Annotated in this window: 57 protein-coding genes and 1 riboswitch (1 of these 58 running past the window's edge); of the genes, 31 read left to right on the plus strand and 26 right to left on the minus strand. The window is 58.9% G+C overall.

Annotation, left to right across the window (positions count from 1 at the left end):
• The first annotated feature begins 4 nt into the window (after positions 1-4).
• The 6 genes from trpA (at position 5) to ACR0MI_RS06485 (ending at position 5,462) form a co-directional block, all read left to right on the plus strand.
• Entirely contained in the window at positions 5-796 is a 792-nt protein-coding gene (trpA, locus tag ACR0MI_RS06460; protein ID WP_170613403.1) for a tryptophan synthase subunit alpha, read from the plus strand.
• 138 nt (positions 797-934) lie between these two features.
• Entirely contained in the window at positions 935-2,101 is a 1,167-nt protein-coding gene (locus tag ACR0MI_RS06465; RefSeq protein WP_170613405.1) for an alpha-hydroxy acid oxidase, read from the plus strand.
• 248 nt (positions 2,102-2,349) lie between these two features.
• The gene (locus ACR0MI_RS06470) at positions 2,350-3,000 is read left to right on the plus strand and encodes a 50S ribosomal protein L25/general stress protein Ctc (protein WP_170613407.1); all 651 of its coding nucleotides are present in this window, start codon (positions 2,350-2,352) and stop codon (positions 2,998-3,000) included.
• Positions 3,001-3,151: 151 nt separating this feature from the next.
• Positions 3,152-3,835 carry an aminoacyl-tRNA hydrolase gene (gene pth, locus ACR0MI_RS06475; protein WP_170613409.1) on the plus strand — a complete coding sequence of 228 codons (684 nt, stop codon included), beginning with the start codon at positions 3,152-3,154 and terminating at the stop codon, positions 3,833-3,835.
• A gap of 79 nt (positions 3,836-3,914) precedes the next feature.
• A complete protein-coding gene (locus tag ACR0MI_RS06480; protein ID WP_170613411.1) occupies positions 3,915-5,078 on the plus strand; it encodes a serine hydrolase domain-containing protein in 1,164 nt (387 codons plus the stop codon).
• 9 nt (positions 5,079-5,087) lie between these two features.
• The gene (locus tag ACR0MI_RS06485) at positions 5,088-5,462 is read left to right on the plus strand and encodes a DUF2237 family protein (RefSeq protein WP_170613412.1); all 375 of its coding nucleotides are present in this window, start codon (positions 5,088-5,090) and stop codon (positions 5,460-5,462) included.
• Between the two features lie 87 nt (positions 5,463-5,549).
• Here ACR0MI_RS06485 and ACR0MI_RS06490 read toward each other — a convergent pair whose 3' ends face one another.
• Positions 5,550-7,205 (minus strand): Ig-like domain-containing protein, encoded by a 1,656-nt coding sequence (locus ACR0MI_RS06490; RefSeq protein WP_170613414.1) that lies wholly within the window; start codon positions 7,203-7,205, stop codon positions 5,550-5,552.
• Positions 7,206-7,309: 104 nt separating this feature from the next.
• Between ACR0MI_RS06490 and ACR0MI_RS06495 the strand changes: the two genes are divergently transcribed.
• Entirely contained in the window at positions 7,310-7,654 is a 345-nt protein-coding gene (locus ACR0MI_RS06495) for a hypothetical protein (RefSeq protein ID WP_170613416.1), read from the plus strand.
• Between the two features lie 57 nt (positions 7,655-7,711).
• On the opposite strand, the gene trpB is transcribed toward ACR0MI_RS06495, so the two are convergent.
• The 7 genes from trpB to ACR0MI_RS06530 form a co-directional block, all read right to left on the minus strand.
• On the minus strand, positions 7,712-8,959 hold the full coding sequence (trpB, locus tag ACR0MI_RS06500; RefSeq protein ID WP_170613418.1) for a tryptophan synthase subunit beta: 1,248 nt from the start codon (positions 8,957-8,959) through the stop codon (positions 7,712-7,714).
• Between the two features lie 67 nt (positions 8,960-9,026).
• Positions 9,027-9,362: a hypothetical protein gene (locus ACR0MI_RS06505; protein WP_480853940.1), complete on the minus strand. Its 336-nt coding sequence runs from the start codon at positions 9,360-9,362 to the stop codon at positions 9,027-9,029.
• Positions 9,363-9,409: 47 nt separating this feature from the next.
• Complete coding sequence (locus tag ACR0MI_RS06510; protein ID WP_170613421.1) at positions 9,410-10,054, minus strand: phosphoribosylanthranilate isomerase; 645 nt, start codon at positions 10,052-10,054, stop codon at positions 9,410-9,412.
• Between the two features lie 5 nt (positions 10,055-10,059).
• Positions 10,060-10,410, minus strand: coding sequence for a LapA family protein (locus ACR0MI_RS06515; protein WP_170613423.1), 351 nt, complete (start codon positions 10,408-10,410; stop codon positions 10,060-10,062).
• 7 nt (positions 10,411-10,417) lie between these two features.
• Positions 10,418-10,702: an integration host factor subunit beta gene (gene ihfB, locus ACR0MI_RS06520; RefSeq protein WP_037310872.1), complete on the minus strand. Its 285-nt coding sequence runs from the start codon at positions 10,700-10,702 to the stop codon at positions 10,418-10,420.
• 272 nt (positions 10,703-10,974) lie between these two features.
• Positions 10,975-12,651, minus strand: a complete 1,677-nt coding sequence (gene rpsA, locus ACR0MI_RS06525; RefSeq protein ID WP_170613425.1) for a 30S ribosomal protein S1 — start codon at positions 12,649-12,651, stop codon at positions 10,975-10,977.
• A 244-nt stretch (positions 12,652-12,895) separates the two neighbouring features.
• Positions 12,896-13,222: a DUF6525 family protein gene (locus ACR0MI_RS06530; protein ID WP_480440703.1), complete on the minus strand. Its 327-nt coding sequence runs from the start codon at positions 13,220-13,222 to the stop codon at positions 12,896-12,898.
• Between the two features lie 160 nt (positions 13,223-13,382).
• On the opposite strand from ACR0MI_RS06530, the gene ACR0MI_RS06535 reads away from it, so the two are divergent.
• Positions 13,383-14,861 carry a sulfatase-like hydrolase/transferase gene (locus tag ACR0MI_RS06535; protein ID WP_170816782.1) on the plus strand — a complete coding sequence of 493 codons (1,479 nt, stop codon included), beginning with the start codon at positions 13,383-13,385 and terminating at the stop codon, positions 14,859-14,861.
• Positions 14,862-14,995: 134 nt separating this feature from the next.
• Here ACR0MI_RS06535 and ACR0MI_RS06540 read toward each other — a convergent pair whose 3' ends face one another.
• Both ACR0MI_RS06540 and ACR0MI_RS06545 read right to left on the minus strand, forming a co-directional pair.
• Positions 14,996-16,681, minus strand: coding sequence for a tryptophan halogenase family protein (locus ACR0MI_RS06540; RefSeq protein WP_170678278.1), 1,686 nt, complete (start codon positions 16,679-16,681; stop codon positions 14,996-14,998).
• A gap of 314 nt (positions 16,682-16,995) precedes the next feature.
• A complete protein-coding gene (locus ACR0MI_RS06545; RefSeq protein ID WP_480440701.1) occupies positions 16,996-17,520 on the minus strand; it encodes a hypothetical protein in 525 nt (174 codons plus the stop codon).
• Positions 17,521-17,736: 216 nt separating this feature from the next.
• Between ACR0MI_RS06545 and ACR0MI_RS06550 the strand changes: the two genes are divergently transcribed.
• Positions 17,737-18,216 carry a YHS domain-containing (seleno)protein gene (locus ACR0MI_RS06550; RefSeq protein ID WP_170816780.1) on the plus strand — a complete coding sequence of 160 codons (480 nt, stop codon included), beginning with the start codon at positions 17,737-17,739 and terminating at the stop codon, positions 18,214-18,216.
• 17 nt (positions 18,217-18,233) lie between these two features.
• Here ACR0MI_RS06550 and cmk read toward each other — a convergent pair whose 3' ends face one another.
• Both cmk and aroA read right to left on the minus strand, forming a co-directional pair.
• The gene (gene cmk / locus ACR0MI_RS06555; RefSeq protein WP_170613437.1) at positions 18,234-18,851 is read right to left on the minus strand and encodes a (d)CMP kinase; all 618 of its coding nucleotides are present in this window, start codon (positions 18,849-18,851) and stop codon (positions 18,234-18,236) included.
• On the minus strand, positions 18,848-20,194 hold the full coding sequence (aroA, locus tag ACR0MI_RS06560; protein ID WP_170619425.1) for a 3-phosphoshikimate 1-carboxyvinyltransferase: 1,347 nt from the start codon (positions 20,192-20,194) through the stop codon (positions 18,848-18,850). The genes cmk and aroA overlap by 4 nt, the downstream gene beginning before the upstream one ends.
• A 178-nt stretch (positions 20,195-20,372) precedes the next feature.
• Here aroA and ACR0MI_RS06565 point away from each other — a divergent pair, with 178 nt between their 5' ends.
• Positions 20,373-21,182 carry a hypothetical protein gene (locus ACR0MI_RS06565; protein ID WP_170613441.1) on the plus strand — a complete coding sequence of 270 codons (810 nt, stop codon included), beginning with the start codon at positions 20,373-20,375 and terminating at the stop codon, positions 21,180-21,182.
• Positions 21,183-21,185: 3 nt separating this feature from the next.
• On the opposite strand, the gene trmB is transcribed toward ACR0MI_RS06565, so the two are convergent.
• The 8 genes from trmB to miaB form a co-directional block, all read right to left on the minus strand.
• Positions 21,186-21,893 (minus strand): tRNA (guanine(46)-N(7))-methyltransferase TrmB, encoded by a 708-nt coding sequence (trmB, locus tag ACR0MI_RS06570; protein WP_170613443.1) that lies wholly within the window; start codon positions 21,891-21,893, stop codon positions 21,186-21,188.
• A gap of 130 nt (positions 21,894-22,023) precedes the next feature.
• Positions 22,024-23,205: a methionine adenosyltransferase gene (gene metK, locus ACR0MI_RS06575; protein WP_170613445.1), complete on the minus strand. Its 1,182-nt coding sequence runs from the start codon at positions 23,203-23,205 to the stop codon at positions 22,024-22,026.
• A 5-nt stretch (positions 23,206-23,210) separates the two neighbouring features.
• Positions 23,211-23,259, minus strand: a riboswitch (SAM-SAH riboswitch).
• A 42-nt stretch (positions 23,260-23,301) separates the two neighbouring features.
• Positions 23,302-24,807 (minus strand): apolipoprotein N-acyltransferase, encoded by a 1,506-nt coding sequence (lnt, locus tag ACR0MI_RS06580; protein WP_170613447.1) that lies wholly within the window; start codon positions 24,805-24,807, stop codon positions 23,302-23,304.
• On the minus strand, positions 24,804-25,691 hold the full coding sequence (locus ACR0MI_RS06585; protein WP_170613450.1) for a hemolysin family protein: 888 nt from the start codon (positions 25,689-25,691) through the stop codon (positions 24,804-24,806). Before ACR0MI_RS06585 ends, lnt begins: the two co-directional genes overlap by 4 nt.
• Positions 25,692-25,726: 35 nt before the next feature.
• Positions 25,727-26,221, minus strand: a complete 495-nt coding sequence (gene ybeY, locus ACR0MI_RS06590; protein ID WP_170613451.1) for an rRNA maturation RNase YbeY — start codon at positions 26,219-26,221, stop codon at positions 25,727-25,729.
• 36 nt (positions 26,222-26,257) lie between these two features.
• Positions 26,258-27,280, minus strand: coding sequence for a PhoH family protein (locus ACR0MI_RS06595; protein ID WP_170619426.1), 1,023 nt, complete (start codon positions 27,278-27,280; stop codon positions 26,258-26,260).
• Positions 27,281-27,428: 148 nt separating this feature from the next.
• Positions 27,429-28,193, minus strand: coding sequence for an outer membrane protein (locus ACR0MI_RS06600; protein WP_480440696.1), 765 nt, complete (start codon positions 28,191-28,193; stop codon positions 27,429-27,431).
• 181 nt (positions 28,194-28,374) lie between these two features.
• Positions 28,375-29,694 carry a tRNA (N6-isopentenyl adenosine(37)-C2)-methylthiotransferase MiaB gene (miaB, locus tag ACR0MI_RS06605; RefSeq protein WP_480854022.1) on the minus strand — a complete coding sequence of 440 codons (1,320 nt, stop codon included), beginning with the start codon at positions 29,692-29,694 and terminating at the stop codon, positions 28,375-28,377.
• Between the two features lie 120 nt (positions 29,695-29,814).
• Here miaB and ACR0MI_RS06610 point away from each other — a divergent pair, with 120 nt between their 5' ends.
• Positions 29,815-30,678, plus strand: a complete 864-nt coding sequence (locus ACR0MI_RS06610; RefSeq protein WP_170613455.1) for a glycosyltransferase family protein — start codon at positions 29,815-29,817, stop codon at positions 30,676-30,678.
• A gap of 68 nt (positions 30,679-30,746) precedes the next feature.
• Here ACR0MI_RS06610 and ACR0MI_RS06615 read toward each other — a convergent pair whose 3' ends face one another.
• Complete coding sequence (locus tag ACR0MI_RS06615; RefSeq protein WP_170613457.1) at positions 30,747-31,544, minus strand: phytanoyl-CoA dioxygenase family protein; 798 nt, start codon at positions 31,542-31,544, stop codon at positions 30,747-30,749.
• Between the two features lie 85 nt (positions 31,545-31,629).
• Here ACR0MI_RS06615 and ACR0MI_RS06620 point away from each other — a divergent pair, with 85 nt between their 5' ends.
• A complete protein-coding gene (locus tag ACR0MI_RS06620) occupies positions 31,630-32,520 on the plus strand; it encodes a LysR family transcriptional regulator (RefSeq protein WP_170613459.1) in 891 nt (296 codons plus the stop codon).
• A gap of 6 nt (positions 32,521-32,526) precedes the next feature.
• Here the strand turns inward: ACR0MI_RS06620 and irrA are convergent, their stop codons facing one another.
• Positions 32,527-32,946, minus strand: a complete 420-nt coding sequence (gene irrA, locus ACR0MI_RS06625) for an iron response transcriptional regulator IrrA (protein WP_170619440.1) — start codon at positions 32,944-32,946, stop codon at positions 32,527-32,529.
• Positions 32,947-33,137: 191 nt separating this feature from the next.
• Between irrA and fabA the strand changes: the two genes are divergently transcribed.
• From fabA to ACR0MI_RS06645, 4 genes are read left to right on the plus strand one after another with little or no spacing between them, the layout of a single operon-like run.
• Positions 33,138-33,647: a bifunctional 3-hydroxydecanoyl-ACP dehydratase/trans-2-decenoyl-ACP isomerase gene (fabA, locus tag ACR0MI_RS06630; protein ID WP_170613463.1), complete on the plus strand. Its 510-nt coding sequence runs from the start codon at positions 33,138-33,140 to the stop codon at positions 33,645-33,647.
• Between the two features lie 48 nt (positions 33,648-33,695).
• Positions 33,696-34,925: a beta-ketoacyl-ACP synthase I gene (gene fabB / locus ACR0MI_RS06635; RefSeq protein WP_170613465.1), complete on the plus strand. Its 1,230-nt coding sequence runs from the start codon at positions 33,696-33,698 to the stop codon at positions 34,923-34,925.
• Between the two features lie 5 nt (positions 34,926-34,930).
• Positions 34,931-35,722, plus strand: a complete 792-nt coding sequence (locus tag ACR0MI_RS06640) for an enoyl-ACP reductase FabI (RefSeq protein WP_170816777.1) — start codon at positions 34,931-34,933, stop codon at positions 35,720-35,722.
• A gap of 59 nt (positions 35,723-35,781) precedes the next feature.
• Entirely contained in the window at positions 35,782-35,973 is a 192-nt protein-coding gene (locus tag ACR0MI_RS06645) for a hypothetical protein (RefSeq protein WP_170613469.1), read from the plus strand.
• A gap of 21 nt (positions 35,974-35,994) precedes the next feature.
• On the opposite strand, the gene ACR0MI_RS06650 is transcribed toward ACR0MI_RS06645, so the two are convergent.
• Entirely contained in the window at positions 35,995-36,423 is a 429-nt protein-coding gene (locus ACR0MI_RS06650; protein ID WP_170613471.1) for an FKBP-type peptidyl-prolyl cis-trans isomerase, read from the minus strand.
• A gap of 125 nt (positions 36,424-36,548) precedes the next feature.
• Here ACR0MI_RS06650 and ACR0MI_RS06655 point away from each other — a divergent pair, with 125 nt between their 5' ends.
• From ACR0MI_RS06655 to ACR0MI_RS06695, 9 genes are all read left to right on the plus strand, one after another.
• Positions 36,549-37,235 carry a haloacid dehalogenase type II gene (locus ACR0MI_RS06655; RefSeq protein ID WP_170613473.1) on the plus strand — a complete coding sequence of 229 codons (687 nt, stop codon included), beginning with the start codon at positions 36,549-36,551 and terminating at the stop codon, positions 37,233-37,235.
• Positions 37,235-38,062, plus strand: a complete 828-nt coding sequence (locus tag ACR0MI_RS06660) for an alpha/beta fold hydrolase (RefSeq protein WP_170613475.1) — start codon at positions 37,235-37,237, stop codon at positions 38,060-38,062. The genes ACR0MI_RS06655 and ACR0MI_RS06660 overlap by 1 nt, the downstream gene beginning before the upstream one ends.
• On the plus strand, positions 38,059-39,033 hold the full coding sequence (locus tag ACR0MI_RS06665) for a threonine/serine dehydratase family protein (protein ID WP_170619441.1): 975 nt from the start codon (positions 38,059-38,061) through the stop codon (positions 39,031-39,033). Before ACR0MI_RS06660 ends, ACR0MI_RS06665 begins: the two co-directional genes overlap by 4 nt.
• A gap of 59 nt (positions 39,034-39,092) precedes the next feature.
• The gene (gene pcaD, locus ACR0MI_RS06670) at positions 39,093-39,881 is read left to right on the plus strand and encodes a 3-oxoadipate enol-lactonase (RefSeq protein ID WP_170613479.1); all 789 of its coding nucleotides are present in this window, start codon (positions 39,093-39,095) and stop codon (positions 39,879-39,881) included.
• A 13-nt stretch (positions 39,882-39,894) separates the two neighbouring features.
• The gene (locus ACR0MI_RS06675; RefSeq protein WP_170613481.1) at positions 39,895-40,608 is read left to right on the plus strand and encodes an alpha/beta fold hydrolase; all 714 of its coding nucleotides are present in this window, start codon (positions 39,895-39,897) and stop codon (positions 40,606-40,608) included.
• Positions 40,609-40,704: 96 nt separating this feature from the next.
• Positions 40,705-41,904 (plus strand): TCR/Tet family MFS transporter, encoded by a 1,200-nt coding sequence (locus ACR0MI_RS06680; protein ID WP_170613790.1) that lies wholly within the window; start codon positions 40,705-40,707, stop codon positions 41,902-41,904.
• 81 nt (positions 41,905-41,985) lie between these two features.
• The gene (locus ACR0MI_RS06685) at positions 41,986-43,080 is read left to right on the plus strand and encodes a Zn-dependent alcohol dehydrogenase (protein WP_170613483.1); all 1,095 of its coding nucleotides are present in this window, start codon (positions 41,986-41,988) and stop codon (positions 43,078-43,080) included.
• A gap of 24 nt (positions 43,081-43,104) precedes the next feature.
• Complete coding sequence (locus tag ACR0MI_RS06690) at positions 43,105-44,337, plus strand: mandelate racemase/muconate lactonizing enzyme family protein (RefSeq protein ID WP_170613485.1); 1,233 nt, start codon at positions 43,105-43,107, stop codon at positions 44,335-44,337.
• A 112-nt stretch (positions 44,338-44,449) separates the two neighbouring features.
• Entirely contained in the window at positions 44,450-44,743 is a 294-nt protein-coding gene (locus tag ACR0MI_RS06695; RefSeq protein ID WP_170613792.1) for a metalloregulator ArsR/SmtB family transcription factor, read from the plus strand.
• On the opposite strand, the gene ACR0MI_RS06700 is transcribed toward ACR0MI_RS06695, so the two are convergent.
• Complete coding sequence (locus ACR0MI_RS06700; RefSeq protein ID WP_170816819.1) at positions 44,740-47,736, minus strand: cyclic nucleotide-binding domain-containing protein; 2,997 nt, start codon at positions 47,734-47,736, stop codon at positions 44,740-44,742. The genes ACR0MI_RS06695 and ACR0MI_RS06700 overlap by 4 nt on opposite strands.
• Before the next feature lie 214 nt (positions 47,737-47,950).
• Here ACR0MI_RS06700 and ACR0MI_RS06705 point away from each other — a divergent pair, with 214 nt between their 5' ends.
• On the plus strand, positions 47,951-48,340 hold the full coding sequence (locus ACR0MI_RS06705; protein WP_170816776.1) for a DUF3307 domain-containing protein: 390 nt from the start codon (positions 47,951-47,953) through the stop codon (positions 48,338-48,340).
• Between the two features lie 10 nt (positions 48,341-48,350).
• Here ACR0MI_RS06705 and ACR0MI_RS06710 read toward each other — a convergent pair whose 3' ends face one another.
• Positions 48,351-48,980, minus strand: a complete 630-nt coding sequence (locus ACR0MI_RS06710; protein WP_170613489.1) for a glutathione S-transferase — start codon at positions 48,978-48,980, stop codon at positions 48,351-48,353.
• Positions 48,981-49,004: 24 nt separating this feature from the next.
• Positions 49,005-49,502: a class I SAM-dependent methyltransferase gene (locus ACR0MI_RS06715; RefSeq protein ID WP_170613491.1), complete on the minus strand. Its 498-nt coding sequence runs from the start codon at positions 49,500-49,502 to the stop codon at positions 49,005-49,007.
• Positions 49,503-49,735: 233 nt separating this feature from the next.
• On the opposite strand from ACR0MI_RS06715, the gene ACR0MI_RS06720 reads away from it, so the two are divergent.
• The 5 genes in view from ACR0MI_RS06720 to ACR0MI_RS06740 are tightly spaced (at most 13 nt apart) and all read left to right on the plus strand, a layout consistent with a single transcriptional unit that may run on beyond the window.
• Positions 49,736-51,508: an ABC transporter ATP-binding protein gene (locus ACR0MI_RS06720; RefSeq protein ID WP_170613493.1), complete on the plus strand. Its 1,773-nt coding sequence runs from the start codon at positions 49,736-49,738 to the stop codon at positions 51,506-51,508.
• Positions 51,501-53,414 (plus strand): ABC transporter substrate-binding protein, encoded by a 1,914-nt coding sequence (locus ACR0MI_RS06725; protein WP_170613495.1) that lies wholly within the window; start codon positions 51,501-51,503, stop codon positions 53,412-53,414. The genes ACR0MI_RS06720 and ACR0MI_RS06725 overlap by 8 nt, the downstream gene beginning before the upstream one ends.
• Before the next feature lie 13 nt (positions 53,415-53,427).
• A complete protein-coding gene (locus ACR0MI_RS06730) occupies positions 53,428-54,456 on the plus strand; it encodes an ABC transporter permease (RefSeq protein ID WP_170613497.1) in 1,029 nt (342 codons plus the stop codon).
• A complete protein-coding gene (locus tag ACR0MI_RS06735) occupies positions 54,453-55,607 on the plus strand; it encodes an ABC transporter permease (RefSeq protein WP_170613499.1) in 1,155 nt (384 codons plus the stop codon). Before ACR0MI_RS06730 ends, ACR0MI_RS06735 begins: the two co-directional genes overlap by 4 nt.
• Positions 55,604-56,267 carry the 5' portion of a CoA transferase gene (locus ACR0MI_RS06740; RefSeq protein ID WP_170613501.1) on the plus strand. 692 nt of this gene lie beyond the right edge of the window, so only the first 664 of its 1,356 coding nucleotides appear in the window; its start codon is at positions 55,604-55,606; the stop codon falls past the right edge of the window. Before ACR0MI_RS06735 ends, ACR0MI_RS06740 begins: the two co-directional genes overlap by 4 nt.

Below are 56,267 nucleotides of genomic sequence, written 5' to 3' on the forward strand. Positions count from 1 at the left end.
GAAGATGACCCGTATCGACGCCAAGTTCGCCGCCCTCAAGGCCGAAGGCAGGAAGGCCTTTGTTTCCTACGTCATGGCCGGGGATCCCGATTTCGACACCTCGCTTGAGATCGTGAAAGGTCTGCCGGGCGCCGGTGTCGATGTGATCGAACTGGGCCTGCCCTTCACGGACCCGATGGCTGATGGCCCTACGATTCAGGCTGCAGGCCAGCGCGCGCTGGACGGGGGAATGACCCTGCAGCGCACTCTGGATCTGGCGCGGGCTTTCCGTGAAACAGATGATACGACCCCGATTGTCCTGATGGGATACTACAACCCGATCTACAGCCGAGGTGTCGACGACTTTCTGGCCGAGGCTAAATCCGCCGGAATCGATGGCCTGATCGTTGTAGACCTGCCCCCGGAAGAGGATGCCGAACTGTGCCTGCCCGCGCAGGCCGCCGGCCTGAACTTTATCCGGCTTGCAACGCCCACAACCGACGACAAGCGCCTGCCCCGCGTCCTTCAGAATACATCGGGCTTTGTGTATTACGTCTCGATCACCGGCATCACCGGCGCTGCCGAGGCGCAGGCCACCAATGTCGGTCCTGAGGTGGCTCGGATCAAATCGGAGACAGATCTGCCGGTTATTGTGGGCTTTGGCATCAATACACCCGAAAAGTCGAAGGCAATCGCAAGCATAGCTGATGGCGCCGTGGTCGGTTCAGCCATTGTCAGCCAGATTGCCGAGGGAAAGCCGGTCGACCAGATCCTAAGCTTCGTCCGGTCACTGGCGGACGGTGCACATTCGGCCTGATCCGCCGACAAAACTCGTCTCATGCGTCAACCGCAGCCCGCCTTTGCGAGCTGCGGTTTTTTTGCTGCCAGAGATACGTTGCAGAGCGCAAGAGAAATTGGTAAAGAAAATTAACCAAAGCTACCGGGGCCCGGAATCATGCCAGTCATTACAACGATTGAAGACCTCAGACGCATCTATGAACGCCGCGTGCCACGGATGTTCTACGACTACGCTGAAAGCGGCAGCTGGACCGAGCAGACCTTTCGCGAAAACACCTCGGATTTCGAGGACATCCGCCTGCGCCAACGGGTTGCAGTAGACATGTCCGGGCGTTCGACCGCGTCGCAGATGATCGGGCAAGACGTAGCGATGCCGGTCGCGCTGGCGCCCGTGGGGCTGACCGGCATGCAACACGCAGATGGCGAAATAAAAGCGGCCAAGGCAGCGGAAGATTTCGGCGTACCCTTCACCCTATCGACAATGTCAATCAATTCTATCGAGGATGTGGCCGAGAACACGGGCAAGCCGTTCTGGTTCCAGCTTTATACGATGAAGGATCAGGACTACATTAATCGCCTGATCCAGCGGGCCAAGGACGCCAAATGCTCGGCATTGGTGATCACACTCGACCTGCAAATCCTCGGCCAGCGGCACAAGGACCTCAAGAACGGTTTGTCCGCCCCGCCGAAATTGACGGCCAAAACAATCGCCAACCTGATGACGAAGTGGGCCTGGGGAATCGAGATGCTGGGCGCCAGCCGACGCGAGTTCGGCAATATCGTCGGACATGCGCATGGCGTTTCTGACGCATCCTCGCTGGGGGCCTGGACTGCCGAACAATTCGACCCAAGCCTAGATTGGGGCAAGGTCGAAAAGCTGATGGAGCAATGGGGCGGGAAGGTTATCCTGAAAGGTATTCTGGATGCCGAAGATGCGAAGATGGCCGCAAAGCTCGGGGCGGATGCCATTGTGGTCTCGAACCACGGCGGTCGCCAGTTGGATGGTGCGCTCAGTTCCATCCGAATGCTGCCGCAGATCATGGACGCCGTTGGCGGAGACATCGAAGTGCATATGGACAGTGGCATCCGTTCGGGTCAGGACGTTCTGAAGGCACTGGCGCTGGGGGCCAAGGGTACATATATCGGCCGCGCCTTTGTCTATGGCCTTGGGGCGATGGGTCAGAAAGGCGTAACCACGGCGCTGGACGTCATCCACAAGGAACTGGACACCACCATGGCGCTGTGCGGCGAACGCAATGTTAGCAATCTGGGGCGCCACAACCTGCTGATCCCAGAAGACTTCGGTGGTCGCTGGCAGAACTGAGAGGGCCGCTGTTGTCAGGGGCTCTGCCCCCGCCGCCCTACGGGCGTCTCCCCCGGGATATTTTTAGCCAGATGAAGACCGGATCCGTTTTTCATCTGGCCCCAAATATCCCGGAGCGCGAGGCAGAGCCTCGCAAAATGACAATCCGTCAAAAACCCCTTTCCAAACCCAATGAATCAAGCTAAGGACGCGGCTTCACGCGGGCATACAGCCTTGGAGGATGCCCGCCCTAACATTGGAGAATTATCATGGCTGGAGAGATTCCTGATCTCGTAGCTCTGGAACGGACGGGGACAGGCAAGGGCGCCGCTCGTCAGGCACGCCGCGACGGCATGGTTCCGGGCATTGTTTTTGGTGGCGACAAAGAGCCGCTGCCGATCCAGATCCCGTTCAACGTCCTGTTCAAGCGTCTGAAAGCCGGCCGGTTCAAGTCGACCCTGTGGAACCTGAAGGTTGAAGGCCACGAAGACGTCCGCGTCATCTGCCGCGACGTTCAGCGTGACGTCGTCAAAGACCTGCCGACCCACCTGGACCTGATGCGCCTGCGCCGGACCACCAAGATCGCTCTGTTCATTCCGGTTGAGTTCATCAACGAAGAAGAAGCGCCCGGCATCAAGAAGGGCGGCGTTCTGACCGTTGTTCGTCCGGAAGTCGAACTGATGTGCACCGCCGGTGAAATTCCTGAAAAGATCACCGTCGATCTGACCGGTCTGAACATCAACGACGTTGTGACGATTTCGTCGGTTGACCTGCCGGCCGGCACCAAGCCGACCATCGACCGTGACTTCGTGATCGCGAACATTTCGGCTCCGACCGGTCTGACGTCCAGCGACGATGAAGACGGCGAAGAGGGCGAAGTTGCAGCCGACGAAGTCGAAGTAATCGGCGCTGAAGAATAATTTCGGAACCTTTTGGTTCTGGATATGAAACGGGGTTCTTTCAGAGCCCCGTTTTTCTTTTGGCCGGGCGGGACTGGAAAGGCGGTGGCGAACCGTGCGATGAACCTGATACGTATTCAGGTATTGGCCCGCGACATGTAAGGACGAAATGATGAAGCTGTTTGTCGGCCTGGGGAATCCCGGTTCAAAATACTCTGGAAACCGTCACAACATCGGCTTCATGGCACTGGACCGCATCGCCGAGGATCACGGGTTTGGTCCCTGGCGTTCAAAGTTTCAGGCCGAGGTCTGCGAAGGTCGTCTCGGCACGGACAAAATTCTGCTGCTGAAACCGCAAACCTTCATGAACCGATCCGGCCAGTCCGTTGGTGAAGCGATGCGGTTTTACAAGCTCGAGTCGGTTGACGTGACCGTCTTTCATGATGAACTGGACCTGGCCCCCGGAAAGGTGCGGGTCAAGGCCGGCGGTGGTCACGCGGGGCATAACGGGCTGCGATCCATCCACGAACACATCAGTCCTGCCTATGACCGGGTACGGCTAGGGATTGGCCATCCGGGGCGCAAGGAAATGGTCTCGGCCTATGTGCTAAGCGATTTTGCCAAGGCTGACGCCAACTGGCTGGAAGACGTCCTGCGGGGCGTTTCGGACGGGGCCCAATATCTTGCCGAAGGGGAAAGCGGGAAATTCATGAATGCCGTCGCTTTGCGGACGGTGCCTGCGCGGTCGTCAAAAACACCGGAAAGGCCCACACCAAAAGCTGCGACCGACCCTGAGCCTATTCCGGATCCGGATGACCGGTCACCGATGCAAAAGCTGTTGGACAAGTTTCGGTAAATCACCTGCTGCCGCAACGTTCGGATTGCGAAAGGTCCCGGACCTCTTTTCTATTGTGTTGATCAGGTGGAGGGGACGAATGAGAATTGTATTCAGATGGCTGTTGCGCATTGTTCTGGCGCTGGTTTTGGCGGCCGTCGTCGTTGGCCTGTGGAAACGGGAAGAGCTCGAGCGGCTTCTGGCGGTCAATTCCCTGTTCTCGGAAGAGCGGATCGTTCACAATTTCTCGCACATGAGCGACGCCTTTCTGACGGTCGATCTGCCGCGCGGGAGCGGCCCGACATGGGAACTGCCCTATGGACCGGGCTTTGATCTGCCTGAGGGAACCGATCAATGGATCGGGGAGCGCGCTGTGACATCCCTGCTGGTGATGCAGAAAGGCCAGATCCGGTTCGAAGAATACTATCTGGACACCGGCCCGGACGATCAGCGGATATCGTGGTCCGTCGCCAAAAGCTATCTGTCCGCCCTGTTCGGCATTCTGTTGGCCGAGGGGGCAATCGACTCGCTGGACGATCCCGTGGTGAAATATGCGCCCAAACTGGCCGGCAGCGCTTATGACGGCGCCACGATCCGCAATGTCCTGAACATGGCCAGCGGCGTGACATTTGACGAGGACTATCTGGATTACAACTCGGACATCAATCGGATGGGCCGTGTCGTGGCGCTGGGGGGGGAGTTGGACGACTTCGCCGCGTCCCTGAAGGACAGCTTTGCCGCGCCGGGTGACACCTGGCAATATGTATCAATCGACACGCATGTGATAGGTATGGTCATTCGCGGCGCGACCGGGCGCAGTGTTACCGAGCTGTTGACCGAAAGGATCATTCAGCCTTTGGGGCTGGAACGCGATGGGTACTACATCACGGATGGGGCCGGTGTCGCGTTTGTTCTTGGCGGGTTGAACTTTACAACCCGCGACTTTGCCCGGTTCGGACAGATGATACTGCAAGACGGTTCCCGAAGCGGCGAGCAGATTGTTCCCGCCGACTGGATTGCCGAGTCGACATGGCCAAGTGCCCCGACCGAAACCGGCAAGATCGGCTATGGATATCAATGGTGGATCCCCAAAAACGCGCATGAGGGCGAATTTCTGGCGCGCGGTGTCTATGGGCAATACATCTATTTCGATCGGCCGCGGGATGTCCTGATTGTCACCACCGGAGCCGATCGCAAATTCCGCGAACCCGGTGTCAGCGATCAGAATATAGAAATGTTCCGCAAGATCGCCCAAACCCTGTAGGATGCCTCTATGCAAAAACAGGACAGCATCAATGTGCTGGGAGGTGTCCTTGCCCCCTGTTCGCGTGATCCGCTGACCGGGTTCTTCCGGGACGGGGCCTGCAATACCTGCCCCGAAGACCAGGGCAGCCATACGGTTTGTGCTGTTATGACAGCCGAATTCCTCGCCTATTCCAAATATGTCGGAAATGACCTGAGCACCCCACGCCCCGAATTCGATTTCGCCGGCCTCAAGCCCGGCGATAGCTGGTGTCTGTGTGCGGGTCGGTTCCTTCAGGCCCATGACGAGGGCTGCGCCCCGAGGGTTCATCTTGAGGCCACGCATCAACGCGCATTGGACATTGTGCCGCTGGACATCCTGCAGCAGCACAAAGTCGGGTCCTGACCCTTCGTCGGTCTTTAGAATCCGTTTCGGCTTATTTTTTAGAAAAAGAAGTCCCGGACGGATCCGGGACTTTAAGGAATGTGTCGGTCAGAAGTTGATCTGCCACGTCAGATCGACGCTGTAGCTTTCAAATCCGCTTTCGCCGATGCCGTCGTAAAACACACCTGCCGCAAGCAGGCTGTTGTTCTGCAACCTGTAATCAAGACCCAGATCGACCCTGCCGCGTGTGGTGTCCCCGATCGGGGCGACGCCCGGCACGGTGCCGGTGCCTGATGTGCTGCTCCAGACGCCGGACAGACCGCCCGTCAGAATCATGCTGCCACGTGCGACGGAGATCGGGTGGCTGAAATCCATTCCCAACTGAACGGTCGTCAGGCTGAAATCCTGGGCCGAAATCGGATTGCCCAGACTGTCCGTATAGGCCTCGGCATCATCGCTGACATAGCTCAGATCCAGAAGCGGCATCAGGGTCAGCGCCCCGCGCTGGATTTCGCCTGTGACCCGCGACTGCACCAGCCAGCGGTCACTGTCGAATTTGTCCGAGTATGTGCCCAGAGGCGAAACCTCATTGTCAGCTTTCCCGTAAAGCGCACGTCCTTCGAAATAGATCGGATGCTCGGGCAGTTTCGCCACGACATACGGGCCAACAAACCACCCGGTGCCGTCAATCTCGGACGCGCCGTTTTCGGTTTCGGCATAGTCCAACTGCAGCATCGCACCGACCAACAGGTTCTGATTAACCTGATGGTGCGCCCCGAGAACCGCCAAAGCATAGCTGCTGTCAAAGTCGTCCTGCGAACTCCAGTTGCCTGTAACGTTCAGCCAGATGGGCAAGGTCGGATCGCTGGCAAAGTTCAGAAACCCGGCGCCCTGAGATACGGACGCATCGAACGCTCCCGCGCCGGACTGTTGCAGAAACCGCGTCAGGTTGGGCTGGTTTGAGACTAGGCTGTTCGCGCGGGCATTCTGAAAGGCCTGAATCAAACGCTGCGTGTTTGTTGCGGGCTGCACGGTTGTAACAGTGTTCGACGCCAGATTGAGATTGCCTGCGGCGTCGGTGAAAACTCCGGCCGGAACGGAAAGCTCGATTGTACCGTTGTTCTGCGGGGTCAGCGTAGCAACGTAATCCACACCCGAACCGGTCATGGTCGCGGTTGCGTTCACCACCAAGAGATCACTGGCAACAAAGTCGGTGCTGGGTTCGCTGAGGGTGATTGTCGCGGTAAAGGTGCCGTTCCCGGTCGCAGTCAGCGCCCCGACCGAAGCCGTGGGCTGGGTCGTATCCACCAGCGTCCGGGTGCTGATGATCTGCGTGTTCGTCACACCCGACAGGGCCAGTTCGTATCTGTAAAGCGGCCCACCGGGCGCTTCCTGAGCCGTGAAAATGATCCCCATGTAACCGTCGGCGGCATATGTGCTGTCTGCGCCGTCCTGACTGAGAATGGTTGGGTTCAGCCAACCGAGGTTGGTCAATCCGGCCGGAGTGATGATCGGAGACGGCGTGATCCCGCCACCAAAGTAAATCGCACCGCCCGGTGCCTGGCCGCTGCCGCTGAGGGCGACAAATGCAGTCGTTGCGCCGGGGATGTTGGTAAACTGGACGGAACCGCCATTAGGTGACGCAATGGGTGTATTGAAGAAGGTAGCCCCACCAAAGGCCGCGCCTTCCTTGCTGCTGCCGAACAGAACGACTGAAACCAAACAGACAAGGCCAAGCAGCCTACTAAAAAAGGAGTTAACCATCCCAACCTCCAACAAACCCGATAGGGGCATAACACAAGGATATGCGCCTTATGACATGCCATTCCGAACGCGCAACTGAGTTCTGACACCGTCCGGGGCACATTATGATTAGCAACCAGAAGTTGCGAAGTGCCAGTGAGTTTATTCAAATTCAAAACGCTGTACAGATTCACCACATCTCAATTATTTCGCGTGTATCGAATTTGCCAGATGCGCCGAATCTGGCGCTTGCGGCAGGGATTATCCCGGCGCCTATTTGGCAAATAATGCTGAGGGTTGGCGGAAAAATCCTGGTAAAACACAGCAGCTTTCTAACCAGACCTTACAGGAGGGCTGTTTCGGCACTGCAAGCTAACCCGGCAAAAGCCAGACAATCCGCGCCAAAGCGCTTCATTTTCCGCAATTGCGAGACAGTGAAAGCAGTATGGCGACCGGGGCAGGTCCAATGATTCTCGGACCCACCGCCGTGCAACATCTGTCTGGCTTACGCTGACGAAATCAGAGGCTTAGATTGCCTCGCGGCCTTCGGTATCGGACATGTCAAAGTTCAGGTATTTCGCAACCGTCTGAACATCCTTGTCGCCGCGTCCGCACATGTTCATGCAGATCAGGTGATCGTTAGGCAGTTCCGGGGCAATCTTCATCACATGGGCCAGTGCGTGGCTGGGTTCGAGTGCCGGGATGATGCCTTCGGTTGCGCAGCACAGCTGGAACGCTTCCAGCGCCTCTTTGTCCGTGATCGAGACATATTGCGCACGCCCTACCTCGTGCAGCCATGAATGTTCTGGCCCGATGCCTGGGTAGTCCAGACCAGCGGAAATGGAATAGCCTTCAAGAATCTGGCCGTCGTCATCCTGCAGCAGATAGGTTCGGTTGCCATGCAAAACGCCCGGACGACCACCGGTCAGAGAAGCGCAATGCTCCATCTTTTCGTTCACGCCTTTACCGCCCGCCTCGACGCCGATGATATTCACGGACTTGTCGTCGAGAAATGGGTAGAACAGGCCCATCGCGTTCGACCCACCACCGATGGCGGCGATGATCGTATCGGGCAGACGGCCTTCGGCCTTCATCATCTGTTCCTTGGCTTCCTTGCCGATGATCGACTGAAAATCGCGCACCATCGCCGGATACGGGTGCGGACCAGCAACCGTTCCAATGCAGTAGAACGTATCGCGCACGTTGGTCACCCAGTCGCGCAGCGCGTCGTTCATTGCATCTTTCAGTGTCCCGCGACCGGAAGTCACAGGGATCACCTCGGCCCCCAGCAGGCGCATGCGGAACACGTTCGGAGCCTGACGCTGCACGTCATGGGCCCCCATGTAGACCACGCACTTCAATCCGAACTTGGCGCAGACGGTGGCGGTGGCTACGCCGTGCTGCCCTGCCCCGGTTTCAGCGATGATCCGGGTCTTGCCCATGCGCCGCGCCAGAATGATCTGGCCCAGCACGTTGTTGATCTTATGCGCGCCGGTGTGGTTCAGCTCGTCACGCTTCAGGTAAATCTTTGCACCACCCAGATGTTCGGTCAGGCGTTCCGCGAAGTACAGCGGCGACGGGCGGCCAACATAGTTGGCCCACAGATCGTCCATCTCGGCCCAGAAGGTCGCATCGTCCTTGGCCTTCTCATATTCCTCTTCCAGCGACAGGATCAGGGGCATCAGCGTTTCGCTGACGAACCGTCCGCCGAAGATGCCGAAACGGCCCTGTTCGTCGGGCCCGGACATGAAGGAATTGAAAAGATCGTTGGCCATGGGTGTCTCCCTCGTCGTACCCGTTGTTCATAGGAGGTGGCGGCGGGATTTGCCATGGCAAAACGTATCATTCAGCCGCATGAACATGCTGAGACCAAACCCGCAGCGCCTGGTCTCTGCTTGGCACGGCAATACAGTTGAAATGATGGAACTCATGCACCTCCGCCAACCGGGAGGCCGCCTGCACAACGCGCCGATGCGGGCCGGACTGGGCGAATGTCAGCATGGCCTCGGCGTCGTGCCAGACGCTCAGCGAAAAATACATGCCCTGATGTGGGAACAGTTCCACCCGCAGGCACAGCGGATCGTCACGGGCCTGCAAATAAGCCTGGCGCGCGCGCCAGAAGAACTCGGGCGCGTGATACCAGTTTTTCAGGGCAACTCCACCGATTGCGGCCAGCATCCATTCATACTCCTTGACAGGAGATACGCGATGGCGGCCCGATCAGATCACCGGGTGGCTTCGATAAAGGCGTTGATCAGGCCCGAATCCTTGATCCCCGGAGCACTTTCAACACCTGAGGCGACATCTACCTGCCGTGCTCCCGTCATCCGAATGGCCTCGGCCACGTTTTCCGGGTTCAAACCGCCGGCCAGCATCCATGGCTTACGCCAGTATTTGCGCCCAGCCAGCAACCGCCAGTCAAACGCCAGCCCGTTACCGCCCGGCAAGACCGCGTTCTTGGGGGCTTTGGCATCAATCAGAAGCTGGTCCGCGACGTCGCTGTAGATATCGATTGCGGCCAGATCTTCGGCATCTGCCACACCGATGACCTTCATCACCGGCAAGCCGTAACGTTCCTTGACCTCGCGCACACGCTCAGCACTTTCGCTGCCGTGCAATTGCAACATATCGAAGGGCGCCGCCTGAGTGATACTGTCCAGCAGATCGTCCGAGGGGTTCACGACCAGGGCCACCTTGGCCACGCCAACCGGCACGTCAGCCATCAACGCAGCCGCCTGTTCGGGCGTGACATACCGGGGCGACTTGGGAAAGAAGTTGAATCCCAAGTATCGTGCACCAGCATCTACGGCCGCGCGCACCTGAGCCGGGGCGGTCAGGCCGCAGATTTTCACACTAATTTCAGTAGACATGCCGCTTAGCTGGCCTCGTCCAGCAGAGCCAGAACCTCATCCTGACCTTGATTCTGCTTTTTCTTGAGCTTCTTGACCTCACGCTCAAGTTTGCGCACTTCGCCTTTGCTGGCCGTCGCGTCGCGGCGGTGCTTGTGTTCGCGCAGCCACTCCCAAAGAAAGCCTATGACCAGCCCGGCAACCACGCCCCCAAGAACAACTAGGAACAGCGGCAACGAGGTGCTGAGGTTGAAGCCAGCCAGCTCGGACAAGGCATCCGGCATAAGCTTGAGTTCAACCATTTCGCGATTGGCCAGCGAAATCGAGATCAGGGTGATCCCGAGGACCGCAAGAAAAGCATATCGAATGTAGCGCATCATAAGGTCAGGCTTTACCGTTCAAACGGTCCCTTAGCAACTTGCCTGTCTTGAAAAACGGTACACATTTTTCCTCGACCTGCACGGTCTCACCGGTTCTGGGATTGCGGCCGACGCGCGCGTCCCGCTGTTTGACAGAAAAAGCGCCAAATCCGCGCAGTTCGACCCGGTCGCCACGGGCCATAGCATCGGTCACTTCCTCGAAAACGGTATTCACGATCCGTTCAACGTCACGCTGATAAAGATGCGGGTTCTCGTCGGCGATTTTCTGAATCAATTCTGAACGGATCATAGGCATTACCCTCCCAGGCGACCGGATTACCATGTCTATTGTTTTGGACAGTATAAGAAAAAACGCTGAACGGGGGAACGCAAACTCCGCGTGCCGAGGCATCATTTTGCCATATTCTCACGCAATTTTTTGCCTGCGAGCCTGATTCCGGGCTCCAAGGAACGCCTGTTGCCCGAGTTGGGCCTGGAAATCAGAACATGTTGATTCGCAACAAAAACGGCCCCGCACTGACGTGCGGGGCCGAAATTCGACTGCTTCGAACAGCCTGAGGTTTAGTCGCCGGATTTCAGCGCCGCACCCAGGATATCGCCCAGCGATGCGCCCGAGTCGGAGGAACCGTACTGTTCCACGGCCTCTTTCTCTTCGGCAATCTCGCGTGCTTTGATCGACAGGCCCAGACGGCGAGTCTTGCTGTCGACGTTGGTGACGCGGACGTCGACCTTGTCACCGGTCGAGAAACGCTCGGGGCGCTGCTCGGCACGGTCACGCGACAGATCCGAACGGCGGATGAAGGACTTCATGCCCTCATATTCCACCTCGATGCCGCCATCTTCGATCGCGGTGACTTCAACGGTGATGACCGAGCCACGCTTCACACCGCCCACGGCTTCGGCGAACTTGTCACCGCCCAGGGCTTTGATCGACAGCGAGATACGCTCTTTTTCCACGTCAACTTCCGAAACGACGGCCGAAACCATGTCGCCTTTGCGGTAGTTCTGGATCGCATCCTCGCCACGCTCGTCCCAGGACAGGTCGCTGAGGTGAACCATGCCGTCGATGTCGCCTTCGAGGCCAATGAAAAGACCGAATTCGGTGATGTTCTTGACTTCGCCTTCGACCTCGGTGCCCTCGGGGTGTGTTTCTGCAAACACTTCCCATGGGTTGCGCTGAGTCTGCTTCAGGCCCAGAGACACGCGACGCTTGGCGCCGTCGATTTCCAGAACCATGACGTCGACTTCCTGGCTGGTCGAAACGATCTTGCCGGGGTGGACGTTTTTCTTGGTCCAGGACATCTCGGACACGTGCACCAGACCTTCGACACCAGCTTCCAGCTCGACGAACGCGCCGTAGTCGGTGATGTTGGTGACGCGACCCTGATGGACCGAGCCCAGCGGGTACTTGGCAGCAACCAGATCCCACGGATCTTCCTGCAGCTGCTTCATGCCCAGGCTGATGCGGTGGGTCTCTTTGTTGATCTTGATGACCTGAACCTTGATGGTTTCGCCGATCGTCAGGATCTCGGACGGGTGGTTCACACGGCGCCATGCCATGTCGGTGACGTGCAGCAGGCCGTCAACGCCGCCCAGGTCAACAAATGCACCGTATTCGGTGATGTTCTTGACGACACCCTCGACGGTCTGACCTTCGGACAGGTTGCCGATAACCTCGGCGCGCTGTTCGGCACGCGATTCTTCCAGGATAGCGCGGCGCGAAACAACGATGTTGCCACGGCGGCGGTCCATTTTCAGAATCTGGAACGGCTGCTTCAGACCCATCAGCGGGCCAGCGTCGCGCACGGGGCGGACGTCAACCTGCGAGCCGGGCAGGAACGCAACTGCGCCACCCAGATCGACGGTGAAGCCACCTTTGACGCGACCGAAGATTGCACCTTCGACGCGCTGGTCGTCTGCATATGCTTTTTCCAGACGGTCCCATGCCTCTTCACGGCGGGCCATCTCGCGCGAGATGACGGCTTCGCCACGGGCGTTTTCTGCGGCACGCAGGTATACTTCGACCTCGTCACCAACAGCGATTTCAGGAGCTTCGCCGGGATTTGCGAATTCTTTCAGATCAACGCGGCCTTCCATTTTGTAGCCGACGTCGATGATGGCCTGACCGGCTTCAATCGCCAGAATCTTGCCTTTGACAACAGAACCCTCTTCGGGTGTGTCCATTTCGAAGCTTTCATTAAGGAGGGCTTCGAATTCCTCCATGGATGCGTTAGCCATGTGGCGTTGTTTTCCTTTACATACGTTTTTACTGGCCGAGCGGTTGTCTCCGCCGGTCTTGTTTCATGACGTCTTCGGACGTGATCCGGGGCGCATCCGATTACACAAACACAAAGGGCCGAGGTGACCCGGCCCTGCTCAGATACGTCATCCGGACGTTGACCGCCCTTGTACAGACAGCGCGCGTATAGGCGGATTTGCTGACCGGCGCAAGTGGAAAGCCCATATTTCCAAGGTAAATGGCCTATTGGGCGCGATCCTGCCGCCCCGGCTGATCGAATTTTGGCTTCCAGATCCGGGCGTCCCGCTTCAGCATTGCCCTTTCAATTGCATCCAGCCGGGTTTTCGCCGCTTCCGGATTATGGGTTCCGCCTGCACGAATCCAGATCCGCTTTGCGGAAGCCGGGCTCCACGGAAGGCAGGCGGCTGCAAGCCACTGACGCAATTCAGGCGGCAGCGCGTCATAAGCCCGCATTGGTGAACCGCCTCTTATCCTGCGATGGAGACTGGTGTTTTGATTTCGCCGCCTGTGCCTGCCCCGGCTGACACCCCCAGAGGAAGTCGCGCCCATATTTCCGCCTTTGCTTAAAAACAAATCGATATGTTATGACATTACATTTCGTGCAGAAGGACGCAACTGCGCAAATGGCCCCAAATCACTTTCCCGGAATGTCGCAATCAAACCTGCGACCAGGCCCGACCCGACGGTATGAAGTGAGGCGGAGGACCCCATGACTCAGCAAAATACGAATTTTCTTGTCATCATTTCGGACGAACATCGCAAGGATGCCATGGGTTGCGCAGGGCACCCGATCGTAAAAACTCCGCATCTGGATGCGCTGGCCGCACGGGGCACGATGTTCCGGGCCGCCTACACGCCGTCGCCAATGTGTGTCCCGACCCGCGCAGCGCTGGCCACAGGTGAATGGGTGCACCGCACCGGCAATTGGGACAGCGCCTCGCCCTACGCCGGAGACCCCCGCAGCTGGATGCGGCAGCTGCGCGACGCCGGGCGCGAAGTGGTTTCCATCGGCAAACTTCATTTTCGGTCGGCCGACGATGACAACGGGTTTTCGGAAGAAATCATTCCAATGCACGTGGTCGGCGGCGTCGGATGGCCCGTCGGTCTGCTACGGGAAAACCCACCGCCTTACGATTCAGCCGCTGAACTGGCAGGCGACGTAGGTGCCGGCAGCAGCACCTATACCGAATACGACAGGGGCGTCACAAACGCCGCCGAGGCTTGGCTGGCGGATCCCAAGCGCCGCGAGCAGCCCTGGGCCGCCTTTGTTTCGCTGGTCAGCCCGCATTACCCGCTGACCTGCCCTGAGGAATGGTACAACCTTTACGACCCCGCCGACATGGACCTGCCGGTCGGTTACGGCGAAGGCCTGCCTGACCATGAAGAGCTGCGCAATATCGCCGCCTTCTTCAACTACGAGGACTATTTTGATGAACAGAAGATGCGCGAAGCAAAGGTTGCCTATTACGGCCTGACCTCGTTCATGGATCACTGCGTCGGCCGCGTGGTTGCCGCGCTGGATGCCAGCGGACAATTGGACAATACCGTTATCCTATATGTGTCGGACCATGGCGACATGATGGGGGATCAGGGTTTCTGGACCAAGATGGTCATGTACGAAGCCAGCGCCGGTGTGCCTATGATCGCTGCCGGTCCCGGTATTCCCGCAGGCCGCACCGCTTCGACCTGCACAAACCTGACCGATATAGCCGCCACCGCCCGCGAGGTCTGTGGTGTTGCCGATGACGAAGGGAACGCCGGCCAGCCCGGCCTGTCGCTGCGTACCATCGCCAATGCGCCTGACGACCCGAACCGTACCGGTTTCAGTGAGTACCATGATGGCGGTTCAAAAACCGGCAGTTTCATGGTGCGCTGGGGCCGCTGGAAATATGTCCACTACGTTGGTCAACCACCGCAGTTATTCGATCTGGAAACCGACCCGCACGAACTGGTGAACCGCGCGGTGGATCGGGTAAACGACCCCGACGTTGCCGCCGCGCTGGCTGAGGGTGCGCGCCGCTTGCACGAAATCTGCGATCCGGAGGAGATCAACACCCGCGCTTTTGCCGACCAGCGCCGCAAGATCGAAGCGCTGGGAGGGGAAGACGCTTGCCGCACGGCCTTCGTGTTCAACCATACGCCGACGCCGACCGAACAGGACGAGATGCGCGAGGGATCCGCGCTATAGCGTCAGATCACTTCGCTCGGCGGCTCCGATAATGGCGGTCCTCATAACACCCGAGTGAACGCAACAGGGGCAGAGTTTCGAAGCTCTGCCCCTCATAAGTCCTTCCAACCCCTCTTTCTGAGAGGCGGGGAATTTTAGAACAGCTGCAAATCCTTCGCGCCGCTTTGGATCTCCGCAAAATTGGGCATGTTGTGGATCACCGCCGGAGCCGGGACCGCACCCGGCATGGCCACTGTAGGCTTCACTGCAGCTGCCTTTCCAAAGGCTGGTCTCTCCAGTTCTCCCCGGATATCGCGCAGCAGCGTTTTGTGATCCGGCATCGTTTTGAGGATCTGTGCAAGGTGCCCCTTCGCGCCCTTCCACCACTGGAACCAAATCGGTCGGTTCAACGGTCGCAGCCGATCACGGATGCCCTCACCATAGCCCGTATCATAAACCTGCTTGCCCAAAAGAACCGTCTGATAGACCCGGTGGTCAAACAGCGTTGCAAACTCGACATCGTGCTGCATCGGAAGGCGGTGCTGCCACAATTCCAGGTTCTCGGCCAACCGATCCGGTACTTTCATCTCGGTGCGTGCATCGATCCAGTATTGGTCGTCCGTGCGGTTGCCCAGTTGGTAATGCAGACAGATGAATTCCAGGACTTCGCCATAAAGCTTGTCCATCTGCCGGTTATATCTGGCACGCAAGGACGGCTCCATGTCGCGTGTGGGCAGGTGTTCGGCGAACCAGCGCACTGCATGATCAATCATATGGATCGCGGTACTTTCCAAAGGCTCAATAAAACCACCGGACAGACCGATCGCCACACAGTTCTTGACCCAGGCGTTGCGCACACGACCGATGCGCATGGGGATCACCCGTGGCGTCGCCCCCTTGCCGCTGTCCCCCAGCCATTCGAGGTATTCATCCGCCGCCTGATCATCCGTGCGGTGTGCCGACGAGAACACATAACCGGTGCCCACACGGTTGTAGAGCGGCACCCGCCATGTCCACCCTGCGCCCAGTGCGGTAGACCGCGTAACGCTTTCGATCTTTTCCGGGTTGGGATGCTCGATCTGCAACGCCATGGCGCGGTCGTTTGGCAGATAATCCGAATAGTCCATAAACGGCTCGCCAAGTGCCTTGTTGATGATCAACCCGCGAAAACCGGTACAATCGACCACCATCTCGACGTCATGGCGGCCTTTGCGGTCCAACATCAGGTGGCTGACATTGCCCTGTTCATCCAGCTCTACTGACTGCACTTCATCCTGGATATGCTCCACACCGCGCTTGGTGCAGACCTTGGTCAGCATGCCTGCGAACTTTACGGCATCCAGATGATACGCATAGCCAAAGCGCTGTTCAAATTCGGGCTGACCCAGTTGCCGTGCGCCTTTACACAATCGCGCCAGATCATCGTGTGGCGAGATTGATTGCGTGAAGTCCCGATCCCCATTGCCAAAGCGCAGGAAATATTCGGCGGCCTCCAACCCCTCCAGCATCTGGCCATGGGCAAAAGGGTTCACGTAGTCGATGCGATTGCCTTTGGCGTCCTTGTTCCAGTTGCAGAATTTCACACCCAGCTTGAACGATGCGTTGGTCTCGCGGAAAAAATCCCGCTCTGAAATGCCCGCCTGGCGGAGCGTGACGGGCATGCGCGGAACCGTGGCTTCGCCAACACCAACGGTGGCGATATTCGGGCTTTCGATCAGGCAGATACGCGGGCGATCCTTGGGTGCTGACGTGCGTGAAAGCACCATTTCCAGGATCAAGGCGGTCATCCAACCAGCCGTACCACCACCTACGATGGTGATTTTACTTAAACGATTATTCATGTATTTCTGTCCCTGTTGGCTTGGGGGATTTCTTGGCTGCCTGCCCTTTTTTGTTTTTGGGCTTGTGTGGCAGCCTTCCCTTTTCGCTGCGGGAAACTATAGCAGTTTTCCTGCTTTCAGCTAGAGCCTATGAAAATATGGCATTCAGACCCGCCCATGCGTCCGAAATCGCAACAGAAAACACTCATCGTTTTGCTCCCGGCACCACATGAAACCATGGCGCGCCAGTCGTCACGGTGCTTCACATCGTCTTCAGAACGTGGGTCCCTGCGAAACAGGGCAGTATCAGGAAAAACTCCAGTTTCGGGCGCGGATCAGATTTCCTCGCCCTTCTTCAAAAGCTCTTCGATCAGGGCGCGCTGCAGGTCGGTACTGTCGCCGCCTCCAAACTCTGCCGCACCACCGGTGTATAGGGTGCCGTAGGTCGCGGCGATGTTCACGGTCTGGGCCAGCCCCGAGATCAACTGGTCTTTTCTCAGTGAAGACAACGGGTGGATGAACGCAGCCCACAAAGTGCCATTGGCGATCGCGTAACGCGCATCCAGCGTACTGTCGAAATTGGCCTGCATCATGCGCCGCAGATCATCATCCGACAGCCCCTCGGCGCTGCGGATCGGGACCATGGCGCGCATCCGATCGGCATGAATGTCTGTCACCACCAACATCGGATAATCCGCAACCGTCATCTGAAATCCGGGGCCCTGTGGTTGTGCTTCTGGGTCGAGCGCAAAGATGATCTTGCCCAGACGCTCGTAATCCATTGCCGGCTCGGGTGCCTGCCTGTCCTGAGCCGCCAGTCCCCCGGCCAGAAAAATCAGCAATACGGCTAGTCGGATCATGGCACTTCTCCTGCAGGCTATTCCTTCACAATAGAAAGCCACCTTTTCACTGGCCAAACAAAGCTTGGTGAGGAGCATTCCCGGCAAGCCCTATCTTTGAACGATCTGCAAAATCTGACGGCCTTCCTGCGATAGTTCGTACAAGAACAGCCGCCTATCTTTGTTTCAGCGGTTGGCGCACCAGCCAGCCCGAACCTGAACACGAAAGGAAATGCAATGAAAAATCTGGTCCTGACCACCCTGATCGCAACCCTGCCGCTGATCGCTGCCCCGGCCTTTGCCGCCGATGAAATCAACGTTTCGAACGGCATCTCGGCAGCGGGCGCACCTTTGGCGGCCCATGGCGTCGATCTGGTCGCGCTGGTCAATGACGGCAACCCGGTAGAGGGTTTTGCAACCCATTCCGCCACCTATGACGGGGCGTCGTATTACTTCACCAGCGCCGCGAACCGCGAAGCGTTCGAGGCCAACCCGGCCGCCTATCTGCCGCAGCATGGCGGATTCTGCTCGTATGGCGTGTCCGTGGGCAAGAAGTTCGACGGCGACCCGGATCAGTATCTGGTGGCTGATGGAAAACTGTACCTGTTCCTGAACGCCGATACCCGCGCTGCGTTCCTGAAGGACGTCCCCACCACGGCAAAAACGGCTGACGACCAGTGGGCAAGCATCAAAAGCATCGCCGTCGGCGAACTGTAATCAGGCAGCCCGCGGCACTACGGTGTCGCGGGTCGCCTTTGTTTGATGACCTCTATGGCCTGTTCCAATGCAGCTTCGATACTCAGATCAGAGGTATCGAGCAGAACCGCGTCATCTGCGGGCCTCATCGGCGCCGCGCTGCGTTCCGCATCCCGCGCGTCACGCTCCCGTACATCCGCCAGGACCTGATCGCGTGTGACATCAGCCCCTTTTGCGCTGAGTTCAAGATAGCGACGCTCTGCTCGCACCTCGGCACTGGCGGTGACGAACAGTTTCACTTCCGCCGCCGGACATATCACGGTTCCGATATCGCGGCCGTCCAGCACGGCCCCTCCCGCCCGGCGGGCAAAGGTGCGCTGGAAATCCACCAACGCGGCGCGCACTTCGGGGATCACCGCAACTTTCGAGGCCGCCTGTGCAATCTCGGCCGTTCGCAGATCACCCTGAGCCAGTTCTTCAGCGGTCAACGCAAGCGCCGCCGCAACCGGGTCCACACCAACCAGCGTGTGCCTGCCCACGGCACGATACAGCAGCCCCGTGTCCAGATGCGCAAAGCCAAAATGTTCAGCGACACCTTTGGAAATCGTGCCCTTACCCGCCGCCGCAGGACCGTCTATGGCGACCGTAAAACTCATGTACGCTCGACCTTCGCCCCCAAGGCCGCCATAAGTGGTTCGAAAATCGGGAATGAGGTCGCGATTGGGCCGCCGTCATCGACAGATACCGGAGATTTCGCACCCATGCCCATGACCATAAAGGACATGGCAATGCGGTGGTCGAGAAAGCTCTCACATGTGCCGCCGCCTGGGACGTTACCGATGCCGAGGCCCTCGACCGACCACCAGTCGTCGCCCTCGTCCACTGTCACGCCATTGGCGCGCAGCCCGCGCGCCATGGCGTCGATGCGATCGCTTTCCTTGACGCGCAGTTCCTTGACGCCGCCCATCATCATGGTGCCGGTGGCATTGGCCGCTACCACAGACAGCACCGGGTATTCGTCGATCATCGAGGCCGCGCGTTCCGGTGGCACGTTGATGCCCTTCATGTTGGGTGAATATTTGGCGCGCAGATCGGCGACTGGTTCGCCGCCCTCTTCGCGCTCATTCTCATATGTCAGGTCTGCGCCCATCTCGCGCAAAGTCGTGAACAGCCCCGCACGGGTCGGGTTCAGACCGATACCCGGAACCAGTACGTCAGAACCGGGCGTGATCAGCGCCGCGCAAACCGGGAAGGCCGCGCTGGACGGATCCCGCGGAACGGCAATAACCTGCGGCTTCAACTCGGGGCGACCGGTCAGCGTGATCACGCGACCCTCGTCCGTGTCCTCAACCGTAATCTCCGCTCCGAAACCGGCCAGCATCCGTTCGGAATGGTCGCGGGTGGCTTCTTTTTCGATCACCACGGTCTTGCCCGGTGCGTTCAGACCGGCCAGCAGGACGGCCGACTTGACCTGAGCCGAGGGGACGGGAACTTCGTAGCGAACCGGCACTGGCTCGGCCGCGCCCACGATTGTCATCGGCAGACGCCCGCCGGAACGACCGACAGATTGCGTGCCAAACAGCGCCAGCGGATCGGTGACCCGCGCCATGGGACGCTTGTTCAGGCTGGCGTCGCCGGTAAAGGTCGCGGTGATAGGCGACGTCGCCATCGCCCCCATGATCAGGCGCACTCCGGTGCCCGAGTTGCCGCAGTCGATAACCTGATCGGGCTCGGCAAAGCCGCCAACCCCGACGCCATGCACGGTCCATTCGCCGCCGCCGTGATCCGTGACTTCGGCCCCAAAGGCCCGCATGGCCTTGGCGGTGTCCAGAACATCCTCGCCCTCCAGCAAACCCGAAATTCTTGTTTCGCCAACCGCCATCGCGCCCAGAATCAGCGACCGATGCGAGATCGACTTGTCGCCGGGCACCTCTGCCGTGCCGGTCAGCGGGCCGCAGGGATGCGACGTCATCGGGATGGGCGTTCCGTGTCCGGACATGGGGTCTCCTTTTGCGCTATCAGTGCTCAAGCCGATTAGCGAATTGGGGCCGGTTGGTCCAGCGGCAATGCGACCGCAAGATTGAACAGAATTTGGGGCATCAGCAAGTTTCAGGCTATTGTGGCGACATTTAGGACGCATTCGTTTTGATTCACACAAATCACTCCGAGGTCTAATCATGTCACAGCTTCGATCCATGCTTTCCAAGGGAACCGAAACCTACTTTCAGCCCGAAGACCCCTTGAAGACTGACAGTGTTCTGCAGATGCGCCTGGCCTTTCTGGTCGGGTTGGTCGCCTTCGGCCTGCCAATAATTCTTGCCAGTGGCGCAATATTTGGCGGCAGCTGTTTTCGTGACAGCATCAGCCACTTTTATTACGCCCAGTTTCTGGGGGCGATTTTTGTCGGATTACTGATATTCATCGGTGGTTTTCTGATCGCTTATACCGGTGACCACTGGCTTGAGGATCTTGGGTCCTTTATTGCCGGATTAGGTGCCTGCTTTGTTGCGGTATTCCCGACAAGCGGGTCTGGCTGCGAAGAACCGGTCAGCTTCCAGTCGCGTATTTTTGCCGATGTGAACCAAACACCGCCACCGGTCTTGTCTGACCCCGATCCCGAAGCATTTTTCACGCTGTTTTCCGGTGCCCCGCATTTGCATGCCTGGTCTGCCGGTATCTTGTTTATCTATCTGGGCCTTTATTGTCTGTTTGTTCTGCGCCGCGTGGTTCCCGAGCGTCACATCAAAAACGGTCAATTGATCGAGACAAAAAGACGGCGCAACACGTTGTATACGTTGTGCGGCATCACGATCCTGCTGTGTGTTCTGGTGCTGGGAATTATCGCGTTTTCCGGCGAAGGCGCCCAGAGAGGGTGGAAGTCCCACAATCTGACCTTCTTTGTGGAAACCATCGCGCTTTGGGCGTTCGGGCTGGCGTGGTTTGCCAAAGGCAGGGCCTTTCCCAACCTGCGGGACCCCGCGCCTTAGCGCTCAGGTTTTGCGGAACGTCAGGTAATGCGGTGTACGCCCCTCCCGCAGGGCTTTTTGTTCATACCGGGTGGAAATCCAGTCGTCCCATGGCGTACGCCAGTCCTGCGGGCGTTCCGCCAACCATTCGAAACCGGCGCGCGGAACTTCCTCGAGTGTCTGCCGCACAAAGTCCGGAATGTCGGTCGCCACGCGAAAAATCGACCCCGGCTTGAGGGTGCGCGCCAAGGGTTCCAGATGTTCAGGCGTGACGAAGCGGCGGCGGTGGTGCCGGGTTTTCGGCCACGGGTCCGGGTAAAGCAGAAAGGCGCGCGAGATGCTTGCCTCGGGCAGCACGTCGAACAAATCACGCGCATCGCCGGGATGGATGGCGAGATTCTCAACCTCGGCCCGGCGAATTTTCCCCAGCAGCATAGCAACGCCGTTAATGTAGGGCTCGGCCCCGATGATGCCGACACCGGGGTTGTTTTGGGCCTGATGAACCAGGTGTTCACCGCCGCCAAACCCGACTTCAAGCCAGACGTCCCGGCCGCCAAACAGCGCCTGCAAGTCCAGAGGGTTCCGTTCGGGGTTGGTGTCCCAGTCAACCGCACCAGGTGACAATGCTGCGAGGTCTTCATTCAGATAGGTCTTTTGGCTGGGCTTCAGGGTCTTGCCCTTGAAGCGGCCATAGAAGTTTCTGCGCGGGCGTTGCGGGGTCTCGGTGCTCATGGCGGTGCCCATACTGCCCGCGCCCGGGCATTGCAAGGGTCAGAGGGCGAAGGCCAGACCCTACACCCCCGAGGTGTCTTCAAACAAAAAAGAACGCGCCCTGATGGGCGCGTCCCCCGTTAATTTCCGGTCAGACCGCGGCTTTCAGCGCATCCACCAAGTCGGTGCGCTCCCAACTGAAACCGCCATCCGCCTCCGGCTCGCGCCCGAAATGGCCGTAGGCTGCGGTGCGTTGGTAGATCGGTTTGTTCAGTTCCAGATGCGTCCGGATACCGCGTGGCGTCAGGTCCATGACCTGCCCGACGGCATTTTCTATCGCTGCATCCTCGATCTCGCCAGTGCCGTGAGTATCGGCATAGATAGACAGGGGTTTTGAAACACCGATCGCATAGCTCAACTGGATTGTGCAGCGCTCGGCCATTCCGGCGGCAACGACGTTTTTGGCCAGATAGCGCGCGGCATAGGCTGCCGAGCGGTCGACCTTGGTCGGATCCTTGCCCGAAAACGCCCCGCCCCCATGCGGCGCAGCGCCGCCATAGGTGTCCACAATAATCTTGCGACCCGTCAGCCCCGCATCACCGTCCGGTCCGCCAATGACGAATTTACCCGTGGGGTTAACGTGCCATTCTGTGTCAGCCGACAACCAGCCTTCGGGCAGGGTTTCCCGGATGTAAGGTTCGACAATGGCGCGGATGTCGTTCGAAGACAGCGCCTCGTCCAGGTGCTGTGTCGACAATACGATGGAACTGACGCCGACCGGCTGGCCGTCGCGATAAATCACCGACAGTTGTGATTTTGCATCCGGCCCAAGCGCAGGCTCGGTGCCATTTTTGCGAACCTCCGCAAGACGACGCAGGATCGCGTGCGAGTACTGGATCGGTGCAGGCATCAGCGCAGGCGTTTCCGTGGTGGCATAACCGAACATGATCCCCTGATCACCGGCGCCTTCATCCTTGTTGCCCGACGCATCCACGCCTTGCGCGATATGCGCGGATTGTTCGTGCAGCAGGTTGGTGACTTCGACCGTTTCGTGGTGAAACTTGTCCTGCTCGTACCCGATATCCTTTACGCAGGCGCGCGCGATCTCGTCGATACGGCCCATATATTCGTGCAAACGGTCCTGATCTGAAAGACCGACCTCGCCTCCGATTACAACTCGATTGGTCGTCGCGAATGTCTCGCAGGCGACACGCGCTTCGGGTTCTTCGTTCAGAAATGCATCAAGCACAGCATCGGAGATGCGGTCGCAGACCTTGTCCGGGTGCCCTTCGGAAACAGACTCCGAAGTAAAGGTATAGTTTTGTCGGGACATGAAAGTGCTCCATTAAGATTTCCCCATCACGCCAGGAAGCCGTTGTGACAGGCATCAGGATGCATAAATCGCCCGGCCAGAAGGGTCAATCCGCATTTATGATCCGGCCCGCCTGGCAAGCAGCCAGGACACCGAAAACATGGCCAATAAAGCCAAAAGCACCGGACTATCCCCAATGCGCGAATAAAAAGTTTCCGTCAGGGGGGCCGGTAGCCGTGCATCCACGTAGCCTGCCTTCCCCAGGGGCAATGCACTTGTGATGCGCCCCAGCGGATCAATCATGGCCGATACTCCGGTGTTGGCCGATCGCATCATCGGCAGGCCCGTCTCAATCGCGCGCATCTGGGCCTGCGCCAGATGCTGGTAAGGGCCGGATCGTGTTCCGAACCACGCGTCGTTGGTGATTTGCAGCAGGTAATCCGCGCGCCCCGGGGCCGACAGGACGTCCTGAGTAAACACCGCCTCGTAACAGATAAGCGGCAACGCCCGGCCGAGCATGCCCGTATCCAACAGGGCTGGCCCGGGTCCGGAACTGAAACCGTTGCCCGTAGTCGTGGCCATGCCGTGAATTCCGAAACGAGCCATCAGATTCCCGAAAGGCACATATTCCCCGAATGGCGCAAGGTGATGCTTGTCATACAGCCCCTGCTGCTGGCCATCCTGATCCAGCAAGATCATGGAATTGTAGATACGGGCGCCATCACTGCGCTGGATACCCAGAACAACCGGGACACCCTGGGCGGCATCTGCGACGGCGTTCAGATAAGGTTGCGCCCCGCTCAGCCACGCCGGTACGGATGTTTCGGGCCAGACAATCAGATCGGGGCGCGGTTCAGCGGCAGTAAATTCTACCTGCCGCGCAAAAAACAGCGGCGTGAAATCCGGATCCCATTTCTGGTGTTGCGGTGCATTGGGCTGCACCAAACGCACGACGTGATCGGTGTCAGTCACATTGGGCCTGCTGAGCGCATATACCCCGGCCAGAATCGCAAGCCCAGCCGTCATCGCGATTGGCACTGCCTGGTACCGAGTGTCTTCGCGCTTGGTCAGGCCCGCGCCCAAAGGCAGGGTGGCAAAAAGAGTCATCGCGCCCAAGCCGTAAGGCCCGATCAGCGACAGCAGTTGCGCCACAGGTGTACCGACCCATATCTGCGCCAGCCCTGCCCAGGGAAAACCTGTGAGCACATATCCGCGTGCCAGTTCCACCAATGAAATTGCGGTCGCCAGCAAACACGCCTGCAAAATCGCCGGAGCGCCGGGGTGCCGCGAGACACGAAACGCCAAAGCCCAGAACAACGCCAGCCCGCCGGCCAGGAATACCAGCGCAAAGGGCGCCATCCAGGCGTGGCGCGCGGCGTCAACCTGAAACGGCTCGACAATCCAGGACAGCGCGTGCGCGAAATAGCCGGTGCCAAAGGCCCATCCCATCCAACAGGCGCGCGCCTTTGTTTCTGTTGTCAGAAACAAAGGCGCGATCAATATCAGGGCAACCAGAGTTGCCAGCCAATATCCGAACGGCGCCAGGCCAAACGCGGCCAGCGCCCCAAGCAACCCGGCCAGCGCCACCCTCAACAGGAAGGGCCAGCCTTTGGCAGGGTTCATGCAACCTGATCCGGCAACATGACACGCAAACGCTTGATGCGCCGGGGATCGGCGTCGATGACTTCGAACTCGGGGCCTTCGGGGTGCAGTACGACCTCTCCCCTCGTCGGGACGCGCCCGGACAACATGAAGACCAGACCGCCCAGCGTATCGATCTCTTCTTCATCGACATCTTCGTGGCTGGTCAGCGAACGTCCGATTTCGGCCTCGAAATCCTCAAGCGGGACCTTCGCCTGAACGACATAGCAGCCGGGCTTCTCCTGAACCCACAACTGACTTTCATCGGCATCATGTTCGTCGGCGATCTCACCCACAACCTGTTCGATCAAGTCTTCGATGGTCAGCAGGCCATCAACCCCACCGTATTCGTCGATCACCAGCGCCATATGGCGGCGCTCCGTCTGCATCTTTGTCAGCAGAACCCCGATCGGCATCGATGGCGGCACAAAAAGAAGCGTGCGCAGCATCGACACAAGGTCAAATTCAGCCGACCCGCCGTTGAACCCGTGGGTCAGAGCAAAATCCTTGAGGTGCACAAACCCCAAGGGCGTATCCAGGGTCCCGTCGTAAACCGGTATCCGTGACAAGCCGCTGTCACGAAACAGCTGCGCCAGTTCATCCTTGCTGATCGTTGACGGGACCGCGACGATATCCGCCGACGGGATTGCAACATCCTCGACCCGCATACGGCGAAGGTTGATCATGCCGCGGGGCTGAATCATGTCGGTGTCATGTCCGTTGGCCACGCTAGCGGTGTCGTCACTCTGCGATGTAAATGCATCCACGATCCGGGAAAAAAGTCCGGATTTATCTTTACTTTCAATGTTGCCATCCTCTGGTTGCGCGCTTTGCGCCGCCATAGAACTGCCGTCTGTATCGCCCATTATCCTGTTCCAACTGTGCGGGCCCGAGGCCCCATTCATACATTATATGGGTCATCAATACCCATTTTGCCAAGTATCTCGACCTCGACCGCCTCCATCAAAGTGGCGTCAGGGTCACGAATGTGATCATACCCCAGCAAATGCAACACACCGTGAACGATCAGATGTGTCACGTGATCGCCCATGGATTTGCCCGCCTCTGCGGCCTCACGCTCGCAGGTCTCGAAGGCTATGGCGATATCCCCCAGCACGATCTCACCCGTGAAGTCCGGACTTGGTTGCGCGGGGATTCCGCCTGGGTCCGCCGGTGAAAGATCCTCGGCGGGCCAGCTCAGCACGTTTGTCGGCACCGGCTTTCCCCGAAATTCCGAATTCAGATCGGCAATTCGGGCGTCATCACATCCCAGCAGGCTGATTTCACACTCATCGGACTCAAGCCCGCAATGGGTCAGAGCGCCAATGATCGCCCTTTGGGCCAAATGCTCCAGCCCTGACCAGCGTGCGTCTTCGACCGTTATTTCCAGGTTCATGCCTTTCACCCAATGCCTGTGCAGCGGGCGCCTAGGTCACTCTGTGTCCCGGCCCGCGTCGGCCTCATACGCTTCGATGATGGCGGCGACAAGCGGGTGGCGGACAACGTCCTTGGAAGTGAAATAGTTGAAACTGATGTTGGGAATCGACTTGAGCAGCCGTTCCGCATCTCGCAAACCCGACTGAACACCGCGCGGCAGGTCCACCTGAGACCGGTCCCCGGTGATAACCATGCGGCTGCCTTCGCCCAGTCGGGTCAAAAACATCTTCATCTGCATGGTGGTCGCGTTTTGCGCCTCGTCCAGCACTACAAAGGCATTGGCCAAGGTACGCCCCCGCATGAACGCCAGCGGTGCGATTTCGATTCGCTTTTCCTCGATCAGCTTGGCCAGTTGCTTGCCGGGCAGGAAATCATTCAGTGCGTCGTACAGAGGCTGCATGTAAGGATCGACCTTGTCCTTCATGTCGCCCGGCAGATAGCCCAGCTTTTCACCGGCCTCGACTGCGGGTCGGCTGAGGATGATCCGGTCGACCTGCCCGCCGATGAACATCGACACCCCGGCGGCAACAGCAAGGTATGTCTTGCCGGTTCCCGCTGGCCCGATTCCAAAGGCCAATTCGTTGTTGAACAACGAGCGGACATAGGCTTTTTGGGCATCAGTGCGCGGTTCGACCAGCTTTTTGCGCGTCTTGATCTCGACAGTGCCGCCTTTGAACATTTCAAGCTGATCGCCGTCGCGCGTTCCGGTCTCGGCCTCGGAATTGCCCATGCGCAATTCCCGGTCGACATCGGCCGGCATGACCTCGCGCCCGCCTTCCAACCGGGTGTACAGGGCCTGTAGCACCTCCAGGGCCTGCTTTTGCGCATCTTCATCGCCCATTACGACCAATTGATTTCCCCGGCGCACGATCTGAACAGAAAGCTTCTGTTCGATATCGGCCAGATTGCGGTCATATTCGCCGCATAGATCAATCAACAGTCGGTTGTCGGGAAATTCAACAAGCGCCTCGTTACGGGGCATGTCATTTTGCGGTGGGGTCAGGGCACCGATGGCCAATCCGTTCTCCTGTCTTGGCGTTTCAAAATCAGCGTAGACAACAATTCTTGTCGGGCGCAAGACAGAGTTTCAAATTTTCCCCCACGCATTGCAAAAGCGCCGCCGACCGTCCCCTTGCGCCTTGGGTCGCGTTTGGTGGAATGCGCCCTCAGAACCGGTAATTCAGACCGAACCGAAGCCCCTGGTACTTGGGCGTGGATTTTGTGGAAAAGCCCGAGTCGAACGTCACGTCTTTCGACTGGAACTGAACAAATTCATATTCACCGGTAATCGACCAGTTATCGGACAGGGAGTGCTCTGCCCCGACACTGACCGAGAACCCGCCGCGCTGGTCGCTTTCCTCAAAGGACTGAATGCGGGATACGGGGCCAAAGCTGTTGGAGGTGGTCACATCGCCCTGCACGTACCCGAGGGACACAAAATACAGAATATTTCCGCCCCGGTTTGTCACGCCATTACGAAACCGGACTGACAGGATATCGGAAATTTCGGAGCTGCCCGTGACGGCAGCGGACCCAACTTGAGTGGAAACACTGTCTTCCAATGATCCGAAATCGTACCCGAGCTCTAACCCGTAGACATAGTTGCGCCGACCGCTAATAGGCAGGCTGCCGCGCCACCCGCCCCGAATTCCGCCATAAGAACCGCTCAGGGTGAGATCGCCGACAGTCCTGGTACCAGCAGGAGTTCTGAGGCCAAACCTGTCATCCCCCTCGCCCCCGTATCCGGCGCTGAGCCCGAGGTAGAACGCGCTGACATCATCGCCGTACCGTTTTGCGCTGATCACTTCAGCATCAGCAACATCGCCGTTGCGATCGCTGGCGGGGCTGGAACCGGCTTGAAACACCATCAAAAGGGCCAAAGGCAATGCTGCCCAAAACCTGGGTGAAACCGAATGTGCTCGCTTTTTCACTCGTACCCTCCTTTGCGCCGAACGAACCATCGGACCAACGCATATCCGCTCCAAAAAGGCGCGTGGGAACCGCCCCAAGGAAAGACTGGGTTTCCTCGACCATAGTTCGCAACGATAAATCAAGGGTAAATTTTGGAAACAAACACCAGTTATGGTGTCTGCGCCATGGATTACGACGGCCTCAGATCACTTCGCCCGCAAGCGAGTTTGCACCGGATTCGGTGATCAGCACGTCCCTCAGATCGCCCGCCATAATATCGGTGCCCGTAACGTGAACCGAATGCAGATACTCGGATTTTCCGACCATCTGGCCCGGCAAACGCCCTGGTTTTTCAAACAAAACCCGTACTTTTCTGCCGACCATGTCATCCTGGATCTCGCGCTGATGGCGGGTGATCAGCGCCTGCAGACGCTGCAGACGATCATCCGCCGCTTGCGGGTCGACCTGTTGCCGCTCGGCGGCCGGTGTGCCGGGGCGCGTCGAATACTTGAAAGAATAGGCATATCCATACCGGACCTGCTCGACCAGTTCCATGGTCTCCTGGAAATCCTGTTCGGTTTCCTCCGGAAAGCCCACGATGAAATCGCCGGACATGACGATATCCGGCCGCGCAGCGCGGATACGTTCGATCAGGCGCAGATAGCTTTCGGCGGTATGGCTGCGGTTCATGCGCTTGAGGATCCTGTCCGATCCCGACTGCACTGGCAGGTGCAGATACGGCATCAGCTTTTCGCAGGTTCCATGCGCCTCAATCAGGTCATCCGCCATGTCATTGGGGTGCGATGTGGTAAAGCGAATACGCTCCAGCCTGTCGACCTTGTTCAACTCCCAGATCAGGTCGGCAAGCGACACATCCCCGTTCGGGCCCGCACCGTGATAGGCATTGACGTTCTGTCCCAGCAGGGTGATTTCGCGCACGCCGCGGTCAACCAGATCCTGCGCCTCGCGGATGATACGGTCCGCAGGCCGGCTGACTTCGGCCCCCCGCGTGTAGGGAACAACGCAGAAGGCACAGAACTTGTCGCAACCTTCCTGAACGGTCAGAAATGCAGTTGGCCCACGGCTGGCCTTTGGACGGTTCTTGAGCTTCTCGAACTTGTCCTCTTCCGGAAAATCCGTGTCCAACGCCTTTTCGCCCGCGCGGGTCTTCGCCTCCATCTCGGGCAGGCGGTGATAGCTTTGCGGCCCCACAACCAGATCGACCAGAGGCTGGCGGCGCATGATCTCTTCACCCTCGGCCTGGGCGACACAGCCCGCAACGCCAATCTTGAGATCGGGTTTTTCGGCCTTCAGCCCCTTGAACCGGCCCAATTCGGAATAGACCTTTTCGGCGGCTTTTTCCCGGATATGGCAGGTGTTCAGCAGGATCATATCCGCGTCGTCCGGGCTTTTGGTTTCGACATAGCCCTTCCCACCCAGAGTTTCGGCCATACGCTCGCTGTCGTAGACGTTCATCTGGCAACCATAGGTCTTGATGTACAGCTTCTTGGGTTCTGACATGAAAACGGCCTTTGCATTCGCGGGATCGGCGTCGTCTATACCCATAGAACGCCGCTTGCAATGCCGACGCGATTAACCGATTTTGGCCGGCAATTCCAGCACGGCGGATCAAGACAGGCGATGCACTACAAGACCCTCGACACATTTCTGCAGTCCGGCAGCGCCGCCCTCGCCAAGGGACCCGTTGCCCTGATCATCGCCGAGGACGACGTCGAACTTGACGGAACCATCCGCCACCATCTGAACCTTGGCTTCAAATCCCTGATCGCTTTGATGCCGCCGGAGTTTCAACTGGACCCGGAACTGTCCGAACGCATTCACCGGGTGGATCAGACCTGCGCGCCAAGAACCGTTGTCTTTGACGCCCTCAATCGGATCATCCAGGCCGCGCCGGGGTTGTGGCTGTACTACTGCTACAACGCCGAGTACCTGTTCTTTCCGTTTTGCGAGACCCGAAGCATCGGCGAAATGCTGACGTTCCACACCGAAGAGCGCCGCAATGCGATGCTGTGCCACGTGATCGACCTTTATGCCGAGGACCTGACCGTATATCCCAACGGTGTCGCCCCCGATCACGCCATGCTGGACCGAACCGGATACTACGCGCACGCCCGCCACGATGCTGACGGACATCCGCTTGAACGCCAACTGGACATGTCAGGTGGCCTGCGGTGGCGGTTCGAGGATCACATCCCCTACGAACGCCGCCGCATTGACAGGATTTCCTTGTTCAAGGCGAAAAAGACCCTGACGCTTCTGCCGGACCACAGCTTTAACGAGGCGGAATACAACACGTATTCGTGCCCCTGGCATCATAACCTGACGGCCGCGATTTGTTCCTTCCGCGCCGCCAAGGCCCTTAAAAGCAATGCCGGTTCCACATTCGATATCCCGACCTTCCGCTGGCAGAATTCAGTGCCGTTTGAATGGACCTCGCAGCAATTGCTCGATCTGGGCCTGATGGAATCGGGACAATGGTTCTGACAAGCTTTTCGTCTGTTTGAAAATGCCGCAGTGGAAGCGCGGCATTGTGGCGATGGGGGCAGAGTCCCCTACCGCTGCAACAAGACCGGAAACCAGTCTTCGCGCAGACGTTGCCCCGGCTGCATGTCATGCCCCGGAAACGGGGGCGAAGTCCGGCCCGGGCGCTCGACATAGCGTGCGTCGTCACCGACCAGCCGCAACGAAAACGCCCGGCGGCGGCTGTCCGACTGATTGCCCCGCGCTCCATGCAGTGTGCGGTAATTGAAGGCGACCGCATCTCCCGGCTCCATCTCGAACTCGACGATCCGCATGCCTTCGGCATCCGGATCGGGCACGGGGATGTACTGGCCTTCATCCGCAAAGAACCCTTCCTCGGAAACCCATCGTGTCGGCAGGACTTCTTTTTCCCACCGGTGCGACCCGGCAACGCAGCGCAAGGTTGCCTGCTTGACCGGATCAAGTGGCGACCAGAAGCTGATCGTTTGCTGGCCATCAACAAAGTAATAGGGACCATCCTGGTGCCATGGGGTCGCCATCGAGGTGCCTGGTTCCTTGACCAGCACGTGATCATGAAACATCTGAACACTGCGCGACTGCATCAAGTCTGCAGCCACCTCGGCAGCCGGCGAGTTGCGGATCACGTCTTCAAACTGTCCGATTCGCGACCAGTTGCAGTAATCGTCAAAAAACAGTCCGGTCTCGCCCCGTTTATGGTTGTCGGACGCATACGGTCCAGGCTTGGCCATGTTTGCGGCCACCCCGTCGCGCAGAGCCTCTACGTGATCGGCAAATAGGCCTTTGATCAGGACCACGCCGTCTTCCTGAAAGGTGTCAATCATTTCCTGTGTAACAAGGGGGTGTGTCATCTCGGTCTCCGTGCGTTCCCTGCCCGATCTGCACATGAAAATTAATTCTGTTCAAATAATATCTTTCGAACTTAGAATTAAGGGTATGTTATACGTTACGCTCCGACATTATGAATATATCTGCGCAATCGGCCGCTACGGCAGCCTGTCTGCGGCGGCTCAGCAGCTCAATGTCTCGCAACCCGCGCTGTCCACCGCTCTGACGCGGGTCGAGTCGCAATTGGGGTATCCGCTTTTTGCCCGCAAGCGAGGCGCCGCGATGGCCGTCACGCCACAGGGCCGCCGGTTTATCGGCGAGGCTGAGGCGCTGCTGGACCGTGCCGCGCGGCTGGAATCGTCGGACCAGACCAACACCGGCGCGGCGACGCTGCGGATCGGGTGTTTCGTGGACCTGGCCCCTTTCCTGATGGCTCCGGCTTTGCACCTTCTTCGGAATGCCCTGCCTGACGTCGCGATCACTTATCAGGTGGACGGATTCGAGGGACTGATTTCGGGAATGATAGATGGGCGCATTGACATTGCTCTGACCTATGGGCTGAGCATGGATGCCGGTTTCTCGCGGCGCATCCTGTTCGACAACATCCCCCACGCGGTGATGCCGCCCGAGCATATTCTGACGGGCAACGACACAATTTCACTGAAGGAATTGGAATCGCACCCCCTAATCCTGTCTCAGGAGGGTTTGTCGGCGCAGCATGTTCTGGGCCTGTTCCGGCAAAACGGGTTGTCGCCCACCGTCGCGCACCGCGCGGCCTCGCTGGAAATCCAGCGCAGCCTTGCCGCCCACGGCGAGGGAATCGCAATCAGCTACGCCATCCCGCACAGCCATTTCAGCTATGACGGGCGACCGCTGACCAGCAAGCCGATATCCAACCCGGAAGCGGCAGAACCCGTGGTTCTGGCACGTCACGGAATCGGTCCGGCGGACAGCAATGTTCAAAAGGCGGAACAGGCTCTGACTGAACTCGGCGGTTGAGAGGTGTTACTGTGTTTTGCGAAGGCGGATAACAACGTCGACCGACGCGATCTCGACCCCTTCAGGCGCTTCGGGAAGACGCTGGATCACCAACTGATCCGAGGGCGCATCGCTCAGCCGGCCTTCGTCTTCCCAGAAGAAGTGCGGGTGGTCGTGCGTGTTGGTGTCAAAATAGCTTTTTGACCCGTCCACGGTGATTTCCTGCAGAACACCGGCGTCGCAAAAGGCGCGCAGCGTGTTGTACACGGTCGCCAGCGATACGGCGTCGCCATTTTTCTTCGCCGCATCAAACAGGCTTTCGGCGGTGACGTGACGGTGTTTTCCGTCGCCGACAAGCAGTTCAGCCAAAGCAACACGCTGGCGCGTCGGGCGCAATCCGGCGTCTACAAGCCAAGTCGTGGCTCTGTTCTGGCTTTGAGGTGTCATGATTTCCGATACCCGCAATTCTGGCTGACTTACATATAAGTGCTTCGCCCCCACAATTTCAAATGAAATTCATTCGCAAAGAATGGGCTGAGCGCGACATGATATGGACCACAACTCTTGCAGGCCCTTGCAAACGGGTGCTAGACGAGGCCAGATATAACGAACGGACCCCTGGCAGGAGAGGCGGCAGAATGGCCCAATTCCCGAGCAGTTTTGACAAGGATGATCTGCTGAAATGCGCCCGTGGCGAATTATTCGGCCCCGGGAACGCGCAATTACCTGCCCCACCGATGCTGATGATGGACCGGATCACCGACATTTCCGGCGATGGCGGCGCACATGGCAAAGGCCATGTGGTGGCAGAATTCGACATCAATCCTGACCTGTGGTTCTTTGACTGCCATTTCCCCGGCAACCCGATCATGCCAGGCTGTCTGGGTCTGGACGGGCTATGGCAGCTGACCGGCTTCAATTTGGGCTGGCGCGGCTGGCAGGGTCGCGGATACGCATTGGGCGTGGGTGAGGTCAAGCTGACCGGAATGGTGCGCCCCGACCGCAAGATGCTGACATATTATGTGGATTTCACCAAAGCCGTACAAACCCGCCGTCTGACCATGGGTGTGGCGGATGGCCGGGTCGAAGCCGACGGCGAAGTGATTTATCAGGTCAAGGACATGAAAGTTGCGCTGTCCGAAAGCTGAACCCGGCTGACGGACTGGTAACAAGGAACGGAATACAGGAGTACGCATATGCGTCGCGTCGTCGTCACCGGTCTGGGGGTCGTTTCCTCGATCGGCAACAATGCCGAAGAGGTTCTCGCCTCGCTCAAGGCAGGTAAATCCGGGATCGAAGCCAACGAACAGATGGTCGAACACGGATTTCGCAGCCAGATCGCCGGAACGCTCAAGATCGACGTGGCCGAGCATGTGGACAAGCGCACCCTTCGTTTCATGGGCCCTGGTGCCGCATACGCGCACATCGCCATGAGCCAGGCGATCGAAGACGCCGGCCTGACCGAAGACCAGGTCGTCAACCCGCGCACGGGTCTTGTTGCCGGCTCCGGTGGACCATCGACCAGCGCCATGCTGACAGCGCATCAGACTGTGCTGAAAAACGGTGCCACAAAGCGGATCGGCCCCTTTGCAGTGCCGAAATGCATGTGCTCGACAATTTCGGCGAACCTTGCGACAGCGTTCAAGATCAAGGGTATCAACTATTCCATCACGTCGGCCTGCTCGACGTCGCTGCATTGTATCGGCAACGCGGCGGAACAGATCATGCTGGGCAAGCAGGATGTGATGTTTGCAGGCGGCGGCGAGGAACTGGATTGGACCCTGTCCTGCCTGTTCGACGCGATGGGCGCGATGTCCTCCAAATACAACGACACCCCGGAAAAAGCCTCGCGTGCATTCGATCAGAACCGCGATGGTTTCGTGATTTCCGGCGGCGGCGGCATCGTCGTTCTGGAAGACCTGGAACACGCACTGGCACGCGGCGCCAAGATCTATGCCGAGGTCACGGGTTATGCCGCGACATCCGACGGACATGACATGGTTGCACCGTCCGGTGAAGGCGGCGAGCGTGCGATGCGCCTGGCCCTGTCCACCCTGCCCGAAGGCCGTAAGGTCGATTACATCAACGCCCACGGCACCTCGACCCCGGTAGGCGATGTGGGCGAGGTTGAGGCCGTTCGCCGTATCTTCGGTGAGGGCAGCGTACCGCCGATTTCGTCGACCAAATCGATGACGGGCCATGCGCAAGGCGCGGCCGGCGCGCTTGAGGCGATTTTCTGCCTTTTGATGCTGCAAAATGACTTTATTACTCCGTCGATCAATGTCGACACACTTTCCGACGGCATCCTGCCCGGTGAAATTGCAACTCAGGTGGTTGAAAACGCAGGCCTGGACAGCGTGATGACCAACAGCTTCGGCTTTGGCGGCACCAACGGCTCCATGATCCTGTCCAGGTATAACGGGTGACTATGATGTCGGATCTTCTCAAGGGCAAACGCGGCCTGATCATGGGCGTGGCAAATGACCGCTCGATTGCGTGGGGCATTGCCAAGGCGATGCATGAGGCCGGTGCCGAACTGGCGTTCACCTATCAGGGTGAGGCGTTCGGAAAGCGTCTGGAGCCGCTGGCACAAAGCCTCGGCAGCGATTTCATGGTAGATGCGGACGTCACCGACGACGCCTCACTGGACCGCGCTTTTGGCGAGCTGGGTGAGCGATGGCCGACCATCGATTTCGTCGTGCACGCCATCGCCTATTCCGACAAGAACGAACTAACCGGCCGGTTTCTGAACACGACACGCGCGAACTTCAAACACTCGCTGGATGTCTCGGCCTATTCCTTTATCGAGGTCGCGCGCCGCGCATATCCGCTTATGAAGGACAAAGGCGGCACCTTGCTGACCCTGACCTATCAGGGGTCTAACAAGGTTGTTCCCAACTACAACGTGATGGGTGTGGCCAAGGCGGCACTGGAATCGGCGACCCGCTACCTGGCCAATGATCTCGGCCCCGATGGTATTCGCGTCAACGCAATCTCTCCCGGGCCGATGAAAACACTGGCCGGGGCCGCAATTGGCGGCGCCCGCAAGACTTACAAGTTCTGCGATCAGAACGCGCCGATGCGATCGAACGCGACGCTTGAGGCAGTGGGCGGCACTGCGGTATATCTGGCGTCGGACGCCGGGTCCTGCACATCAGGCGAAATCATCCGTGTCGATGGCGGTTTCCATATCCTTGGAATGCCGCAGCCCGAGGCGATGTGACCATATCTTTCCCTGCCGACGCCTAGATTTGACCATCTTTCGACGGCAGGGATTGGCTTATGAGCAAGCTAGACCAGATCATCGCAAACAACGCGCGCGGACCTCAGGTCCGGCGCAAGTCGGGACTCCTGACCAATCGGGGTCGTGTCATGTTACTGACGCTGACATCCCTTCTGGTGCTGTTTGTCTTTTTGACTCAGCCACCGGTGCGTGAAGCTGTGGATCGCCTTATCGGCATGATTGCAGGCTGACGGTCTTTTCGCCTTTTCCGGTCAGTTTACCGAAACCACCTCAATCTCAAAGATCAGGTCCTGTCCCGCCAGGGGATGGTTCCCGTCAAGAGTAACAGTGGCCTCATCTGCATCGACAACGGTAACAGGCAAGGCTTGCCCGTCAGGCGTCTGCATCTGCAGCTGAGTACCAGGCTCCAGCGGAATATCATCCGGGATGCCTTCGCGCGGGATGGCCTGGCGCATCGCCGGGTTGATCGGCCCATAGGCTTCCACACAGGCGATTTCGACCCGTTTTTTGTCGCCTGCCACCAGACCCGGCATGGCCGTGTCGAGGCCGGGAATGATCTGGCCCGAGCCAACGACGAACTCAAGCGGATCGCGCCCCTCGGAACTGTCAAAGACGGATCCGTCCAGCAAGGAGCCGGTATAATGGATGCGCACTGTGTCGCCTTGTTTGATTTCAGTCATATTGAACTCCGACCGGTAAGGAATGAACCGGTCAACCTAGGGTATGACACGATAATGTAAACCCTTGCCCCTTTAACCCACGAAACTCCTGTGCCAACCTGCCGCCGAACGGCAGTGAGGGTCCGATGGTAGTTTCCACCTGTGTTTTTGATGCCTATGGTACGTTGTTCGATGTCACCGCCGCCGCAAGGCAGGCCGCAGGTGAACCGGAGTTCGAGGCGCTTCAGCAGAAATGGCCCGAGCTGGCCAATTTCTGGCGCCTGAAACAGCTGCAATATACCTGGTTGCGGGCGATAACAGACGCGCATGCCGATTTTTGGGACGTGACGCAGGACGGGCTTGATTGGGCATTGGAAGCCACGGGGCTAGATGGCAATGCCGCCCTGCGACAGAGGCTCCTGGATTTGTACTGGCAACTGCAGGCCTATCCGGAAGTGCCCGAGATGCTGAAGGCATTGAAAGCGGGTGGTTTACAGACCGCTATCCTGTCCAACGGATCTCCGCCGATGCTGGAAGGTGCCGTGCAGTCGGCCGGCGTCGGCGATCTGCTGGACGACGTGCTGTCGGTCGAAACTGTTGGTGTCTTCAAACCACATGCGAAAGTCTACGACCTTGTGCAGCAACGCTTTGGCTGTGAACGCGATCAGGTCCTGTTCGTCAGCTCCAATGGCTGGGATGCTGCCGGCGCCAGCGGATACGGATTCGTGACTGCCTGGGTCAACCGTGCAGGCGAACCCCAGGACCGATTGCCGTGGGCTCCTGCTCATATTCTGTCCGACCTGACTTCGATCCCAAAGCTGGCCGGTCTTTGATGGCGTTTTTCACGACCTCGGACAACAAGCGCATTTATTATGAGGACAACGCCACAGGCGCTCAGGTCCTGTGTCTGGCCGGATTGACGCGCAATGGTCGGGATTTTTCTTTCCTTGCGCCCCACATGGCCGATTACCGCATGATCACAATGGATTATCGCGGGCGCGGTCGTTCCGATCATGACCCGAACCACGCGAACTACAACATCCAGCGCGAGGCGCTGGACGCAATCGAATTGCTGGATCATCTGGCCCTCGACCGGGTGGTCATTCTGGGGACGTCCCGCGGCGGTTTGATCGCGATGGCGCTGGCAATCAGCCATCGCCACCGGCTGGCGGGCGTTATCCTGAACGATGTCGGCCCGGTTATTGGACCTGCAGGCATTGCCAAGATCATGGAATACGTCGGCAAACCGCCGGTTTCCAGAACACTGGATCAGGCGGCACGGCAACTGAAACAGGCTATGGACCCTCATTTCCCCGGTGTCCCTCTAAGCATCTGGCGACGGCAGGCCGAGTTTCAGTACGAAGATCAGGGCGGGCATCTGTCGTTGCGCTACGACCCCGCCTTGCGGACCGCGCTGATCGAACAGGCCGCTGCCGGTGTGGTGCCGGATTTGTGGCCGTTGTTCGAGGCCTTGCGCGATTTGCCGGTTGGGGTCATCCGTGGCGCAAACTCGGACATTCTGGGAAGGGAAACACTTACCCAAATGCAAACTCGTCACCCCGGGCTTATCGTGGCTGAGGTGCCGGATCGCGGGCACGTTCCCTTTCTGGACGAGCCCCCTTCGCTGACCGTCATTCGCAAAGTACTGGACGCCGCATGAGCACCATTGATCTGATCGAAGCCGCCGCCACCCGACTGCATGGACATGTGCGGGAAACACCGATCCTGACCTCGCCCTTTCTGGACGAAATCGCAGGTCGGCGGGTGCTGGTGAAACCCGAATGCCTGCAACATACCGGCAGTTTCAAGTTTCGCGGCGCATGGTCGGCAATCTCGGCGCTGGAAGAAAGTGACCGGCAGCGCGGCGTCATTGCCTATTCCTCGGGCAACCATGCGCAGGGGGTTGCGCTGGCCGCGTCCCGGCACGGGATATCATCGGTCATCATCATGCCCTCAGACGCGCCACGGCTGAAGATCGAAAACACCCGCGCATTGGGGGCCGAGGTTGTTCTCTACGACCGCACAACAGAAAGTCGCGAGGAGATCGGAGAAGGTCTGGCGCAGGAACGTGGGCTGACGCTGATCCGGCCCTACGACGAACCGCAAGTAATCGCCGGACAGGGCACCACGGGGCTTGAGATTGCTCGTCAGGCAGCCGAAGCCGGGGTTGCCAATGCGGACGTTCTGGTGTGTTGCGGCGGCGGCGGCCTGTCATCGGGCATTGCCTTGGCTTTGGAAAAACACGCGCCTGACCTGCGGGTTCGCCCGTGCGAGCCGGAAGGCTTTGATGATGTCAAACGATCGTTGGAAAGCGGCCGCATCGAAAAGAACACGGCGGCAGCGGGCAATCTGTGCGATGCAATCCTGACCCCCCAACCCGGCCGGATCACCTTCCCGATCCTTCAGCGTTTGTGCGGTCCCGGGCTGGCGGTATCCGAGGAAGAAGCCCTGCGGGCAATGGCGCAGGCTTTTTTGCGCCTCAAGATCGCGCTGGAACCGGGCGGGGCCGTGTCATTGGCGGCAGCCTTGTTCCGAAAGGACGAGATTCAGGGCGACGCGGTCATTGTAGTGGCATCCGGCGGAAATGCCGATCCGCAAGTTTTTGGCCAGGCGTTGGAATTCCTGACCTGACAGCAGGCGGCAATCCGTGCAAGTTGACCCCGAACTCTGAATCGACAGGGACCGAAATCATGCAAATCGCCGATCTTGGTGACGTGCAACTGCATTACCAAACGGACGGCAACCCGGACGGGGCACCGATCGTGTTTGCCAATTCCCTTGGGACCGATCTGCGCCTTTGGGACAGCGTCCTGCCGCATCTGCCGGATGGCCTGCGGATCATCCGTTTCGACAAGCGTGGTCACGGATTGTCTTCGCAGCCTCCCGGCCCGTATTCGATGGGCGCCTTGATAAGGGATACCGAGGCCCTTCTGGACCATCTTGGTGTCCGGAATTGCGTGTTCGTCGGCCTGTCCATCGGCGGCATGATCGCCCAAGGCCTGGCCGTCAAAAGGATGGATCAAATCCGCGCGCTGGTTCTATCAAACACCGCCGCCAAAATCGCGACCCCGGCCATCTGGCAGGATCGCATGGCCGCGGTGCGAGCTGGCGGGATCGAAGCGCTGGCCGATGCAACGATGGAACGGTGGTTTTCGAAGGCTTATCGCACATCGGCGGATCATCTGCTGTGGCGCAACATGATGGTTCGCCAACCGGTCGAAGGTTATCTGGGGTGCTGCGCTGCCATATCGGGCACCGATTTCTATACGCCGACCAGCGGATTGCGCCTGCCCACATTGGGCATCGCCGGCAGCGAGGACGGCTCGACCCCGCCCGATCTGGTCAGAGAAACAGTCGACCTGATCCCCGGCTCCCGGTTTGAACTGATGCGCAAGGCGGGACATCTGCCCTGTGTCGAACACCCCAAGCAATACGCCGCCTTGTTGCGACGCTTCCTGTCCGATGTCGGACATGTCTGAAGGAGAGACGACTGTGGCGGATTTTTTGCTGATCCACGGGTCTTGTCATGGCGCATGGTGCTGGCGCGATCTTATCCCCGCACTTGAACGTCTGGGGCATTCCGCCCATGCCATCGATCTGCCCAGCCACGGTTCCGACCCGACCCGCATCTGCGACGTTACGCTGGACGGGTGTCGGGACGCTGTTCTGGCGGCCACAACACCGGAAACACTCATCGTCGGGCATTCCTGGGGCGGATATCCGATCAGCGCCGCCGCCGAGGCTCAGCCAAACGCGATGCGGGGCCTGATCTATCTTTGCGCGTATGTGCCGCATGACGGCTTGTCGATGGTCGAGATGCGAAAACGCGCGCCCCGGCAACTGATTGTTGACGCCGTGGACAAATCTGCCGACGGCCTGTCCTACACCGTTCATCCAGACCGGGTGCAGGATCTGTTTTATCACGACTGCCCGACCGGCACGACCCAATATGCGCTGGCACGAATGTGCCCTCAGCCAATCCGGCCTCAGGACACCCCTTTGCCGCTGTCCGAAAGATACGCCGGCGTCAAAAAGGCATATATCCGTACAACCGACGATCATACGATACCGACCGAATACCAGGAAACGATGAGCCACTGCGCGCCGCCGAACCTGCGTCACACCATCGACAGTTCGCATTCACCGTTTTTCGCGCAGCCGGAAAAGCTGGCCAAACTGCTGAGCGAGATCGAGCATGGACTCTGAACCCGGCTGACCGGACGTCACGACACGGTACAGGGATGTTCCCTTCCCTGCGGCCGGTCGCTAGGGTCCGCGCAGAAACCAATGAAACCGGTACTCATGCGTCTGCCATTTCTGTTTGTTCTCAGCATCGTGATGATCGACGCCATGGGCATCGGTCTGGTGATGCCCATCATGCCCGAACTGATCCTCGAGGTTCAGGCAGGAACGCTGGCCAGTGCTGCGATCTGGGGCGGGATTCTCAGCACCGCATTCGCTGCAATGCAGTTTGTGTTCAGCCCCATTTTGGGAAATCTTTCTGATGCTTATGGTCGGCGCACGGTTCTTCTGGTGTCGCTGTTTGTCATGGCGTTGGACTACGTGGTCATGGCGGTTGCAGGCAGTATCTGGCTGCTTCTTGCCGGGCGCATCATTGGCGGCATCACCGCCGCCACCCACGCAACCGCGGCGGCTTTCATGGCGGACGTGTCAAAGCCACACGAGAAAGCCGCCAATTTCGGACTGATCGGGGCCGCCTTTGGCGTTGGCTTCGTGCTTGGGCCGGTTCTGGGCGGTGTGCTGAGTGAATACGGAACCCGCGCGCCGTTCTGGGCGGCGGCGGGATTGTCTGCGCTGACCTTCGTCGTCGGTCTGTTCGTGATGCCGGAAACGATCACGGACAAGACCCGGCGCGCATTCAGCTGGCGACGTGCCAATACCGCAAATTCGTTGCGCGCCATCGCCGGACTGCCGGGAATTCGACCGTTGTTGTGGGTCTATTTCCTGTATTCGGTGTCAATCTATGTCTACCCCGCAATCTGGTCGTATTTCACGACTGAGCGCTTTGGCTGGTCACCGCAGATGATCGGGGTGTCGCTTGGGGTCTACGGCATGGCCATGGCGGCCGTGCAGGGCGGTCTGATCCGCCCGGCCACGCGATATCTGGGCGAGCGGGCAACCATCATCTACGGCATGGGATTCGAGATAATCAGTTTCTTGCTGTTGGCGTTTCTGACCAACGGAACTGTCGCCCTGATCCTGATCCCGATCACGGCCTTTGGCGCCGTGATCACCCCGGCCCTGCAGGCCATGATGTCGCGGGCCACTCCGGATTCCCAACAGGGCGAACTGCAGGGCGTTCTGACCTCACTCCATGCTCTGTCGATGATTATCTCTCCGTTGCTGATGACCGGCGTATTCGCGCATTTCGTGCGACCGGACACAGCTATCTATTTGCCCGGGGCGCCGTTTCTTCTTGCCCTAGTCCTGATGATTGCAGGTTTCGTGTTGTTTTCCCGGGCGCGCCCGCTTGTGGCGTAACAACGACATCGCGATGACGGATTCCGCCTTGCAGCCTGCGCGCCATAACGCCACCGTGTGCGAAAGGGAGAGTTAACAACAATGCAAACCATCAAAGCCGCTGTATGCCATGCGTTCGGGGAACCGCTTGTTATTGAAGATGTCCGGATTTCGGCTCCGGGCAATGGCGAGGTCGAAGTGACCCTGCACGCCGTCGCGATCTGTCATTCCGACATAACATACGCCAGTGGCGCGTGGGGCGGGTTTCTGCCTGCCGTTTACGGGCACGAGGCGGCTGGCATCATATCGGCGGTGGGCAAGGACGCAGGCGGATTCCAGGTGGGCGACCCGGTCGTTGTCACGCTGATCCGGGCCTGCGGGTCCTGCCCGTCCTGCGCCGGCGGCAAACCCACGATCTGTGAAACCCCTTACGACACGGTCAAGGGACCGCTGCGTACAGCCGACAACGGTCCGCTTGAACAGGCCATGGCCTGCGGCGCTTTCGCGGAAAAGGTGGTCGTCAGCCACAGGCAGATCGTCAAAATCCCGGAATCGCTGCCCAAGGACGTTGCCAGCCTGTTGTCCTGCGGCGTGATCACGGGCGTTGGCGCAGCCGTCAACGCGGCCGGTTTGCGCCCGGGTCAGGACGTGGTCGTGATAGGCGCCGGGGGCGTAGGCCTGAACGCGATACAGGGCGCACGGCTTGCCGGGGCGCGGCGCATCGTGGCTGTGGACATGACCAAAGAGAAACTGGAAATCGCCAAAGAGTTTGGCGCGACTCATGGCGTGCTGGGCAGCCTGGCCGAACCCTGGAAGGCTGCATACAAGGCTTTGGGCGGGCGCGGGGCGGATGCTGTTCTGATTACCGTCGGCGCGATACCGGCCTATGATCAGGCCCCGCGTTACCTTGGGCGCGGCGGCAAAGCCGTCATGATCGGCATGCCACATTCCGGCGATCAGTCCACCTACGAGCCCGTCATCCTTGCCGCATTGGGACAGGGCCTGGTCGGATCGAAAATGGGCGATGTGGTCATTCAGCGCGACATCCCCTGGATGATCGACCTGTACGAACAGGGGCGGCTGAAGCTGGATGAACTGATCTCGGGGCGCTGGACCCTGGACCAGATCAACGAGGCGATTGCCGACACGAAGACCGGCTCGGCCAAACGCAACGTCATTATCTTCGACCAGAACTAACGCGACCCGGCAGGAGGGCAGCTGATGAAACTGCAGGATCTCGATATCATCGTCACGGCACCTCCGGCCCCAGGTTGGGGCGGACGTTACTGGATACTGGTCAAGGTCACGACCGATACCGGGATCATCGGCTGGGGGGAATGTTACGCCTCGTCGGTTGGCCCGGAGGCCATGAAACATGTCATCCGGGACGTGTTCGAACGGCACATGCTGGGCGAGAGCCCGGAGAACATCGAGCTGATGTTCCGCCGCGCCTATTCAAGCGGCTTCACCCAGCGTCCGGACCTGACGGTCATGGGCGCGTTCTCCGGGCTTGAAATCGCGTGCTGGGACATCTTGGGCAAGGACCGGGACCGCCCGGTTTACGCCCTGCTAGGCGGGCTGATGAATGAACGCATTCGCGCCTATACATATCTGTACCCCCTGCCCCGGCACAATCTGACCGATTTCTGGACGTCACCCGATCAGGCGGCGGAAAGCGCGGCCGAAATGGTCCGGCGCGGCTTCACCGCGGTTAAGTTCGACCCGGCTGGTCCTTACACGATGCGCGGAGGCCATATGCCGGCGATGTCCGATATCTCGATGTCGGTGGCGTTCTGTAAAGCCATACGCGAGGCGGTCGGGGACAAGGCCGACCTGCTGTTCGGAACCCACGGCCAGTTCAACACAGCGGGGGCCATCCGACTGGGTCAGGCGCTCGAGCCGTACTTGCCGCTCTGGTTCGAAGAACCCACACCGCCGGACATGATCGAAGACATGGCGCGCGTTGCCCGCAACGTCCGCATTCCGGTGGCAACAGGCGAGCGGATGACCACAAAGGCCGAGTTCGGGGCGGTTCTGCGGGCTGGCGCGGCAGAAATCCTGCAACCCGCGCTGGGACGCGCAGGTGGGATATGGGAGATGAAGAAAGTCGCCGCCATGGCCGAGATCTTCAACGCACAGATGGCACCTCACCTATACGCGGGGCCTGTGGAATGGGCCGCGAATATCCATCTGGCCGCATCCATACCCAACTTGTTGCTGCTGGAAACCATTGAAACCCCGTTCCACAACCAGTTGATCAACGGCAGTTTGCAGGTGGACAATGGATTCGTGATCCCGCCCACTGCTGCCGGCCTCGGGATCGACGTCAATGAAGAACTGGCCCGCGCGCACCCCTATACCGGGGATGGCCTGCACCTGCAGATGCAGGAGGCACCTTGTGACTACGTCAACGGCAACGCATTTCAGGGCGGCGCACCGGCTGTCGAGGGGTGACAATCACGACTGTAATCAGGCATAATGCTGACAATACAGACTAGTAGACAGGTCGCGCGTGACGTTCAAGGAAGTGCAGTCCCAACAACTGAGCCCTGAAAAACCTGCGGATATGAGCGAAAGCGCCGCCCGCGCGGCCGCATTTCTCAAGACGCTGGCCCATGAAGGCCGTTTGATGATCCTGTGCCATCTGGGCGATGGCGAAAAATCTGTAGGGCAACTGGAGGAGCTGTTGCAGCTAAGGCAAGCGGCAGTCAGCCAGATGCTTGCCCGCTTGCGCGAGGAAAACCTGGTCTCGACCCGGCGGGATGGCAAGACAATCTACTACACGCTGAAAGACGGCAATACCGCACAGGTCATCACATTGCTCTATGACCTGTTCTGCAACCCCGAGGGCGGCATCTAGTTCGAAACGTAACCGGCAATGACCTGCAACAGCTTGAACGCGGTTGCGGCATCGTTTTCGACGACGGCAAGGAATTCTTCTTCACCGATACGCAGGCAGGACAGATCGGTTTCGGCAATCATGCTCAGCGCGCGCGGCTCTTTGCGGATCAGGCCAAGTTCGCCAACCAGCGCGCCGGGTCCGACCTTGGTGATCAACTGATCCGGTTCGTCCTGTTGCGGCAGGTACAAACCCGCCTCGCCCTCAAGAACAACGTAGGCCCCATCCGTCGGCTGGTCGTCTTTCAGAAAGATCACCTCGCCTTTCGCGGCCTCGAACCAGCGCGCACCAAATGCAAGCAGGCGCAGCTGTCTGCGGTTCAGACCCGAGAACAATGGCGTCTGCTCCAATGCCCGCAGTTTGCGTGCAAGGTCGGCTGAGGCGGCGCTGTCTTCCTCCACGTCGATCGGTCCCTCCCCTGAAACGACACGACCTTGCCTGATTTCCACATGCATGTCGAATGCACCCGGATTCTGGAACTGATCATTCAAGTAGACAACCGTGGTGTCCGGCAGCAACTCGCGCAGGTTCTTGTAAACCGCCACTTTGGTTTTCATGTCATAACTGGCCAGCGCGTTCTCAAGGACCAGAACGTCCGGCTTCTTGATCGTTGCACGGGTAAAGGCCAATGGTTCGGCAAAAACGGCCGGAAGGTTTTGCCCGCCGAGCGCAACCGGAACGTTGTAGATCAGTTCGATCACCAGTGGACGCGCGCCTTTTTCGGACAGCACATCGACAATCACCTTGCGCAACTCGTCGGACCGGGCCCCTCCAACCTGGCTGACCTTGCCAAAAAGGGCGTTCTCCATCACGGTCAGCCCCGGTGCAAACTCGCCCTCATCCAGCGGCACGAAGACGTCATGCAATGTCTCAAGCAGTTTGTCAGAATGGCTGTGACGCAACTCGAGAATCCGGTCCTTCAGTTCATTGGTAAAGGCCGGCCCGATCTGTTCGGCCGAGATCACCAACGGCACCGCCAGCAGGTTTGCCAGCTGTTCATCGTTCAGCCCTGTCGCGCCTTCGTCCCGGGTGCGGTCTATCAGCTCGACCGCGGCCTCATAGGTCTGGGCTTCAAGGCCAAGTTTGCGGAACAGAGGGTGATCGGTTCCATCCAGCCCAAAGATCTGGCGCAGCATGTCGATCACGTCCCGGGTCAGGCTGACCAGCGTTTCATCCAGTCCGAGTTCGCGTAATTGCCCAAGAAACACGGATTGGCGCGCCAGAAGATCCTGCGTGACCCGGACGCGCGGGGTGGCAAACAGCAGGTTTTCGGCCACAGGCAAAGCCGGGTTATAGATATCTCGACCGAAAATCAGCGCCTGCTGTTCCAACCCATTCTGCCGAACGGCCTGCTGCACCACCGGGCGCAGTTCGACCAGTTTTGCCGCCAGCTCGGGGTGCTCGGCTGCATCGAATGTCTGCTCGCTGCCCCGCTGGAACAGGGCCGCGCCAGAGCCCATACCCTCGACCAGTTGCAGCCACCACGCACGCAGTGCCTGCGCATTGTCCAGACCGGCCAGTGAGGGATCCAGCCAATCTGCCCGGAACGGATCGGGGCTGTTTCCGGCACGCTGGGTTTCGGCAAATCCGGGATCGGCCGGCCCGTCCGACAATGGCTTGAACCGCATCGGCATCATGACGTTGTCGCCCAGCGTTCCCTGAAACATCACGGGCCGCGACGTGGCATACCCGATCCGAGCCGCCACAACCCCCTGATGCATGTCGGCCAGGTTCTGCCCCCCGATTTCAACGCGCCCGGCACTTGGCAGGATTTCCCGTGTCAGCAGTTCCGCCAATGCACGCCGGTCTTCCTCGCTGGGGGCGGAAATACCAACCGTCTTTCCACCCGGAAACGTAAGATTCAGATCGTCCAGCACCTGATTTCCATCCATATCGCGCACCGAGACATGGTTCAGATGGATATCACCGTTCAGATGCGGGCGTGTTTCAGGTTCGCCGTCGAATAGTCTTTCATCCAGCATTCCCGAAGGCGCAAAGCGTTCGACCACCACGTCCCAGCGCAGGGACATGTCCTGTGTCTGGTTGTAATAGGTCAGCAGTTCCTTCCACGGGGAACTCAGGTCCTTGTAGGCAGCCAAGGCCGCGACCAGCGCCCCCAGCGAGACCGCCCCCTGAAGCACCAGAAGCCCGCCAACCAGATAGAACATGAACGGCGTCAGCTGCGAGATGAAGTTGTTTATGAATTTCATAAAAAACTTCTTTTGGTAGATCTCGAACCGGATGCCGAACAGCCGCCCCAGCTGATCCGAGACCATCGCGCGACGATACCGCCAGCCGCCGTTTGACCGCAAAGTCGATGCGCCCGCCGCGTTTTCACCAATCTGGGCCGCAAGCACGCGCACTTCCTGAATGCGTTTCTTGTTCAGCAGGTTGATCTGCTGTTGCAGGCGCGGGATAAGCCAGGCCTGCAAGGGGATCAGCGCCACTGCTGCCAATCCGAACCAGACGCTTTGCAGAAACAGGAACGACAGGATCGTGATCATCTGTCCGGCCTGCAACACCGGCTGGCTGATCGCATCGCCCATCAACCCGCCCATCGGCTCGCTTTCGGCTGTGACCATCGAGACCAGTTCACCCTGGCTGACCCGCTCGAAATAAGGTTGCGGAAAACGCAGCGCGCTGTTGATCAGCTGATAGCGGAACCGGCGCAACATCCGTTCGCTAAGGATCCCCTTCATCGTGTTGATGCGCATCTTCATCAAACCATGCGCCAGAACCGAGGCCAGAAATGCAAAGCACAGGATGATCAGGAAATTGGTCTGCGTCAGGCTGTAGCCCCAGACCTCGACCACGCTGCTGGTTGCGCCGATGGCGTCATTGATGATGCGCTTGGGCAGTTCCAGCGTCAGGTAAAGCAATGGAAACAGTGTCGCCGTCACGGCCAGCAGCACCAGCTGATCGCGTTTGGAGTACTTCCAAATAAACCGGAAAATCGTTCTTTCTATTGAACCCGCCCCTACTTCAGGTCATCGACCCGTACGTCATGGTAATCTTTAAATTCAGCAGTACGAATTTACCGCAATCCCAACAAAAGACGCAAATAGTTTCCAATTGATCGAAAATTCCCACCTTGTGTGAACTAGTTCATTTGCGCGAGCCCAATTTAGCGCCTAGAGTTTGAGACAGACTGATATGGGGAAGGCGATTTTGACTGCTACACTTGGCGCGGTGTTGCTGATGATTTGCTTATTGCAGGTCAAACATATGTTCGCGGATTTTTATCTCCAGACAGCAAAAATGCTGTCGGGCCGCGGGGAATATATGCATTTGGGACGCGCGCAGCATGCAGCGGTGCATGCGGCGGGGTCTGCTATTGTGTTTCTGCTGTTCGGGACCGCGATAGCTTTCATCCTTGTTATCGCCGTTCTGGAATGGTTCGTGCATTTCAACATAGACTTTGCCAAGGCCCGGTACTCGGACAAGCGGCAACTGCAGCCCAATCAGGCGGCATTCTGGCGGGCTGCCGGGCTGGATCAGTTCATGCACAACCTGACTTACGTCGCCATGGTCTGGGCCTGGGTGGTCTACGCTTCCTGAAACCTTGGCTTCAAAGGTTGGCGCTGGGTCGTTCCTTGATCCCCTCGAACCATGCCAGCGTCGCCGTGTTTTCCTGAGGTATGCGCGTTCTGATGACCCGCGCAAAATCTACAAAAACAAAAGCCGAAATATCCGCCAGTGAAAACTCTGCCCCGGCCAAGAATGCGCTGTTTCGCAAGCGCTGCTCCAGAAGATCGAAAAACTGTGCTACACGGTCGGTGCCGCGCTGCGCCAGTTTGGGGATCTGCGCGTAGTTGACCGGTCCTGGGATCGCCCGGTCCCGAAAGAAGGGATTGGTGTTGCGCAGCACTTCGGCAATCGGGGCGCCGCCCTGTTGCTCGACAATACTGTTCCACATCAGAACAAGGCCCTTATCGTCCGGACCACGGCCCAACAAAGGCGGATTGGGAAAGCGCGCTTCAAGATAGGCAGCGATTCCAAGGTTTTCGGTCAGGACTGTGCCGCCATCCGTCACCAGAACCGGCACCGTTGCCCTTGGATTTACCGCTTTGAAATCGTCGCTCAACTGCTCTCGATCAGCGATCGAGATGTGCCGGGTTTCAATATCAAGCCCTTTTTCAGCGATGAACATGCGAGCCCGGCGCGGGTTGGGGGCGGTTGAGCAGTCATAAAACAGCATTGGCGCTCTTTCCTGTGGCCCGGATCAGCGGCGATAAATGAAACAGCGGCCTTCCACAGCACCTGCCGGCAGCGGCACTTCGGTTAGGGCCTGGAAATACATGCGATCACTGGACACCATCAATCCGCCCTCGGCCAGAAGCGGCTCGATCAGCGGCGATACAAATCGTGCGAACGCATCGTTCTTGGCCCTGTTATGCCCGCCCAGATCCGCATGTATCAAGCTGGCCGATGCGCCAAAACGGTCGACCGACGCGGGCAGAGTTTCCCGCACGTCGCCAAGGATCACCCGATCGTCGGGCGGTGTGGACTCCGGGTGCGACGCAACCGCCCGTTCAAAAACATAAACCGGGCGATCCTGAATACGACCGATCATGTGATGATAGGTTCGCCCGTTGCCCAGCCCGAGCTCAAACACGGGACCCGGCATGCTGCGGGTTTGCGCAATGGCAAAATCCAGGCAGGCGCGCTGTGACACCATGCGGTCGATGAACAGATCCAGACGGCTTTGATTGTCGGACACGGGGCAAGTCTCTCCTTGATGGCAGTCGACAGACAAGATGTGGCCGACACTGCCCTAGATGACAAGAACTCAAGACTTTGTGTAGATAAATTGCCCCCGGTTTCACGTTTCCGCGACGTTTGGGCCCAAGAACGGTTTGACTATGCGGCACTAACCGCGCGAAACTGAGCCAAAAAACACAGGGAGTCGAACAAGCCGATGCCGACCTACGGTCAAACAGGTGGTAAACCTGCATGAATGCTTTGTTGTCTGTCCAAGACCTCAGCATTGGCTTTGGCAGTGCGGAATCTGTTGTCAAAGGCGTGAATTTTGACGTCGAGGCGGGGCAAACGCTTGCTTTGGTCGGAGAATCCGGATCGGGCAAAACCATTTCCTGCCGGGCAGCGTTGCGCATTCTACCGCGCACGGCCCAGATTCGCAGCGGAACAATTACCTTGAATGATTCCAAGGGTCTGGTGGACCTGACCCGAATCAACGAACGCCAGATGCGCGATATTCGCGGCAATCGCGTTTCGATGATATTTCAGGAGCCGATGCGATCCCTCTCTCCATTGCACAAGATCGGCAATCAGGTCAGCGAGGTTCTCTGGCTGCATCGCGGTGCGTCCGAGGCGCAGGCTCGCAAAGAGGTTCTGACCCAGTTCGAGCGCGTCGGGTTTCCCGACCCTCAGCGGGCATATGATTCTTACCCTTTCGAATTGTCCGGCGGCATGCGGCAGCGGGCGATGATCGCCATGGCGATGGTCTCGAAACCCGAATTGCTGATCGCAGATGAACCGACCACCGCGCTGGACGTGACGACGCAGGCGCAGGTTCTGGGGCTGATCAAGGAGCTACAAAAAGAAACCGGCATGGCGCTGATCCTGGTCACGCATGACTTGGGCGTTGTCGCCAACATGGCCGAGCAGGTTGTCGTCATGCACAAAGGTCGCGTGATGGAGGCCGGTCCGGCCGAGCCGATGCTGAATGCGCCCGCGCACCCATACACGCGGCAACTGTTTGATGCCGCACCGGAAATCCCGGACAAGGATGCCGTCGGCCTGCCGATGCCGCAGGATGATCTGATCCTGCAGATGAAGGACGTCAGCAAGACTTACACCATGCGTTCAAGCAAGGGTTGGCAGGACGACAAGAAAATCTTCGCCTGTCAGGGTGTCGATCTGCAGCTGGCCCGGGGCAAAACGCTGGCCGTTGTAGGCGAAAGCGGGTCAGGCAAGACCACCGCCGCCCGCATCGCCTTGGGCGCCGAGCTACCTGATCCGGGCGGCGAAGTGCTGTTCCGCACTTCGGCTGATGCCGATCCGATCACGGTCCACAAGATGACACGCGCACAGCGCACCGCGTTTCAACGCAATGCGCAGATGGTGTTTCAGGATCCCTACAGTTCGCTTAGCCCGCGCATGCGCATTCAGGACGCCATGACCGAGCCGTTGGAAATCCACCGCATCGGGTCTGTTTCCGAACAGCGGGACAAGGCGGCCGAGATGCTGCAACGGGTCGGTTTGAACGCGGACATGCTCAAACGCTACCCGCATGCGTTTTCCGGTGGTCAGCGCCAGCGCCTGTCGATTGCCCGCGCCATGATGCTGGACCCGTTGCTGATCGTCTGTGACGAGCCGACCTCAGCACTGGACGTGTCGGTGCAGGAACAGATCCTGACATTGCTGGAGAATCTACAGGACAGTCTGAACCTGTCCTATTTCTTCATCTCCCACGACCTTGCCGTCGTGGCGCGCATCGCTGATGAGGTCGCCGTGATGCGACGGGGACTGATCGTCGAACAAGCCCCGCCTGAGACCCTGTTTTACAATCCCCGCCACCCTTACACCAAAGCGCTGATTGCCGCTCAACCGGAACCTGACATCAACCGCCCCATCGACCTGAAACTGGTCGCTTTGGGCGCGGGGGCACCGAGCAGCTGGGAAGAAGCCTTTCGTTTCTCTGACACCGTGGTACCCTCATTGATAGAGCTGGAGCCCGGCCATAAGGTACGTTGCCATGTTTAAAACCACTCGTCCCCTGTTTCTGGCCGCGTCGCTGGCCCTGACCTGGATGCTGCCCGCCACGGCAGAGACCGTTCCGACACCACAGGAAAGCGAATTCTGGGCCACTGAAGTCAACGCAGGCAACCTGCCCCCGGTTCAGGAGCGTTTGCCGAAGGACCCCCTGATCGTTGATCTGGCCGCAAAGGGGCGTGAATTCGGCACGCCCGGCGGAACTTTGCGCACGATGGTGACGCGATCCAAGGACATCCGCCAGATGGTCGTCTATGGGTATGCCCGCCTGGTCGGTTTCGACCAGAATTATGAAATTGTCCCGGACCTGCTGGCCTCATTCGACAACGAAGACAACCGCAAGTTCACGCTGCATCTGCGCGAAGGGCACAAATGGTCCGACGGCTCTCCCTTCACCTCGGAAGATTTTCGCTACTGGTGGGAGGATGTGGCCAACAATGAACTCCTCAGCCCCTCCGGTCCGCCGGATTTCCTGCAAGTCGAAGGCAAGTTGCCGACCGTGACATTCCCGGACGAACGGACAATCATGTACGAATGGGACGATCCGAACCCGAATTTCCTTCAATCTTTGGCGCAGGCCCGCCCCCCCTTCATTTACCGCCCGTCCGCCTTCCTCAAGCAATATCATGAGAAGTTTGCAGATGCCGAAGATCTGGCCTTTCAGGTTGACGATGCAAGGGTCAAAAGCTGGGCCGCGCTGCACAACAAGCTGGATAACCTCTATAAATTCGACAATCACGAACTGCCAACCCTGCAACCCTGGCTGAACGCGAGCTCGGGCAAGAAGATCCGGCACAACTTTGTCCGCAACCCTTACTATCACCGCATCGACTCCAAGGGCGTGCAACTGCCCTATATCGACGTGGTCGAGATGGAGATCGTCGCCCCCGGCCTTGTCGCAGCCAAGACCAACGCGGGTGAGACCGATTTGCAGGGGCGCGGGCTGGCTTTCCGTGACGCATCAATCCTGAAAAAGGGTGAGGAGAAGGGAAACTACAAGACACTGCTTTGGAAAACCGGGGTGGCGTCACAGATCGCAATCTACCCGAACTTGAATTACTCGGATGATGGCTGGCGCGAAGTGTTGCGCGATGTGCGCGTGCGCCGCGCCCTTTCACTCGCAATTGACCGCCAGACGATCAACCAGGCGCTTTACTTCAAGCTGGCCCAGCCCGGTGCGATGTCGGTGCTGCCTGCCTCACCTTTCTACAACGAAGAAAATGCACAGGCCTGGGCGCAGTTCGACATCGAGCAGGCCAATGCCCTTCTGGACGAGGCCGGGCTGGACAAGCGGGATAACAATGGAATCCGATTGCTGCCTGACGGACGTCCGATGGAACTGGTGATCGAAACCGCTGGCGAACGGCAAGAAGTTGAAAACGCATTGCAGATCGTCACCGACACCTGGCGCGAAGTTGGCGTCAAGCTGGTCATGCGCCCGCTGGACCGGGACATCCTGCGCAACCGCGTCTTCTCGGGTAATACGATGGCATCCGTCTGGTTTGGCTGGGATGACGGTATCCCGCAAAATCACACTTCCCCCGCCTATCTGGCCCCGACCGATCAGGTGTTTCTGGCGTGGCCGAAATGGGGGCAGTATCATCAGACAGGTGGCGAAGCGGGCGAGTCACCAGACATGCCTGAGGCAGAGCGGTTAATGGAACTGGCCCACAAATGGGAAATCGCCACAACCGACGAAGAGCGTCAGGCGGTCTGGACCGAAATGCTGAAAATTCATGCCGATCAGCTTTACGCCATCGGTATTCTGAACGGTGCACCGCAACCGATCGTGGTTTCGAACCGTCTGCGCAATGTACCTCAGCAAGCCATGTGGGCGTGGGAACCCGGTGCGCATTTCGGCGTCCACCGGCCAGACGAGTTCTTTTTCGCCGACTGACAGGAGCAGCTAAATGATCATGCTGCGCTACGCGGTGTACCGCTTTTTCACGATGCTGCTGACACTGCTGGTGGTGTCGGTTTTGATCTTCGTGATCATCAACCTTCCGCCCGGCGACTATCTCAGCAACCAGATTGCTGAATTGCAGGCCTCGGGCCAGTCGGCCGGCGTGGCCAAGGCCGAGTTTCTGCGCAAGGAATACGCGCTGGACCGGTCGATGCCGGAGCAATACCTGATCTGGATGGGGTTCTGGCCCGGTCCCCACGGGTTCGAAGGATTGTTGCAGGGCAATTACGGCTGGTCCTTTGAATTCGACCGCCCCGTGTCCGAAATCGTGGGTGACACGCTGTGGCTGACGGTCGTGGTCAACCTGGCCGCGATCCTTTTCGTCTATGCAGTGGCCCTGCCGCTGGGTGTTTTGGCTGCTGCAAAGTCGCGGACCTGGATCGACTACACCTCGGCCTTTGTTGGCTATCTTGGTCTCGCCACGCCAAACTTTCTTCTGGCGCTGATCCTGTTCTATTACGGCCACCGCTATTTCAACCTGCCCATCGGCGGGCTGATGGACCCATCCTTCGAAGGCCAGCCGATGAGTTGGGACAAGCTGAAGTCCATTCTTGTCCACCTGATTGTTCCGACCTTTGTCATCGGCACCTCAGGCGCATCCGCGATGATGCAGCGTTTGCGGGCCAATATGCTGGACGAGTTGGGCAAGCCATATGTCGAAACCGCCATCGCCAAGGGCATGGCCCCGTCGCGGATGCTGACGAAATACCCGTTACGCGTTGCCTTCAACCCGTTTGTGGCGGACATCGGCAACCTGCTGCCCTCGATGGTGTCGGGATCGGTACTTGTGTCGGTCGTTCTGGGCCTGCAAACCATCGGCCCGACCCTGCTGACCGCGCTTAAGACACAGGATCAGTTCCTGTCGGCCTTCATCCTGATGTTCGTCGCCCTGCTGACCCTGATCGGGACGATGATCTCCGACATCCTGCTGGTCATGCTGGACCCGCGCATCCGATACGAGGGCCGTGAAGCATGAGCAAACTTCCTGACGGCCGCTATGTCGACGACGCCCCGTTCGATCCCGAAGCCTCGATCCAACAACTCGAACGCGCGGATTTGGACGCGCCGAACTGGGTTCTGGTCTGGCGCAAGTTCCGGACCCATAAGCTGGGCCTGATTTCGGGTATCTTCCTGCTGCTATGCTATCTGATGCTGCCCTTCGCCGGCTTCATTGCGCCTTACGGGCCGAACGACCGCAATGGCGAACACCTCTATGCCCCGCCCCAAAGCGTCAACTGGTTCCACGAAGGTGAATTTGTCGGGCCTTACGTCTATCCCATTGTAGCCGAAGCTGATCTTGAGACCTTTCAGTGGAAATTCGTCCCCGACACCGAAGACCCACGCCCGATCCGGTTCTTCTGTGAAGGGTCCGAATACAAGCTGGCAGGACTGATCAAAACAAACAGGCACCTGTTCTGCGCCCCCGAGGGCGCCACGCTGTTCCTTTGGGGCTCGGATCGGCTGGGCCGGGACGTGTTCAGCCGCATCCTTTACGGCGCGCAACTGTCGCTGACCGTGGGCCTCATCGGTATTTCGGTGTCGTTCTTTCTGGGTATCCTGTTCGGGTCGATGGCGGGATATTTCGGCGGCAGGATCGACTGGACCATCAACCGGGTGATCGAAATCCTGCGCTCGCTGCCGGAGCTGCCTCTGTGGCTGGCCTTGTCCGCTGCGGTCCCGTCGAACTGGAGCCCGGTGGCGGTGTTCTTCATCATCTCGATCATTCTCGGCATTCTCGACTGGCCCGGTCTCGCCCGATCCGTTCGCGCCAAGTTCCTGTCCCTGCGCGAAGAGGAATACGTACGCGCGGCGGAAATGATGGGCGCAAGCTCGGGGCGGGTGATCCGCAAGCACCTTTTGCCGAACTTCATGTCACACTTGATCGCCTCGGCCACATTGTCGATCCCGGCAATGATCCTCGGGGAAACGGCGCTCAGTTTCCTCGGCCTTGGCCTGCGGGCTCCGGCGGTCAGTTGGGGCGTGATGTTGAACGACGCACAGAACCTCGCCTCGATCGAGATCTACCCATGGACAGCCATCCCGATGCTGCCGATCATCGTCGTGGTGCTGGCCTTCAACTTCCTTGGCGACGGGCTTCGCGACAGTCTGGACCCCTATCAGCAATGAGCCTGCTGTCGTCCCTTCCCGCCGCAGACAGCTATCGGACTACCGGGAACGGCGCACTTTCAAGCGTGTTTGCGGTGTCAGAGCTTGCCACGGCCAGCTTTGCCGCAATCGGGCAAGAGCTTGCTTCATTGACTTCAGCCCTGAACCTGTCCGCGAAGCCACCGGAAATCACCGTCGATCACCGCCTGGCATCGCTCTGGTTCGGGTTTTCGTTCAAACCCGATGGCTGGCAGATGCCGGACCTGTGGGATGCGGTTGCCGGCAACTACAGGGCATCGGACGGTTGGATCCGGTTGCACACCAACCTGCCGCACCACCGCAGCGCGGCCCTCAAGGTTCTGGATACACCCGCAGATCGGGAAGCCGTATCCCAGGCGGTCAGGCAGTGGGCGATTTCGGAACTTGAAAGCGCAATTGTTGCCGAAGGCGGTGTTGCCGCTGCCATGCGCAGCCGGGTGGAATGGCTTGAACATCCTCAGGGCCGTGCCGTGTCGCGCGACCCGCTGATTACCTGGGAAACCCCGCGAATCGTCACCCTGCGCGACCGGCCAAATGCCACAGCAGAACGGCCACTCGCTGGCTTGCGGGTCCTTGATCTGACCCGCGTTCTGGCTGGCCCGGTTTCCACCCGAACCCTCGCCGGATTCGGCGCTGAAGTGC

This window comes from Ruegeria sp. D4 (assembly GCF_056534475.1).

Excerpts from the sequence above, each read along its gene's own strand:
- ACR0MI_RS06735 (WP_170613499.1), top strand. The coding sequence starts at position 54,453 with ATGAGCAAACTTCCTGACGGCCGCTATGTCGACGACGCCCCGTTCGAT.
- ACR0MI_RS06465 (WP_170613405.1), top strand. The coding sequence starts at position 935 with ATGCCAGTCATTACAACGATTGAAGACCTCAGACGCATCTATGAACGC.
- ACR0MI_RS06545 (WP_480440701.1), bottom strand. The coding sequence starts at position 17,520 with ATGATCCGACTAGCCGTATTGCTGATTTTTCTGGCCGGGGGACTGGCG.
- pth (WP_170613409.1), top strand. The coding sequence starts at position 3,152 with ATGAAGCTGTTTGTCGGCCTGGGGAATCCCGGTTCAAAATACTCTGGA.
- ACR0MI_RS06495 (WP_170613416.1), top strand. The coding sequence starts at position 7,310 with ATGATTAGCAACCAGAAGTTGCGAAGTGCCAGTGAGTTTATTCAAATT.
- rpsA (WP_170613425.1), bottom strand. The coding sequence starts at position 12,651 with ATGGCTAACGCATCCATGGAGGAATTCGAAGCCCTCCTTAATGAAAGC.
- ACR0MI_RS06645 (WP_170613469.1), top strand. The coding sequence starts at position 35,782 with ATGAGCAAGCTAGACCAGATCATCGCAAACAACGCGCGCGGACCTCAG.
- ACR0MI_RS06565 (WP_170613441.1), top strand. The coding sequence starts at position 20,373 with ATGTCACAGCTTCGATCCATGCTTTCCAAGGGAACCGAAACCTACTTT.
- miaB (WP_480854022.1), bottom strand. The coding sequence starts at position 29,694 with ATGTCAGAACCCAAGAAGCTGTACATCAAGACCTATGGTTGCCAGATG.
- ACR0MI_RS06505 (WP_480853940.1), bottom strand. The coding sequence starts at position 9,362 with ATGCTGGCCGCAATCGGTGGAGTTGCCCTGAAAAACTGGTATCACGCG.
- metK (WP_170613445.1), bottom strand. The coding sequence starts at position 23,205 with ATGTCCCGACAAAACTATACCTTTACTTCGGAGTCTGTTTCCGAAGGG.
- aroA (WP_170619425.1), bottom strand. The coding sequence starts at position 20,194 with ATGTCCGGACACGGAACGCCCATCCCGATGACGTCGCATCCCTGCGGC.
- ACR0MI_RS06695 (WP_170613792.1), top strand. The coding sequence starts at position 44,450 with ATGAGCGAAAGCGCCGCCCGCGCGGCCGCATTTCTCAAGACGCTGGCC.
- ACR0MI_RS06620 (WP_170613459.1), top strand. The coding sequence starts at position 31,630 with ATGTTATACGTTACGCTCCGACATTATGAATATATCTGCGCAATCGGC.
- ACR0MI_RS06660 (WP_170613475.1), top strand. The coding sequence starts at position 37,235 with ATGGCGTTTTTCACGACCTCGGACAACAAGCGCATTTATTATGAGGAC.
- trpA (WP_170613403.1), top strand. The coding sequence starts at position 5 with ATGACCCGTATCGACGCCAAGTTCGCCGCCCTCAAGGCCGAAGGCAGG.
- ACR0MI_RS06470 (WP_170613407.1), top strand. The coding sequence starts at position 2,350 with ATGGCTGGAGAGATTCCTGATCTCGTAGCTCTGGAACGGACGGGGACA.
- ACR0MI_RS06550 (WP_170816780.1), top strand. The coding sequence starts at position 17,737 with ATGAAAAATCTGGTCCTGACCACCCTGATCGCAACCCTGCCGCTGATC.
- trmB (WP_170613443.1), bottom strand. The coding sequence starts at position 21,893 with ATGAGCACCGAGACCCCGCAACGCCCGCGCAGAAACTTCTATGGCCGC.
- trpB (WP_170613418.1), bottom strand. The coding sequence starts at position 8,959 with ATGGCCAACGATCTTTTCAATTCCTTCATGTCCGGGCCCGACGAACAG.
- ACR0MI_RS06490 (WP_170613414.1), bottom strand. The coding sequence starts at position 7,205 with ATGGTTAACTCCTTTTTTAGTAGGCTGCTTGGCCTTGTCTGTTTGGTT.
- ACR0MI_RS06720 (WP_170613493.1), top strand. The coding sequence starts at position 49,736 with ATGAATGCTTTGTTGTCTGTCCAAGACCTCAGCATTGGCTTTGGCAGT.
- ACR0MI_RS06485 (WP_170613412.1), top strand. The coding sequence starts at position 5,088 with ATGCAAAAACAGGACAGCATCAATGTGCTGGGAGGTGTCCTTGCCCCC.
- ACR0MI_RS06685 (WP_170613483.1), top strand. The coding sequence starts at position 41,986 with ATGCAAACCATCAAAGCCGCTGTATGCCATGCGTTCGGGGAACCGCTT.
- ybeY (WP_170613451.1), bottom strand. The coding sequence starts at position 26,221 with ATGAACCTGGAAATAACGGTCGAAGACGCACGCTGGTCAGGGCTGGAG.
- cmk (WP_170613437.1), bottom strand. The coding sequence starts at position 18,851 with ATGAGTTTTACGGTCGCCATAGACGGTCCTGCGGCGGCGGGTAAGGGC.
- lnt (WP_170613447.1), bottom strand. The coding sequence starts at position 24,807 with ATGAACCCTGCCAAAGGCTGGCCCTTCCTGTTGAGGGTGGCGCTGGCC.
- ihfB (WP_037310872.1), bottom strand. The coding sequence starts at position 10,702 with ATGATCCGTTCAGAATTGATTCAGAAAATCGCCGACGAGAACCCGCAT.
- ACR0MI_RS06480 (WP_170613411.1), top strand. The coding sequence starts at position 3,915 with ATGAGAATTGTATTCAGATGGCTGTTGCGCATTGTTCTGGCGCTGGTT.
- ACR0MI_RS06535 (WP_170816782.1), top strand. The coding sequence starts at position 13,383 with ATGACTCAGCAAAATACGAATTTTCTTGTCATCATTTCGGACGAACAT.
- ACR0MI_RS06690 (WP_170613485.1), top strand. The coding sequence starts at position 43,105 with ATGAAACTGCAGGATCTCGATATCATCGTCACGGCACCTCCGGCCCCA.
- fabA (WP_170613463.1), top strand. The coding sequence starts at position 33,138 with ATGGCCCAATTCCCGAGCAGTTTTGACAAGGATGATCTGCTGAAATGC.
- ACR0MI_RS06530 (WP_480440703.1), bottom strand. The coding sequence starts at position 13,222 with ATGGGCGCGACTTCCTCTGGGGGTGTCAGCCGGGGCAGGCACAGGCGG.
- ACR0MI_RS06650 (WP_170613471.1), bottom strand. The coding sequence starts at position 36,423 with ATGACTGAAATCAAACAAGGCGACACAGTGCGCATCCATTATACCGGC.
- ACR0MI_RS06655 (WP_170613473.1), top strand. The coding sequence starts at position 36,549 with ATGGTAGTTTCCACCTGTGTTTTTGATGCCTATGGTACGTTGTTCGAT.
- ACR0MI_RS06615 (WP_170613457.1), bottom strand. The coding sequence starts at position 31,544 with ATGACACACCCCCTTGTTACACAGGAAATGATTGACACCTTTCAGGAA.
- ACR0MI_RS06665 (WP_170619441.1), top strand. The coding sequence starts at position 38,059 with ATGAGCACCATTGATCTGATCGAAGCCGCCGCCACCCGACTGCATGGA.
- ACR0MI_RS06710 (WP_170613489.1), bottom strand. The coding sequence starts at position 48,980 with ATGCTGTTTTATGACTGCTCAACCGCCCCCAACCCGCGCCGGGCTCGC.
- ACR0MI_RS06610 (WP_170613455.1), top strand. The coding sequence starts at position 29,815 with ATGCACTACAAGACCCTCGACACATTTCTGCAGTCCGGCAGCGCCGCC.
- irrA (WP_170619440.1), bottom strand. The coding sequence starts at position 32,946 with ATGACACCTCAAAGCCAGAACAGAGCCACGACTTGGCTTGTAGACGCC.
- fabB (WP_170613465.1), top strand. The coding sequence starts at position 33,696 with ATGCGTCGCGTCGTCGTCACCGGTCTGGGGGTCGTTTCCTCGATCGGC.
- pcaD (WP_170613479.1), top strand. The coding sequence starts at position 39,093 with ATGCAAATCGCCGATCTTGGTGACGTGCAACTGCATTACCAAACGGAC.
- ACR0MI_RS06725 (WP_170613495.1), top strand. The coding sequence starts at position 51,501 with ATGTTTAAAACCACTCGTCCCCTGTTTCTGGCCGCGTCGCTGGCCCTG.
- ACR0MI_RS06510 (WP_170613421.1), bottom strand. The coding sequence starts at position 10,054 with ATGTCTACTGAAATTAGTGTGAAAATCTGCGGCCTGACCGCCCCGGCT.
- ACR0MI_RS06730 (WP_170613497.1), top strand. The coding sequence starts at position 53,428 with ATGATCATGCTGCGCTACGCGGTGTACCGCTTTTTCACGATGCTGCTG.
- ACR0MI_RS06515 (WP_170613423.1), bottom strand. The coding sequence starts at position 10,410 with ATGCGCTACATTCGATATGCTTTTCTTGCGGTCCTCGGGATCACCCTG.
- ACR0MI_RS06540 (WP_170678278.1), bottom strand. The coding sequence starts at position 16,681 with ATGAATAATCGTTTAAGTAAAATCACCATCGTAGGTGGTGGTACGGCT.
- ACR0MI_RS06680 (WP_170613790.1), top strand. The coding sequence starts at position 40,705 with ATGCGTCTGCCATTTCTGTTTGTTCTCAGCATCGTGATGATCGACGCC.
- ACR0MI_RS06585 (WP_170613450.1), bottom strand. The coding sequence starts at position 25,691 with ATGGGCGATACAGACGGCAGTTCTATGGCGGCGCAAAGCGCGCAACCA.
- ACR0MI_RS06640 (WP_170816777.1), top strand. The coding sequence starts at position 34,931 with ATGTCGGATCTTCTCAAGGGCAAACGCGGCCTGATCATGGGCGTGGCA.